This is a genomic window from Blastococcus atacamensis, assembly GCF_002938425.1.
Taxonomy (GTDB): Bacteria; Actinomycetota; Actinomycetes; order Mycobacteriales; family Geodermatophilaceae; genus Blastococcus; species Blastococcus atacamensis.
Window position 1 is genome coordinate 1 of the sequence record NZ_POQU01000007.1, and the last position, 57,671, is coordinate 57,671.

General features: G+C 72.4%; 51 protein-coding genes and 2 tRNA genes (1 of these 53 running past the window's edge). 23 read left to right on the top strand and 30 right to left on the bottom strand.

Translation table 11 applies throughout. From position 1 onward, the window contains the following. Positions 1-202: 202 nt before the first annotated feature. Genes C5508_RS03270 through C5508_RS03280 form a run of 3 tightly spaced genes read left to right on the top strand, consistent with a single transcriptional unit; the run spans position 203 to position 3,667 of the window. Complete coding sequence (locus C5508_RS03270; RefSeq protein WP_269801749.1) at positions 203-700, top strand: alpha-hydroxy-acid oxidizing protein; 498 nt, start codon at positions 203-205, stop codon at positions 698-700. 53 nt (positions 701-753) lie between these two features. Further along, entirely contained in the window at positions 754-2,196 is a 1,443-nt protein-coding gene (locus C5508_RS03275) for a dihydrolipoyl dehydrogenase family protein (RefSeq protein ID WP_104523528.1), read from the top strand. A gap of 46 nt (positions 2,197-2,242) precedes the next feature. Beyond that, on the top strand, positions 2,243-3,667 hold the full coding sequence (locus C5508_RS03280) for an amino acid permease (RefSeq protein WP_104523529.1): 1,425 nt from the start codon (positions 2,243-2,245) through the stop codon (positions 3,665-3,667). A gap of 256 nt (positions 3,668-3,923) precedes the next feature. On the opposite strand, the gene C5508_RS03285 is transcribed toward C5508_RS03280, so the two are convergent. From C5508_RS03285 to C5508_RS03295, 3 genes are all read right to left on the bottom strand, one after another. After that, positions 3,924-3,996 (bottom strand) — tRNA-Arg (locus tag C5508_RS03285). A 22-nt stretch (positions 3,997-4,018) separates the two neighbouring features. Continuing rightward, positions 4,019-4,107 (bottom strand) — tRNA-Ser (locus C5508_RS03290). A 103-nt stretch (positions 4,108-4,210) separates the two neighbouring features. Next, positions 4,211-5,410 (bottom strand): MFS transporter, encoded by a 1,200-nt coding sequence (locus C5508_RS03295; RefSeq protein WP_104523530.1) that lies wholly within the window; start codon positions 5,408-5,410, stop codon positions 4,211-4,213. Positions 5,411-5,512: 102 nt separating this feature from the next. Here C5508_RS03295 and C5508_RS03300 point away from each other — a divergent pair, with 102 nt between their 5' ends. The 3 genes from C5508_RS03300 (at position 5,513) to C5508_RS03310 (ending at position 8,393) form a co-directional block, all read left to right on the top strand. Then, the gene (locus C5508_RS03300; RefSeq protein WP_104523531.1) at positions 5,513-6,043 is read left to right on the top strand and encodes a CGNR zinc finger domain-containing protein; all 531 of its coding nucleotides are present in this window, start codon (positions 5,513-5,515) and stop codon (positions 6,041-6,043) included. A gap of 124 nt (positions 6,044-6,167) precedes the next feature. Beyond that, positions 6,168-6,785: a hypothetical protein gene (locus tag C5508_RS03305; protein WP_104523532.1), complete on the top strand. Its 618-nt coding sequence runs from the start codon at positions 6,168-6,170 to the stop codon at positions 6,783-6,785. A 171-nt stretch (positions 6,786-6,956) separates the two neighbouring features. Then, entirely contained in the window at positions 6,957-8,393 is a 1,437-nt protein-coding gene (locus C5508_RS03310; RefSeq protein WP_104523533.1) for a phosphatase PAP2 family protein, read from the top strand. Here C5508_RS03310 and C5508_RS03315 read toward each other — a convergent pair. Then, entirely contained in the window at positions 8,372-8,782 is a 411-nt protein-coding gene (locus C5508_RS03315; protein WP_157943944.1) for a VanZ family protein, read from the bottom strand. The two genes, C5508_RS03310 and C5508_RS03315, sit on opposite strands and share 22 nt — an antisense overlap. 152 nt (positions 8,783-8,934) lie before the next feature. On the opposite strand from C5508_RS03315, the gene C5508_RS03320 reads away from it, so the two are divergent. From C5508_RS03320 to C5508_RS03340, 5 genes are all read left to right on the top strand, one after another. Then, positions 8,935-9,483: a DoxX family protein gene (locus C5508_RS03320; RefSeq protein ID WP_104523535.1), complete on the top strand. Its 549-nt coding sequence runs from the start codon at positions 8,935-8,937 to the stop codon at positions 9,481-9,483. After that, complete coding sequence (locus C5508_RS03325) at positions 9,480-10,526, top strand: PHP domain-containing protein (RefSeq protein ID WP_104523583.1); 1,047 nt, start codon at positions 9,480-9,482, stop codon at positions 10,524-10,526. Before C5508_RS03320 ends, C5508_RS03325 begins: the two co-directional genes overlap by 4 nt. Positions 10,527-10,865: 339 nt before the next feature. Next, positions 10,866-11,738 (top strand): glycosyltransferase family 2 protein, encoded by an 873-nt coding sequence (locus tag C5508_RS03330; RefSeq protein WP_104523536.1) that lies wholly within the window; start codon positions 10,866-10,868, stop codon positions 11,736-11,738. A gap of 53 nt (positions 11,739-11,791) precedes the next feature. Further along, entirely contained in the window at positions 11,792-12,502 is a 711-nt protein-coding gene (locus C5508_RS03335) for a metal-dependent hydrolase (RefSeq protein ID WP_113684636.1), read from the top strand. 210 nt (positions 12,503-12,712) lie between these two features. Continuing rightward, positions 12,713-13,651: a glycosyltransferase family 2 protein gene (locus tag C5508_RS03340; RefSeq protein ID WP_104523538.1), complete on the top strand. Its 939-nt coding sequence runs from the start codon at positions 12,713-12,715 to the stop codon at positions 13,649-13,651. A gap of 4 nt (positions 13,652-13,655) precedes the next feature. Here C5508_RS03340 and C5508_RS03345 read toward each other — a convergent pair whose 3' ends face one another. From C5508_RS03345 to C5508_RS03365, 5 genes are read right to left on the bottom strand one after another with little or no spacing between them, the layout of a single operon-like run. Beyond that, positions 13,656-14,549: a glycoside hydrolase family 16 protein gene (locus C5508_RS03345; protein WP_157943945.1), complete on the bottom strand. Its 894-nt coding sequence runs from the start codon at positions 14,547-14,549 to the stop codon at positions 13,656-13,658. Then, positions 14,546-16,432 carry a hypothetical protein gene (locus tag C5508_RS03350; RefSeq protein ID WP_104523540.1) on the bottom strand — a complete coding sequence of 629 codons (1,887 nt, stop codon included), beginning with the start codon at positions 16,430-16,432 and terminating at the stop codon, positions 14,546-14,548. Before C5508_RS03350 ends, C5508_RS03345 begins: the two co-directional genes overlap by 4 nt. Next, a complete protein-coding gene (locus tag C5508_RS03355; RefSeq protein ID WP_104523541.1) occupies positions 16,429-17,700 on the bottom strand; it encodes a glycosyltransferase in 1,272 nt (423 codons plus the stop codon). Before C5508_RS03355 ends, C5508_RS03350 begins: the two co-directional genes overlap by 4 nt. Further along, the gene (locus C5508_RS03360) at positions 17,697-19,163 is read right to left on the bottom strand and encodes a lipopolysaccharide biosynthesis protein (protein WP_157943947.1); all 1,467 of its coding nucleotides are present in this window, start codon (positions 19,161-19,163) and stop codon (positions 17,697-17,699) included. The genes C5508_RS03355 and C5508_RS03360 overlap by 4 nt, the downstream gene beginning before the upstream one ends. Then, positions 19,160-20,866: a glycosyltransferase gene (locus C5508_RS03365; RefSeq protein WP_198597831.1), complete on the bottom strand. Its 1,707-nt coding sequence runs from the start codon at positions 20,864-20,866 to the stop codon at positions 19,160-19,162. Before C5508_RS03365 ends, C5508_RS03360 begins: the two co-directional genes overlap by 4 nt. 339 nt (positions 20,867-21,205) lie before the next feature. Between C5508_RS03365 and C5508_RS03370 the strand changes: the two genes are divergently transcribed. Further along, on the top strand, positions 21,206-21,415 hold the full coding sequence (locus tag C5508_RS03370; RefSeq protein ID WP_104523544.1) for a hypothetical protein: 210 nt from the start codon (positions 21,206-21,208) through the stop codon (positions 21,413-21,415). Positions 21,416-21,425: 10 nt separating this feature from the next. Here the strand turns inward: C5508_RS03370 and C5508_RS03375 are convergent, their stop codons facing one another. Continuing rightward, positions 21,426-22,289 carry a hypothetical protein gene (locus C5508_RS03375; RefSeq protein WP_104523545.1) on the bottom strand — a complete coding sequence of 288 codons (864 nt, stop codon included), beginning with the start codon at positions 22,287-22,289 and terminating at the stop codon, positions 21,426-21,428. 205 nt (positions 22,290-22,494) lie between these two features. On the opposite strand from C5508_RS03375, the gene C5508_RS19405 reads away from it, so the two are divergent. Next, entirely contained in the window at positions 22,495-22,704 is a 210-nt protein-coding gene (locus C5508_RS19405) for a hypothetical protein (protein ID WP_157943948.1), read from the top strand. 105 nt (positions 22,705-22,809) lie between these two features. Next, positions 22,810-23,949, top strand: a complete 1,140-nt coding sequence (locus tag C5508_RS03380; RefSeq protein WP_104523546.1) for an LCP family protein — start codon at positions 22,810-22,812, stop codon at positions 23,947-23,949. Between the two features lie 120 nt (positions 23,950-24,069). Here C5508_RS03380 and C5508_RS03385 read toward each other — a convergent pair whose 3' ends face one another. After that, entirely contained in the window at positions 24,070-24,726 is a 657-nt protein-coding gene (locus tag C5508_RS03385) for a GntR family transcriptional regulator (RefSeq protein WP_104523547.1), read from the bottom strand. Between the two features lie 158 nt (positions 24,727-24,884). Here C5508_RS03385 and C5508_RS03390 point away from each other — a divergent pair, with 158 nt between their 5' ends. After that, entirely contained in the window at positions 24,885-26,096 is a 1,212-nt protein-coding gene (locus C5508_RS03390; RefSeq protein ID WP_104523548.1) for an alpha-hydroxy acid oxidase, read from the top strand. Here the strand turns inward: C5508_RS03390 and C5508_RS03395 are convergent. The 7 genes from C5508_RS03395 to C5508_RS19410 form a co-directional block, all read right to left on the bottom strand. Further along, the gene (locus C5508_RS03395; protein WP_232796891.1) at positions 26,089-27,510 is read right to left on the bottom strand and encodes an FAD-binding oxidoreductase; all 1,422 of its coding nucleotides are present in this window, start codon (positions 27,508-27,510) and stop codon (positions 26,089-26,091) included. The two genes, C5508_RS03390 and C5508_RS03395, sit on opposite strands and share 8 nt — an antisense overlap. Then, positions 27,507-28,343, bottom strand: coding sequence for a fumarylacetoacetate hydrolase family protein (locus tag C5508_RS03400; RefSeq protein WP_104523549.1), 837 nt, complete (start codon positions 28,341-28,343; stop codon positions 27,507-27,509). The genes C5508_RS03395 and C5508_RS03400 overlap by 4 nt, the downstream gene beginning before the upstream one ends. Positions 28,344-28,363: 20 nt before the next feature. Beyond that, a complete protein-coding gene (locus C5508_RS03405; protein WP_104523550.1) occupies positions 28,364-29,254 on the bottom strand; it encodes an isocitrate lyase/PEP mutase family protein in 891 nt (296 codons plus the stop codon). Beyond that, positions 29,251-30,576, bottom strand: coding sequence for an MFS transporter (locus tag C5508_RS03410; RefSeq protein ID WP_198597832.1), 1,326 nt, complete (start codon positions 30,574-30,576; stop codon positions 29,251-29,253). Before C5508_RS03410 ends, C5508_RS03405 begins: the two co-directional genes overlap by 4 nt. A gap of 163 nt (positions 30,577-30,739) precedes the next feature. Next, positions 30,740-31,585 carry an SDR family oxidoreductase gene (locus C5508_RS03415; RefSeq protein ID WP_198597833.1) on the bottom strand — a complete coding sequence of 282 codons (846 nt, stop codon included), beginning with the start codon at positions 31,583-31,585 and terminating at the stop codon, positions 30,740-30,742. Continuing rightward, positions 31,582-32,577, bottom strand: coding sequence for a dTDP-glucose 4,6-dehydratase (gene rfbB, locus C5508_RS03420; protein ID WP_104523551.1), 996 nt, complete (start codon positions 32,575-32,577; stop codon positions 31,582-31,584). Before rfbB ends, C5508_RS03415 begins: the two co-directional genes overlap by 4 nt. 214 nt (positions 32,578-32,791) lie before the next feature. Further along, complete coding sequence (locus C5508_RS19410) at positions 32,792-33,463, bottom strand: SGNH/GDSL hydrolase family protein (protein WP_157943950.1); 672 nt, start codon at positions 33,461-33,463, stop codon at positions 32,792-32,794. A gap of 1,456 nt (positions 33,464-34,919) precedes the next feature. Here C5508_RS19410 and C5508_RS03430 point away from each other — a divergent pair. Both C5508_RS03430 and C5508_RS03435 read left to right on the top strand, forming a co-directional pair. Then, a complete protein-coding gene (locus tag C5508_RS03430) occupies positions 34,920-35,531 on the top strand; it encodes a hypothetical protein (protein ID WP_157943952.1) in 612 nt (203 codons plus the stop codon). A gap of 138 nt (positions 35,532-35,669) precedes the next feature. Then, positions 35,670-37,175: a sugar transferase gene (locus C5508_RS03435; protein ID WP_104523554.1), complete on the top strand. Its 1,506-nt coding sequence runs from the start codon at positions 35,670-35,672 to the stop codon at positions 37,173-37,175. Positions 37,176-37,190: 15 nt separating this feature from the next. On the opposite strand, the gene C5508_RS03440 is transcribed toward C5508_RS03435, so the two are convergent. Both C5508_RS03440 and C5508_RS03445 read right to left on the bottom strand, forming a co-directional pair. After that, a complete protein-coding gene (locus C5508_RS03440; protein ID WP_104523555.1) occupies positions 37,191-38,456 on the bottom strand; it encodes a hypothetical protein in 1,266 nt (421 codons plus the stop codon). Between the two features lie 206 nt (positions 38,457-38,662). Next, positions 38,663-39,430 (bottom strand): arsenate reductase/protein-tyrosine-phosphatase family protein, encoded by a 768-nt coding sequence (locus C5508_RS03445; protein ID WP_198597834.1) that lies wholly within the window; start codon positions 39,428-39,430, stop codon positions 38,663-38,665. 188 nt (positions 39,431-39,618) lie between these two features. Between C5508_RS03445 and C5508_RS03450 the strand changes: the two genes are divergently transcribed. Both C5508_RS03450 and C5508_RS03455 read left to right on the top strand, forming a co-directional pair. Beyond that, positions 39,619-40,509 (top strand): ATP-grasp fold amidoligase family protein, encoded by an 891-nt coding sequence (locus tag C5508_RS03450; RefSeq protein ID WP_157943953.1) that lies wholly within the window; start codon positions 39,619-39,621, stop codon positions 40,507-40,509. A gap of 144 nt (positions 40,510-40,653) precedes the next feature. Next, on the top strand, positions 40,654-41,877 hold the full coding sequence (locus C5508_RS03455; protein ID WP_198597835.1) for a glycosyltransferase family 4 protein: 1,224 nt from the start codon (positions 40,654-40,656) through the stop codon (positions 41,875-41,877). On the opposite strand, the gene C5508_RS03460 is transcribed toward C5508_RS03455, so the two are convergent. From C5508_RS03460 to C5508_RS03480, 5 genes are all read right to left on the bottom strand, one after another. Then, positions 41,871-43,424: a sugar transferase gene (locus C5508_RS03460; protein ID WP_232796892.1), complete on the bottom strand. Its 1,554-nt coding sequence runs from the start codon at positions 43,422-43,424 to the stop codon at positions 41,871-41,873. The two genes, C5508_RS03455 and C5508_RS03460, sit on opposite strands and share 7 nt — an antisense overlap. Positions 43,425-43,574: 150 nt before the next feature. Beyond that, on the bottom strand, positions 43,575-45,134 hold the full coding sequence (locus C5508_RS03465) for a polysaccharide biosynthesis tyrosine autokinase (RefSeq protein ID WP_198597836.1): 1,560 nt from the start codon (positions 45,132-45,134) through the stop codon (positions 43,575-43,577). 104 nt (positions 45,135-45,238) lie between these two features. After that, positions 45,239-46,324 carry a glycosyltransferase family 4 protein gene (locus C5508_RS03470; protein ID WP_104523559.1) on the bottom strand — a complete coding sequence of 362 codons (1,086 nt, stop codon included), beginning with the start codon at positions 46,322-46,324 and terminating at the stop codon, positions 45,239-45,241. Then, the gene (locus C5508_RS03475) at positions 46,321-47,289 is read right to left on the bottom strand and encodes a glycosyltransferase (RefSeq protein WP_113684637.1); all 969 of its coding nucleotides are present in this window, start codon (positions 47,287-47,289) and stop codon (positions 46,321-46,323) included. The genes C5508_RS03470 and C5508_RS03475 overlap by 4 nt, the downstream gene beginning before the upstream one ends. A gap of 118 nt (positions 47,290-47,407) precedes the next feature. Then, entirely contained in the window at positions 47,408-48,940 is a 1,533-nt protein-coding gene (locus tag C5508_RS03480; RefSeq protein WP_104523561.1) for an O-antigen ligase family protein, read from the bottom strand. Positions 48,941-49,294: 354 nt separating this feature from the next. Here C5508_RS03480 and C5508_RS03485 point away from each other — a divergent pair, with 354 nt between their 5' ends. Both C5508_RS03485 and C5508_RS03490 read left to right on the top strand, forming a co-directional pair. After that, positions 49,295-50,614 carry a UDP-glucose dehydrogenase family protein gene (locus tag C5508_RS03485; protein WP_104523589.1) on the top strand — a complete coding sequence of 440 codons (1,320 nt, stop codon included), beginning with the start codon at positions 49,295-49,297 and terminating at the stop codon, positions 50,612-50,614. Positions 50,615-50,687: 73 nt separating this feature from the next. Continuing rightward, on the top strand, positions 50,688-51,983 hold the full coding sequence (locus C5508_RS03490; RefSeq protein WP_104523562.1) for an MATE family efflux transporter: 1,296 nt from the start codon (positions 50,688-50,690) through the stop codon (positions 51,981-51,983). A 30-nt stretch (positions 51,984-52,013) separates the two neighbouring features. Here the strand turns inward: C5508_RS03490 and C5508_RS03495 are convergent, their stop codons facing one another. Next, the gene (locus C5508_RS03495) at positions 52,014-52,901 is read right to left on the bottom strand and encodes an ATP-grasp fold amidoligase family protein (protein ID WP_104523563.1); all 888 of its coding nucleotides are present in this window, start codon (positions 52,899-52,901) and stop codon (positions 52,014-52,016) included. A gap of 158 nt (positions 52,902-53,059) precedes the next feature. Further along, the gene (locus tag C5508_RS03500) at positions 53,060-54,001 is read right to left on the bottom strand and encodes a polysaccharide lyase (RefSeq protein WP_104523564.1); all 942 of its coding nucleotides are present in this window, start codon (positions 53,999-54,001) and stop codon (positions 53,060-53,062) included. 401 nt (positions 54,002-54,402) lie between these two features. On the opposite strand from C5508_RS03500, the gene C5508_RS03505 reads away from it, so the two are divergent. Together C5508_RS03505 and C5508_RS03510 are read left to right on the top strand one after the other, a co-directional pair. Further along, positions 54,403-55,488, top strand: coding sequence for an acyltransferase family protein (locus C5508_RS03505; protein ID WP_157943954.1), 1,086 nt, complete (start codon positions 54,403-54,405; stop codon positions 55,486-55,488). A 102-nt stretch (positions 55,489-55,590) separates the two neighbouring features. Further along, a complete protein-coding gene (locus tag C5508_RS03510) occupies positions 55,591-56,271 on the top strand; it encodes an SGNH/GDSL hydrolase family protein (protein WP_198597837.1) in 681 nt (226 codons plus the stop codon). A gap of 28 nt (positions 56,272-56,299) precedes the next feature. Here C5508_RS03510 and C5508_RS03515 read toward each other — a convergent pair whose 3' ends face one another. The 3 genes in view from C5508_RS03515 to C5508_RS03525 are tightly spaced (at most 24 nt apart) and all read right to left on the bottom strand, a layout consistent with a single transcriptional unit that may run on beyond the window. Continuing rightward, the gene (locus C5508_RS03515; RefSeq protein ID WP_157943957.1) at positions 56,300-56,521 is read right to left on the bottom strand and encodes a hypothetical protein; all 222 of its coding nucleotides are present in this window, start codon (positions 56,519-56,521) and stop codon (positions 56,300-56,302) included. A 24-nt stretch (positions 56,522-56,545) separates the two neighbouring features. After that, positions 56,546-57,205: an arsenate reductase/protein-tyrosine-phosphatase family protein gene (locus C5508_RS03520; RefSeq protein ID WP_104523590.1), complete on the bottom strand. Its 660-nt coding sequence runs from the start codon at positions 57,203-57,205 to the stop codon at positions 56,546-56,548. Positions 57,206-57,221: 16 nt separating this feature from the next. Next, positions 57,222-57,671: the 3' end of a sugar transferase gene (locus C5508_RS03525; protein ID WP_104523568.1), read on the bottom strand. The gene runs 1,068 nt beyond the window's last position; 450 of the gene's 1,518 nt are visible here — the last part of the coding sequence; its start codon lies beyond the right edge, outside the window; the stop codon is at positions 57,222-57,224.

Genomic DNA, 57,671 nt, shown 5'->3' on the forward strand with positions numbered 1-57,671 from the left:
TTTGATTTTGAGTTTGCTGTTGAGTATGTTACGCTGTTGTTGTATGAGACATATGATCAGTAGTTTGACTATTTTACGTGTTGGTGAATGTTTTTTTTATCCAGCAGAAGCCGGCATACGAGATCTATTACGATCTCGTGGGCACGGACATTTTTACAATTGGTAGTGGCCCGGCTCGCTCCGCGACAACCTGCGCTCGCCGCTGCCGCGAGCCGCCGTCGAGACGTTCCTGGCGATCTACTCCCGGCCCTCCATCAGCTGGGACGACCTGGCCTGGCTGCGCTCGCGCACGCGGCTGCCGATCCTGCTCAAGGGCGTACTGCACCCCGACGACGCCCGGCGCGCGCTGGACGAGGGCATGGACGGCCTGGTGGTGAGCACCCACGGCGGCCGGCAGGTGGACCGGTCGATCTCGGCGCTGGACGCCCTCCCCGACGTGCTGGGCGCGGTCGCCGGCCGGGTGCCCGTGCTGCTCGACAGCGGCATCCGCAGCGGCGCCGACGTCTTCACCGCGGTGGCCCTGGGGGCGACGGCGGTGCTGCTGGGCCGCCCGTTCGCGTGGGGCCTGGCACTGGCCGGCGAGGACGGCGTGCGGCAGGTCGTCGAGGACGTCGTCGGCGAGTTCGACCTGACCCTCGGCCTGACCGGGCACACCGCCGTCGACCAGCTCAGCCCGGACATCCTCCGCCGCGTCGGCTGATCTGCGGCCGGCCGGGACGGGCGGAACCGTGGCGCCGGGCCCAGGATCGGGGCATGCCTGACGACGCGATCGGCCGCCGCCCCTGGGACCTGCTCGTCGTGGGCGCTGGCACCGCGGGGTTGATCGGCGCGCAGACCGCCGCGGCCCTCGGTGCCCGCGTCCTGCTGGTCGAGCGCGACCGGTTCGGGGGCGACTGCCTCTGGACCGGCTGCGTCCCGTCCAAGGCGCTCCTCGCCGCCGGGCACGCCGCCGCCGACGCGCGGGCGGCCGCCCGGTACGGGGTGCGAGCCGACGGGGTCACCGTCGACGCCCCGGCCGTGCTGGCGCACGTGCGGCGGGCCATCGCCGCGATCGAGCCGGTCGACTCGCCGGACGCCGTCCGCCGGTCGGGGACCCGGGTGACGGCCGGGACGGTCCGCTTCACCGGACGGGGGTCGGCCGAGATCGACGGGCGCCGCGTGCGGTTCCGCCGGGCCCTGGTCGCCACCGGGTCGGCGCCCACGCTCCCCGACCTGCCGGGGCTGGCCGAGGCGCGACCGCTGACGACGGACTCGTTCTGGGACCAGGCGGACCTGCCCGAGCGGCTGGCCGTGCTCGGCGGCGGCACCAGCGGGTGCGAGCTGGCCCAGGCGGTGGCCCGGCTCGGGGTGCGGGTGACCGTGGTCGAGACCGCGGACCGCCTGCTGGGCGGTGAGGACCCCGATGCCTCGGCCGCCGTGGGTGAGGCCCTGGCCCGCGACGGCGTGCAGGTCCGCACGGGCACGGCGGTGATGCGCGTCGAGGACCGGCGCCTCGTGCTCGCCGATGGCGGCGACGTGGGGTTCGACCGGTTGCTCGTGGCCACCGGGCGCAGGCCGCGCACCGCCGGGCTCGGGCTCGACGCCGCCGGGATCGACGTCGACGAGGGGGGCGCCGTGGTCGTCGACGCGGCCCTCCGGACCTCGAACGCCCGGATCTGGGCGGCCGGCGACGTCACCGGCCACCCGCAGCTCACGCACCTGGCCGGCGTGCACGGGAGCCTGGCCGCCGGCAACGCCGTCCTGGGCCTGCGGCGCACTGTCGACCTCTCCGCCGTCCCCCGCGTGACCTACACCCAGCCGGAGGTGGCCTCGGTCGGCGAGCCCACGTCGGACGTCGGCTCCGGCCGCACGGTCCTGACCCGCCGGCTGCGCTCGGCCGACCGGGCGATCGCGGAGCAGAACACCGACGGGTTCAGCCGGCTCGTCGTCGACGGCCGCCACCGGGTCCGCGGTGCGACCGTGGTCGGTCCGCGCGCCGGGGAGGCGCTGGCCGAGCTGACGCTCGCGGTGACGAAGGGCCTGACGACGTCGGACCTGACCTCTGCCATCCACCCCTACCCCACCTACGCCGATCCGCAGTGGAACGCCGCGATCGCCGACGCCCGGGGACGGCTGACCCGGCCGGCGGCGCGCGCGGTGATCGGGGCACTGCTGGGGGCGCGCCGGCTGTCCGCCGTCCTCCGGCGCGACGGCTGACGGGGCCGACCCCGGGCCGGCCGCTGGGGGCGCGGATGATGATCAAGTGACTGCACCATCCCTGCGCGCCCAGCTGTTCCGCCGCAAGCCGGTGGCGGCACTCGTCGCCGAGAGCGAGGAGGGCGGCGGCCTGGCCCGCCGCATGGGCCTGGTCCCGCTCATGTGCCTGGGCATCGGTTCGACCATCGGCACGGGCATCTTCTTCGTGCTGAGCACCGCGGTGCCCGAGGCCGGGCCCGCCGTCGTCGTCTCCTTCGTGCTGGCCGCGATCACCGCCGCGCTCACCGCGCTCTGCTACGCGGAGCTGGCGTCGTCCATCCCGGCCGCGGGCTCGTCGTACACGTACGCGTACGCGACCCTGGGCGAGATCGTGGCGTACGGCGTGGGCTGGTGCCTCGTGCTCGAGTACGGGGTGAGCTCCTCGGCGGTGGCGGTCGGCTGGAGCGAGTACCTCAACCAGCTGCTGTCGGACACGATCGGCGTCCGCATCCCCGACGCGCTGTCGGCCGCACCCGGCGCGGGCGGGTGGATCAACCTGCCGGCCCTGGTCCTCGTGCTGATGTGCGCCCTGCTGCTGGTGCGCGGGGTGCGGGAGTCGGCGCGGGCGAACGTGGGAATGGTGGTCGTGAAGATCGCCGTGCTGCTGCTGTTCACCGTGATCGCGTTCACGGCTTTCGAGTCGGGCAACTTCACGCCCTTCGCGCCGATGGGCATCGCGGGGATCAGCATGGCGGCGTCGTCGATCTTCTTCTCCTTCATCGGTTTGGACGCCGTCTCCACCGCGGGCGAGGAGGTGCGGGACGCGCGGCGCAACCTGCCGCTGGCGATCATCGGCGCGCTCGTCGTGGTCACCGTCGTCTACCTGCTGGTGGCGCTCTCCGCGGTCGGCGCCCAGTCGGCCGAGGGCTTCGAGGGCCAGGAGGCGGGCCTGGCGGTGATCCTGGAGAACGTGACCGGCTCGCGGTGGCCGGCCATCCTGCTGGCCGCCGGGGCCGTGGTGTCGATCTTCTCCGTGACGCTGGTGACGATGTACGGCCAGACCCGGATCCTCTTCTCGATGAGCCGCGACGGCATGGTGCCGGCGTTCTTCAGCCGGGTCGACGCCCGCCGCCGGACGCCCGTGCGCGGCACGGCCGCCGTCGCCGTCTTCGTCGGGGCCCTGGCCGCGTTCGTGCCGCTGGACTTCCTCATCGACCTGACCAGCATGGGCACGCTGGTGGCGTTCACCGTCGTCTCGGTGGGCGTGATCGTGCTGCGCCGGATCGCCCCGGACCTGCCGCGCGGATTCCGGGTGCCGGGCTACCCGGTCGTGCCGGTGCTGTCGATCGCCTTCTGCGCCTACCTGATCACCGGGCTGTCGGGCGTCACGTTCGCGCTCTTCGCCGGATGGCTGACGCTGGCCGCCGTCCTGTACGTCACCTACGCCCGGAAGCACTCGACGCTGAGGAACGACATCCCGGCGTCCTCTTGACGGCGCGGTGTGGCCTGGCTCACAGTAGGACCCGGGCGGGGGCAGCCGGGAATCATTGGCTATCCATCGCTGGGTAGACCGACCAACGCGGCCAGACCGTCAGAACCGGCCCCCCGCCCCCACAACGACGCACGAGGGCCCGCACCCGGCAGGGTGCGGGCCCTCGTCACGTGCCGCCGTGGGGGACCGGCCCAGACGACGAAGCGGCCCCGCACTTCCGTCGAAGTGCGGGGCCGCTCGGTGTCTCAACCAGACGTGCACCCGAAGGGATTCGAACCCCTAACCTTCTGATCCGTAGTCAGATGCTCTATCCGTTGAGCTACGGGTGCGGATGTTCAGTTGTGTCGTGCGCGGAGGCTCCGGGATTTGAACCCGGGATGGGGATTAACCCAAACCGCATTAGCAGTGCGGCGCCATAGACCGGACTAGGCGAAGCCTCCCGGGGTCCGAGTTCCCTCGTAACCGCCGAGAAGAGAGACTACCAGCGCCCTCGCGCGGCTCCCAGCGGGGGTCCGCCCCCTTCGCCCCTCCCCCCGCGAGAGGTCAGGCCGCGACGGGCTCCCGGGGGACGACGGCGCCGCGCCGACCGCGGCCGGGCACCAGGGTGACGACGACGGCCGCCGCGGCGCCCAGGCAGGCCAGCACCAGCGCGCCGGGCACCCCCGCCCCGGTCTCGATCAGGGCACCGCCGAGGGCCGCACCGATCGCCGAGGCGCCGACGGTGATGGTGGACAGCCAGGTGAAGGCCTCGGTGGTGGCGTGCACCGGGGCGAGCGAGCCGACCAGCGAGCTCTGCACGGTGAGCGTCGGCGCGATCACCGTCCCGCCCAGGAAGAGCAGCACGCCCAGCGCCCACGGGCTGGAGATCCAGGCCAGCGGGGCCAGGCCGATCGTGACGCCGAAGAGCAGCCAGCGGTACTGCCGGGGCAGCGACGCACTCATCACGCGGGCGCCGAACCAGAGGCCGCCGGCCACCGAGCCCAGCGACCAGACCGCCAGCAGCAGCCCGGAGATGCCGGGCGAGCCGTTGGAGTCCGCGAACGCCGGGATGGCCACCTCGAGGGCGCCGAAGCCGAGCATCACGGCCGAGCCGCTGAGCAGCACCCGGGGCATGCCCGGGGCGAGGACGGTGGTGAACAGCCCCGTGGACGCGGCCGGCGCGGGCACCCACGAGCGGGCCGCCCCGGCGACGCCGAGCGCACCGGCCACCGCGAGCACGCCCGCGACGGCGACCGCCCACGCCGGCTCGGCCAGCACGGCCAGGGTGGCGACGAGCGTCGGGCCGACGACGAAGACCAGTTCGGTCGCGGTGGCGTCCAGCGCGTAGGCGGTGGTGCGCGAACGCGGGTCGGTCCGCGACCACAGGGCGCGCACGGTGCCCGAGACCAGCGGCGTGCTGGCGCCGGTCAGGGCGGAGGCGGCGACGACGGCGACGTCGGGCGCACCGCCGAGGGTGACCGCGACCAGCAGCGCGAGCAGCACCGGGTAGAGCGCCGACTGCGCGAGCAGGATGCGGCGCGGCCCCCTCCGGTCGGCGAGACGGCCGAGGAGGGGCGCCATCCCGGCCGACGCGATGCCAAGGCTCGCGGCCGCGAGGCCGGCGATCGCGTAGGAACCGGTCTGCTGCTGCACCATGAGCAGCAGCGCGAGCGGCACCATGGACGACGGAAGGCGCCCGGCGAAGCCGGCGAGGAGGAGCACCGGGGCGGAGGGAAGCCGCCAGACGGTGAGGTAGGCACGCACGCGGGAACTCGTTTCGCACTGCAGGGAGGGGAAGGGTAGGGGGTCATCTGCCGTTGACCACCTACAGGGCCCCACAGTAGGGATTGGACGGTAGCGAGTCAATTGAACTATGACACCTACGGGTCGACCGCCGTCGAACTGGCCATCGACCTGGCCAATGCCGACCTCGAGCCCGACGACGGCGTGTCGCGGTTCCTCGCGTCGCACGACGAGTGGTTCACGCCCGGGACGTCGCTGGACCTCACCCCGGCCGACGCGCGCAAGGCCGCGGACGCCGCCCTGATGGTGCGCGCGGTGGCGCTGGCCGAGTCGCAGCCCGACGTCCTCACCCGGCTCAACGAGCTGCTGGCCCTCGCCCGGCCGCGCCCCTACGCCACCGACCACGACGGCGAGCTCCACCTGCACTACGCGCGCCCGGACGCGCCGGCGCTGGAGCAGCTGGCGACCACGGTGGCGATGGGGCTGTCGCAGGTCGTCGTGCAGCACGGCTGGCAGCGGCTGGGGGTCTGCTCGGCCGAGGGCTGCGACGACGTCTACGTGGACACCTCCCGCAACGCCAGCCGCCGGTACTGCTCCAACACCTGCGCGAGCCGCTCGACGGTCGCCGCCTACCGGGCCCGCCAGAAGTCCTGAGCCCGCCGGCCGCTCTTGCGGAGGTCTTGCGGATCGCTGCGCACGATCGTGCGGCTGCGGAGGGACGGTCGGGGTGATGCGGGGTGGACCTCCCACCCCGGCAGCACCGAGAGGAGGACCCGCCGTGTCGATCCGCAGGAGAACCGTCGAGGGCGGCCTCGCCGTCAAGGTCGTCGCGACCCTGGTCGTGATGGGCAGCGCCGCCGCCATCGCCGGCCTGGGCACCTTCGGTGCCTTCACCAGCAGCACCACGCCCGTGGACCAGTCCGTGCAGTCCGGCGTCCTGTCCATCGCGCTCGACGGCGTGAACGCCTCCCCCGCCCTGCCCATCTCCATCGACGGACTGCAGCCGGGCACGTCCTCCAGCGTTCCGCTCGACGTGCGGAACGCGGGCACCGTCGGCTGGGCCACGGTGACGTTCGATTCCTGGGCCACCGTCTCCAGCCGCCTGGACACCGACACGGCGAACGGGCTGCAGTTGGGCCTCCGGTCCTGCTCGGAGCCGTGGACGCCGGCGGGCGACGGCGCCTACACCTGCGGCGGGACGGTGATCGACCTGTACGCGGGGCCGATCGTCACGACGACCGGCCTGGCCGGCGTCGCGAATCTGCACGCGGGGCAGGTCGACCACCTGCTGCTCACCACCGCCCTGCCCAGGGGTGCGGGCAACACGCTCAAGGGCCTGTCGAGCGAGCTGGAGTTCATCCTGACGGCCACGCAGCGCGCCGGAGCCGCCCGCTGATGGAGACGCTGCTTGCCCCCGGCCTGGGGGTGCTGGTCCTCGGGCTGATGGCGGTCCCGCAGTGGCTGCTCCCCCGGGTGAGGCGGACGGCGAAGCGGGGACGCCGTCAGCGCTGACCCCTCCGGGTTGCACGGGATCGGCGGGCGAGCCGCGCTCCACTAGCGTCGGAGCGTGCGCTCTCCCCGGGACCTCGACGCGCGACTCCACTCGTTCGTCGGGTCCCTGCCGACCACCCCGGCCGACCGCTGGCTACGCCGCCTCTCCGCCCTCGCCGACCACGGCAAGCTCTGGTTCCTGATCGCGGTCGTGCTGGGCAGCCGCCGGGGACCGCTGCGCCGGGGTGCGGTGCGGGGCATCGGCTCGATGCTCTTCTCCAGTGCCGTGGTCAACGTCGTCCTCAAGCGGATCTTCGGCCGGATGCGCCCGGACCTGGAGAACCTCCGCACGGAGCGCCGGCTGCGGCGCGAGCCCGGGAGCCTGTCCTTCCCGAGCGGGCACTCCAGCTCGGCGGCGGCCTTCGTCACCGGTCTGGCGCTGGAGAGCCCCGCCGCGGGCGCCGCGCTGGCCCCGCTCGCGCTGGGTGTCGGCTACTCACGGGTGCACGTGGGCGTCCACTACCCGGGCGACGTCCTCGCTGGGCTGGCCGTCGGCGGCGCGGTCGCCGCGGCCGGTCAGCACTGGTGGGCCCGCCGGCCGGTGCGACCGGCCCGCGTCCGTCCCGCCTTCGCCGCGCCCGCGCTGGCCGAGGGCGCGGGTCTCGTGGTGGCGGTCAACCCGCGCTCCGGCCCCGACGACTACGACCCGGCGGCCGACATCCGCCGGCTCCTCCCCCGCGCCGAGGTGCTGGAGCTCAGCGAGGAGCGCGGCGTCGCCGAGCTGCTCGGCGAGGCAGCCACCTCCGGCCGCGCGACGGCGCTGGGCGTGGCCGGCGGCGACGGCAGCGTCGCGGCGGCCGCCGCCGTGGCACTGCAGCACCGGCTTCCGCTGGCCGTGATCCCGGCGGGCACGCTCAACCACTTCGCTCGCGACGTGGGTGTGCACACCCCGCAGGACGCCGTCGACGCCGTGCTGGCCGGGCAGGCGGTGCGGGTCGACGTGGCCGAGGTGAACGGGACGCCGTTCCTCAACACCTCGAGCATCGGCGCCTATCCGGAGATGGTCCGCCGCCGCGACCGCATGGCCGCGAAGCTCGGCAAGTGGCTGGCGCTGAGCGTGGCCGCCGCGCAGGTGCTGCGCACTGGGAGACCGGTGGAGCTCGAGGTCAACGGCCGGCGGCTGCGCACCTGGATCCTGTTCGTCGGCAACTGCACCTACACCCCGCGGGGCCTCGCCCCGGCGTACCGACCGCGGCTGGAGGATGGGCTGCTCGACGTCCAGTACCTGCGGGCCGACCTGCGCTTCGGCCGCACCCGCGCGGTGCTGGCCACGCTGCTCGGGGTGAGCGAGCACGCCCGCAGCTACGGCCACTTCGCCGCCGAGGAGGTGCGCGTCGTCGTCCGATCGGGCCCGGAGCGGGTCGCCTACGACGGCGAGATGGGCGCGGCGGCCACCGAGTTCCTGTACCGCAAGCGGGAGCCGCTCACCGTCTACTGCTGCCGCACCCGCTGACGCCGGCTCCCCCAGGTCAGCCCGGCGTGCAAAAGCACGCCGATCGCGGCGCCCGTTCCGTTCGTGACGACGTCGACCGGTGTGGCGTCCCGCCCCGGCAGCAGGAACTGCGCCGCCTCGACGGCCACCGACGCAGCGACGCACAGCAGCCAGACCAGGATCCGGCTCAGCCGCGGCAGCGCGTAGCAGAGCAGCAGGCCGAACGGGACGAAGAGCAGCACGTTGGCCGCGCGCTCCACGTCGCCGGTGGAGATCCAGTCGAGGCCCTGGACCATGCGGGCCTCGGCGGCCGCGCGCGTGAAGAGCGCACCCGGTGAGGCGCCGAGCGTGACCGACGCCAGCACCACCAGGTAGGCCACCAGCCCGACAACGGCGACCCGACGGCTCATGGCGCCCGACGGTAGTGCCCCGGTCGTCGCAGCCCGCTCAGCCCGCCCCGGACGGCGGCTCCGGAGGCGATCCCCGGCGTGGGTGATTGCCAGATGGATCTTCCGGGCAGTGCACCCCCGATTCCCCCGTGACATCGAGGAAAGAGGTCACCATGCTCGTTCGCCGGATCGCCCGGCCCCTGCTCGCCACCCCCTTCATCTACGGCGGCATCAGCACCCTGCGCAAGCCGCAGGACCGCGTGCCGGGCGCTCGTCCCGTCGTGGAGAAGATCGCGGAGACCGCCGACAAGCAGCTGCCGGTCGAGGTGCCCCGCGACGTCGAGCAGTACGTCAAGGCCAACGCCGCGCTGCAGGTCGGGGCCGGCGCGCTGCTGGCCCTCGGCAAGTTCCCGCGGCTGACCTCCCTGGCCCTGGCCGGGTCCACGGTGCCGACGACGCTCGCCGGCCACCGGTTCTGGGAGGAGGACGACCCCAAGGTCTCCTTCGAGAAGATCGCCCACTTCGTGAAGAACCTGGGCATGCTCGGCGGCCTGCTGCTGGCCGCCGTCGACACCGAGGGCAAGCCGTCGGTCGGCTACCGCACGCGGCGGGCGGCGAAGAGGGCCGCCGACGCCACGGAGAAGAACGTCGAGAAGGCGCAGAAGCGCGCCGCGAAGGCCCAGAAGCAGGCCGAGAAGCGTCTGAAGAAGGCCTCCCGCTGAGCACACCGCTCCCGCCCGCGGCCGCGCTCCGGAGGATCGCCTTCCTCCTGGAGCGCGCCCGTGAGGCCAGCTACCGCGTGAGTGCCTACCGCACCGCCGCGGCGGTGGTCGACGCCCTCGACGAGGCGCAGCTCGACCTGAAGATCCGCACGAACACGCTCAAGGACCTCAAGGGCGTCGGCCCCAAGACCGCGGCCGCGATCGCCCAGGCGCACAAGGGCGAGGTGCCCGAGTACCTGCTCACGCTGGAGCAGGCCTACGCCGACCAGCTGCCCGCCGCCGACGACGTCGCCGCGTTCCGGGCCGCGCTGAAGGGCGACCTGCACGCCCACTCCGACTGGTCCGACGGCGGCAGCCCGATCCGCGAGATGGCCGAGGCCGCGATCGCCCTGGGCCACGAGTACCTCGCGCTCACCGACCACTCCCCCCGGCTGACCGTCGCCAACGGGCTGAGCCCGGAGCGGCTGGAGAAGCAGCTCGACGTTGTCGCCGCGCTGAACGAGGAGCTCGCGCCGTTCCGGATCCTCACCGGCATCGAGTGCGACATCAACGTCGACGGCTCTCTCGACCAGACCGACGAGCTGCTGGGCCGGCTCGACGTCGTCGTCGCCAGCGTGCACTCCGACCTGCGGGCGCCGCGCGCGCAGATGACCGAGCGGATGCTCGCCGCCGTCGCGAATCCGCACACCGACGTCCTGGGCCACTGCACCGGGCGGCTGGTGATCGGGCGCAGGCAGCGCAACGGCGAGCAGAAGCCGCGTCCGGAGAGCGAGTTCGACGCCGAAGCCGTGTTCACGGCGTGCGTGGAGAACGGCACCGCCGTCGAGATCAACTCCCGCCCGGAGCGGCTGGATCCACCGCGGCGGCTGCTGAGCCTGGCCGTGGAGCTCGGCTGCGAGTTCGCCATCGACACCGACGCGCACGCGCCCGGCCAGCTCGACTGGCAGTACAACGGCTGCGAGCGGGCCATCGAGTGCGGCGTCCCGGTCGAGCGGGTCATCAACACCAGGTCGGCCGACAACCTGCTGGCGGGCCTTACCTGATCGCCGCCCGGCCCGCCCGGTGGAAGATGATCTTCCACCGGAAGGCGTGACGTCGGACCCCGCGCGTTGGACGCAGCGTGACGATCAGGCTAGAAATGGCTGGTCGTGCAGCAGGTTCAGCGTTATCGATCACGCTGCGTGACCGGACGATCGTGGCGACGGCCACGTCCGCGACGGACGGCACCTGGGCTCCAGCCGTAATCCGTCGGGGACTCGTCCGTTCAGCAAGTAGATCCACATCGGGGGCAGTGATGACCCGCCGGGCGCCACAACTGGTCGCCATTGCCCGGCGGCGAGCGAGAGGCGAAACCGGGCCCGCCTGCCACGAGGAGACCAGGAATGCCGGACGGCACCGTCGCCGAACTGTTCCGCGAAGGCCGCGCACCGCGCGCCCCGCGGGTCAGCGTCGTGATCCCGACGTACAACGAGGCCCGGAACCTGCCGCACGTGTTCAGCCTGCTCCCGGCCGACCTGCACGAGGTCATCCTCGTCGACGGCCACAGCGTCGACGACACCATCGCCACGGCCCGCTCGCTGCGTGCCGACGTCCGGGTGGTCCACCAGAACCGCCGCGGCAAGGGCAACGCCATGGCCTGCGGTTTCGCCGAGGTGACCGGCGACATCGTCGTCATGCTGGACGCCGACGGCTCCGCGGACCCGCGCGAGATCCCGCGCTTCGTCGAGGCGCTCACCTCCGGCGCGGACTTCGCCAAGGGCTCGCGGTTCATCAACGGCGGCGGCAGCGACGACATCACCCGCATGCGGGCGTGGGGCAACCGCTGGCTGAACCGGACGGTGAACGTTCTCTTCGGCACCCGGTACACCGACCTCTGCTACGGCTACAACGCCTTCTGGGCGCACTGCCTGTCGGCCCTGGCCCTCGACGTGGCCGACCGCGGCAGCTCCGGCCGCCTGTGGGGCGACGGCTTCGAGATCGAGACCATCATCAACACCCGGGTCGCCAAGGCCGGCCTGCGCATCGTCGAGGTGCCCAGCTTCGAGTTCGTTCGCATCCACGGGCAGAGCAACCTCAACACCTGGCGGGACGGGTTGCGCGTGCTGCGCGCCCTGCTGGTCGAGCGGGTCAACGGCACCGGCCGCGCCGCCCGCCGTCGCACCTCCATCGACGTCGCGGCCTCCACGGCCGCTCCGGCGGTCACCCCTGGCGACGAGCAGGCCGCCGCCCGCCTGGCGGGCGTGCGGTCGGCCTGAGCCCCGGCCCGGGCCGGACCCGCCTCGCGCGGCGGGCCGGTCCGCCGGCCCTCGTGGCCTCCGCCACGGTGGTCGCGCTCGACCAGGTCCTCGCCGCCGGTCCCTGGCCGACCGTCGTCGAGGGGCTGCTCGACGAGCCGGCTCATCTGCTGACCGCCGCCGTCCTGCTGGCCGCGCTCGCTCCGGGCGCCAGGGCGCCGGTGGTCGCCGGCGCGCTGACGGGCTCGGTGCTGATCGACCTGGATCACGTGCCGCTCTACCTGTGGAACGCGACGCCGCCCGGCGACGGACGGCCGGTCACCCACTCCCTCGCCACCGCCCTGGCACTCGTGGCGGTCGCGCGGCTCCTCCGGGGCCGCGCCCGTGGCGTGCTCACCGGCGCCGGTGCCGGCGTGCTGCTGCACCTGGTGCGCGACCTCGCCTCCGGGCCTGGGGTGCCGCTGCTGTGGCCGGTCACCGCCACGGGCGCGCACGTGCCCTACGCCGTGTACGCGGGGGTGCTGGCCGGGGCGACGGGCGTGGTCGTGGTCCGGTGGCTGGGGAGCGGAGCGCTCAGCGGGGCCGGCGGGTGGCGAGCCACCAGCGGCGAAACCGGTCGCACGAGCAGAGCGCGCAGTCGGTGCCCTTGCGGTAGTGCTGGTGCGCCTGCCGGGCGTGCCCGCAGCCGCAGGTCGGCCCCTTCCGCCCCCGCGCGGCGGGCGACGGCACCGCCGGCCGGGGAGCGTCCGGCGTCCGGTCAGGAGCCGGGGGGTCGGAGAGGGTGAGCAGGCGCGCGGCGCTTCTCCCGGACATGCTTCCCACCCCCGTCTGGCGTCGCTGCCGTGGCACCCGGACCGGGCGTCTGGGAAACGGTAACCCCGTCCGCGGCCCGGCTAGGAGCAGCGCGCCGCCGGATGTGGAGGACGGTGCAGGTGGGTCCCTTGTAGCGTTCGGAACATGACGGCGCCCTCCTCCCCCGTTCGCGAGCCGGGGCGTTGAGCACCTCCTCGCCGTCGGTCTCCGTCGTCGTCTGCGCCTACACGACCGAACGCTGGGACGAGATCTGCGCGGCCGTCGAGAGCCTCCGCGCGCAGACCGCCCCCGTCACCGAGGTCGTGCTGGTCGCCGATCACGCGCCCGAGCTGCTCGACCGGGCGCGCGCCGCATTCCCCGACGTCCGATGCATCCCCAACGAGGGTCCGCAGGGCCTGTCCGGAGCTCGCAACACCGGCGTGCAGCGGACCACCGGCGACGTCGTGGCGTTCCTGGACGACGACGCGAGAGCCGCCCCCGACTGGATCGAGCGGTTCCTCGACGCCTACCGGGACGACGACGTCATCGGCGTCGGCGGCCGGGTGGTGCCCGACTGGCGCGCGCCCCGGCCGACCTGGTTCCCCGACGAGTTCCTGTGGGTGGTGGGCTGCAGCTACACCGGCCTGCCCACCGAGCGAGCCGAGATCCGCAACCCGATCGGCGCCAACATGTCCTTCCGGCGGTCGGCGTTCGACGCGGCCGGCGGCTTCGACACCGCGATGGGCCGGCTCGGCAAGGACGCCGCCGGGTGCGAGGAGACGGAGTTCGCCATCCGGGCCCGCGCCGCCGTGGCCGGTGGGCGGGTCGTGCTGGAACCGGCGTCGGTCTGCTTCCACGCCGTGACGCCGCAGCGCACCACCCGCGCCTACTTCCGCACCCGCTGCCGCGGCGAGGGCCGGTCCAAGGCGATCGTCAGCGCCCTGGCCGGCAGCGAGGCGGCGCTGTCCACCGAGCGCACCTACGTGCGCCGGACGCTGCCCGGAGGCGTGCTGCGCGGGCTCCGGGCGCTGCTCACCGGTGACCCCTCCGGCGCCGCCCGCGCCTGGGCGATCGTCGAGGGCACCCTCTTGACGGCGGCCAGCTACGCCCTCGCCCGCCGCCGGACCGCTCCCGGGAGCTGAGGGGTCAGGCCGAGGGCTCCCAGACCCGCACCCAGTCCACGAGCATCGAGACGCCGGGCGGCGGCTGGTACCCGCCGCGGACGGACAAGTTGAGGATGATCATCATCGGCACCGAGGTCATGTTCTCGTCGGCGGTCAGCGCGTCCTGCGCCACCCCGTCCACGTACGGCACGGCCTTCACGCCGTCCCACAGCACGCCGTAGGTGTGGAAATCGTCCCGGTAGTCGACGTCGGGATCGCCGTACATGTCCGGGCCGGTCTTCTGCTCGTCGGCCTGGATGTAGTTGAACGAGGGCCGGCTCTCGCTGCCGCTCTCCAGGAACTCGGCGATGTCGATCTCCGGGGGCCACTGGCCCTGCGGGTGCAGCCAGAACGCCGGCCAGCAGCCCGAGCACCCGGGGAAGCGGATCCGCGCCTCGACGTACCGGGTCGGCTCGAGGGTCAGCGCGGGCGTCGACTGCACCATGCCGGAGCTGTAGGCGTAGTCCTGCCCGAAGAGGCTCCGCTGCTCCTCCTCGACGGTGAGCACGAGGTTCCCGTCGGCGAGGGTCGCGTTGTCCGGGTCGAACCAGGCGTCCTCGATCACCGGGTTGAACGGCACGGCGGCCAGGTCGTCGCCCCCGCGGTCGGCCCGGTCGGTGTCCCAGACGTCGGGGTCGAGCCGCTCGCCGTCGAACTCGTCGCCGAAGACCTGGTTCCAGTCGCCCGGCGGCCAGTCCGACGACGACGCGACCGGCTCGGACTGCCACGGCCGCAGCACCAGTAGGGGGACGGCGACCAGCAGCACGAGCGCCACCGCCGCGGGGACGACCCAGCGCCGCCGGCTCCGCGTCCCCGCCTCCGGGGTGACGGGTGCGGGTGCGGGTGCGGGTGCGGGTGCGCGGTGCTTGCCGCTCATGCCCGGCACCGGTAGAGGACGCTGTCCCCCTCGCGGAAGACCTCCTCGAAGTCCGGGTCGGCGGCGATCTCACGCTCGAAGGCCCGGTAGGTGAACAGCTGCATGGTGCCGAGCAGCCGCACGTCGGCCTCGGCCGAGGGCCCCAGGGCGACGTACACCGGGCCGGTGCCGGCGCGGGTGTCGCAGGCGTCCCGGGTGAAGGTGACCAGCGCCGTCGGGCCGTCGGCCACGCCCTGGAAGCCCGGCAGCTCGGAGATGCCGTCGACGGCGACGGTCGGCGCCGGCAGCATCTCCGGGTACTCGGCGGTCGAGCGCCACGGATAGGAGGACGTGAAGGGCAGCAGCACCGATCCCTCGGGCGCGTTCTCCTCGAACCACCGGTCGGCGGCGACGTCGGAGGCGGCCACCCGGTGGGTCAGCTCGCTGGCGAAATTGGCCGGCAGGGTGAGGAAGGCGACGAGGGCCACGGCCATCCCGGCGAGCAGCCGGCGCTCCGGCGTCCAGGTGACCTGCTCGTCGAACAGCTGCATGGCGATCACGAACGCCAGGAAGGGCAACGCGAAGAGGTAGGCGCGGAAGATCCCCTCGTTGCCGTACGGCTGCCCCAGGACCATGCCCATCGGGACCGCGGCGATGATCAGCGGCACCAGCACGCGCGGCGCCCGGGCCCGCCAGAAGAAGGCCGCGACGCCGCCCCAGAGGGTCAGCAGCGCGACGACGACCATCAGCAACGGCGCGGCGAACAGCGCGACCTCGTAGCCGGGCAGCGGTTCGGTGACCGACACCTGCGGCGGGCTGATGTTGCGCAGCCCGAAGTCGAACAGGTCGTAGGTGCTGTTGAGGAACGGCCAGGCCTGGAGCAGCCACGCCTCCTCGAGGGCGAGGAAGACCGCCGGGAGCCACGGGCGGGCCGGTCGCAGGATGACGCAGACCAGCGTGATCTGGGCCAGCAGGATCAGCGGGGACAGCGGGTGGGAGACGACGACCACGACGAACCCGGCGATGAGGAGCGCGGCACCCCACCGCGAGCGCCAGAACGCGCTGGCCTGCGGGAGGTCGGCGTCGTCGGGGAAGGCGAACCGGCGGGCGACCCACGGCCACCGGAACCCCTCCTGGCCCGGCGTCACGGTGCGCAGCAGGCCGCCGAGGACCAGCAGCGACAGCGGGAACGCGAAGGCCTGGGGCGCGAAGTAGTTCTGCCCGATCCAGTCGCCCAGGGTGAAGATCAGGACGGCGCCGTAGCGGGTCCGCCGCGACGTGGTGAGCCCGCCGAGCATCCAGTAGACCGCGGCGGCGGTGAGCAGCGCGAGAACCGGCTGGCTCCACTGCGCCAGGCCCTCGACGTCGATGCCGGTGGCCCTGCTGATCCCCGCCGCGAGGTAGAAGAAGCCCGGAAAGTTGTGGTAGATGTCGATCGACCGGTCGACGGTCCAGTTCTCCAGCAGGTACTCCGTGACGCCGATGTGCTTGAACGTCCATGGGTAGCGCGGGACCTCGTACACCAGCGACGGCGTCGCGAACAGGATCGCCACCAGGGCGACGTGGCAGGCGGCGAGCCCGTGGTCGAGGGCCCGGCGGGACAGCAGCGTTCCCAGGTAGAGCAGCAGCACCGCGGTGAACGCCAGGTACCAGCTCAGCGGAAGGGCGCTGAGGAGGCCCCAGCCGCCCATCTCCTCCAGTCGCACGCCCCGCAGGGACCACAGCCACAGCACTCCGACGGCGAGGGCGGCGAGGGGCAGGAGCCAGGGGCGCGCTGACCGCCAGCCGTCCTCGGAGTCCAGCCAGGTCCAGCGCGAACGTGCGGCGCGGCGGCCCCGGCTCGCGCTGCTGCCGCCGCGCGGGCTCGGCCCCACCGGCGGCGGGGTCTGCACCTCGGTGGTCATCGGCCACCTCCCGGGGCGACTCGTGCTGCCCGGCGGGCCCGTAGGTAGAGCACGGGTCCGGCGAGCAGGCCCAGCAACTCCTGCAGCATCGCACCGCGGGGGGCGGCGGTGGCCTCGGTCAGTCGTTCCTCCGTCGTCGAGCGGATGGCGGTCATGCGGCGCAGCCCGAGCGGGACCCGCACAAGGACCTCGCGCCGGGTCCCGGCCTGGAGCAGGCACTTGGTCATGAAGGCCGACAGCCCGGTGCCGTACCCGAACATCTGCCGGAGCAGGCCTGCGTCGTCGGCCCGGTGGTGGTGCCAGACGAGGGCGGCCGGTGAGTAGGCGATGGCGCGCCCGGCCCGGAGCACCCGCACGAAGATGTCGAGGTCCTCTCCCCCGCGGGTGAGGGTGCCCGCGCCGAGCGCCTCGTCGAAGCCGCCGAGGGCGAGCAGGTGCTCCCGGTCGAAGGCCATGTCGGCCCCGGTGCCGAACACGCCCGGCGAGTAGGGGAAGAGGGGGTCGTCGGCGGCGGCCCCGCCCAGGGCGAACAGCTGCGGCTCGCAGCGGGTGGACCAGGAGGCGGCCCGCGCGTCGAAGTACTCCTCCGCGGCACCGGAGATCTCCGCCGTGGCGACCAGGCCGGTCACGCACCCGACGTCCGGTGACTGACGGAAGCCACGCACGAGGCCGTCGACCCAGCGCGGGTCCACCGAGACGTCGTCGTCGGTGTAGGCGAGCCACCTGCCGCGCGCCTCGACCAGCCCGCGGTTCCGGGCGCGGGAGAGGCCCGGGCGCGGCTCCACGACGTACCGGAAGCGAGGGTCGGCCGCGGCGACGGCGTCGACCACCCGGCGGGTGCTGTCGTCGCTCGGGGCGTTGTCGACGACGAGGATCTCCAGCCGCGGATAGGTCAGCTCCCGCAGCCGACCGAGGCAGCCGGCGAGCTGACCGGCGCGGCCCCGGGTGCAGACGACGACGGTGACCAACTCCGCACCGTCGACCCGGTTGGGACAGCCGGCGCCCGCCGCCGGGTAGGGCCGCGACGCCACCAGGCCCTCTTCGGCGAGGTGGGCGGCGATCCGTTCGCCGAACGCCGCCTCGGCCAGCGGGAGCAGCGCCTCCGGGGCGGCCTCGGCCGACGGCAGGGTGAGGTAGCCGAGCGGGTCGCCGTGCAGCCGCACCAGGACGCGGGCCGTGCGGGAGCCGGCCGACGGCGTGACGCCGCGCGGCGGCGAGGAGTCGGCCAACTCCCACTCGCAGCACCACGTGCCGCCGGAACCGGTCATGCCTGCTCCGCCTTCGGCGACCGGATGCGGCTGTAGGCCAGCCAGAACCACGCGAGGCAGGCGACGGCGAGCGCCGTCCGTGACACGGTGCCCCCGATCCCGGTCGGCAGCTCGACCACCGCCAGGGCGAGCGCCATTCCGGCGAGGGCCTGCACGAGGCCGGCGCGGCGCGTGCCGAACGGCCGGCCGCGCGTGGGCAGCAGCAGGAGGAGGTGCTGCACCGAGTAGGCGACCAGGGTGGCCAGTGCGGCGCCGAGGATGCCCAGCGGCGGGATCCACCACAGGTTCAGGACCACGTTCACGACCGAGGCGACAACGGCGGCCGCGGCGATCGTCCGCGACCGGGACGCCATGAGCAGGGTGCGGGTCGCCGAGAGACCGGCCGTGTAGGGAACCGCGCTGACGATGACGACCGCCGTCACCAGCAGCAGCCCGTCGGGGCGGTACTCGGCGGGCGCCCACACGGCCAGGACCAGCGGGGCGGCCACGGAGAGCCCGACCATCACCGGCGCCAGCAGTCGGTAGAGCGCATCCCGGCTGGCGGTGATGACGGCGTCCCCGTCGGCTCCGGATCCGGCGGCGAAGAACCGCGGCAGCCAGACGGAGTTCAGCACGCTGAGCACGAGCATCGGCAGGGCGGCGATGTTGTAGGCCACCGAGTACTGGGCGACGGCGGTCTGGCCGAGCTCCTCCTGGAGGAGGAAGCGGTCGGCGGCGCCCAGCACGAACGAGCCCAGCATCGCCGGCACCAGCGGCAGGCCGAAGATCAGCGCTCCGCGGGCCAGGTCCCGGTCGCGCAGCCGCACCGTCCGCATCCGGGTGAGGCCCACCCCGACGACGACGGCCGCGGCCGTGGCGGCCAGGCGGCCGAGCACGAACGCCTCGGCGGTCGGCGCCAGCGCGATCAGCAGGACCAGGCTGAGCACCTCGGCGACCACCGACTGCAGCAGGCTGACGACGCTGAACCCGAGCAGCCGGTCCTGGCTGCGGAGCAGCGCGAGGACGGTGGCGGTGACCGCCGACGTCCCGGCCCACAGGACGGCGAGGCGCACGGCGCCCTCGTAGTCGCCGAACCCGAGCGCGGGGCTCCACAGCGGCCCGGTGAGCTCGGCGAGCGCGGTGACCGCGACGGCGCCGAGGAGCGCGAGGGTGACCAGCCGCCGGGCGGCGTCGATGCCGCGGTCCTCGAAGTACTTCTGGACGGCGACCTGCAGGCCGAGGCCCCCGAGCACGTAGAGCACCTGCATGAGCGCGTTGGCCGCGGCGAAGGCGCCGTACTCGGGGGCGCCGAGCAACCGGGTGGCCAGCGGGGTGGCCAGCGCGGCGACGAGCACCTGCAGGAACCAGAACAGCAGGTAGAGCGAGTCGCGGCCGAACATGCCCTGCAGGGCCGAGGTGACGTCGGGGCGCTGCTCGGCGGGCACCGTCCGGGGCGGGGAGCCGACCGGCCCGGGCGGGGTCACGGCCGCCGCCCGGCCAGGGCGAGCAGCCGGCGGGCAACGCCGCGGAGCTCCCGCTCGATCTCCTGGACGGGACGCCGTGCCGGGGCCAGGGCCGCGGCCACCAGCTGCTCCGGGGTCGTGTCGCGCCGGACCTCGACGCGCGGAACGGCAAAGCGGCCGCGGGACGAGGTGGAGGACCGGCGACCCTCGAGGGCGAAGGCGGCGGCGTAGCCGGCGCGGCGGGTGGCGGCGCGGACCCGGGCATCGTGCTCGCCGTGCGGATAGGCCAGCACCGGCTCGAGCGGCAGCCCCAGGGCGGGCAGGTCGGCCAGCGGGGCGGCGAGCTCGTCGGCGAGCGTGGCGTCGTCGGCGTGCACCAGGTGGGCGTGGGTGCGGGAGTGGGCGCCGAGCGTCCAGCCCCGGCCGGTCAGCTCGTGCAGCTGCTGGGCGGTGAGCAGCTGCAGCTCGGGAGCGCCGCGGCGGGTGTCCCAGTCGTTGCGGCCGCCGATCTGGTCGCTGACCAGCAGCACGACCGCCGGGATGCCCCGCCGCTCCAGCAGCGGCGCGGCGGCGTGCAGCAGGCTGGCGTAGCCGTCGTCGAAGGTGAGCATCGCCGACCGCGGGGGCAGCGCGGCGCCGTCGAGGTAGGCGAGGAACTGCGCCAGGTCGATCCACGTGAAACCGGCGCCAGTGAGGGCGTCGAGGTGGCGTTCGAGCAGCTCGGGGCCGACGCACCAGGGGCCGACGACGGCGTCGTCGACGTCCTCGACGGCGTGATAGGCCAGCACGACCGGCCCCGCCGGAGCGGATCCGCCGGCCTCGGCGAAGCCCCGCCAGTACTGGGCGTCGCGCAGCCGGGTGAACAGCCAGCGGGTGAGCAGGTCGGCGGAGCCCGATCGGGCCCGGGCGACCACCGGCCCCGCGAGAGCGCGCCCTGCGCGGCCGGGGACGGCCGGCGCCCAGCGGCGCAGCAGGCGGCCCACCGGTGTGCCGGCACCGTGCTGCGCGGCGAGCATGGCGGCCAGCGACGGGTGCTTGCGCACCAGCACGGCGTCGGCCCGGCCGCCCTGCCGCCACTGGCGCAGGTACTGGTCGGGCGTGACCACGTAGCGCTGGTGGCTGACGGCGCCGGGGGCGTAGCGGATGTCGGCACCGGTCTCGATGAGCCGGTGCAGGAAGTCGGTGTCCTCGGCCCCGAAGGAGCCACCCTCGTTGAAGTGCTCGTCGAAGCCCCCGGCGGCGGCGAAGAGGTCCGCACGCACCGACAGCTGTCCGGTCAGCAGGTCGCCCAGTGCCAGCCGGCCCCGGGTGCGGGTCAGCCGCTCGTGACGCAGCCGCACCCACCGCTCGACGCCGGGGGTGAGCAGGGTGGGGGGCGAGTCGGGGTGCACAGGGATGTGGCCGACGGCGCCGTCGGCGCCGTCGCCGAGCACCGCGTCGTGCTCGACCAGGAGACGGGGGTCGGCGACCATGTCGTCGTCGAGGAAGAGCAGGTACTCGCCGCGGGCGTGCGCGGCGCCGTTGTTGCGCGCGGCGGCCGCACCCCCGTTGGGCTGCTCGACGACGGTCACCGGGAACGGAAGGGTCAGGGCGCGGGCCGCCTCGGCGCTGCCGTCGGTGGAGCCGTCGACGACCACGACGAGCTCGACCGGCCATGGGGTGTCGAGGCCACCCAGCGAGGTGAGCGTCTGCAGGAGGACGTCGCGCCGCTGGTACGTGGGCACGACGATGCTGAAACGACACCTTCTCTCGCTCACCGAGCCCGCTCCTCCGTCTGCCGTACCGGGCGCCGTTGGCCTCCCGACCTGCGAACGTACCTGCGCCGGAGGGCCCGGTCCTCCCGTGTTCACCAGCCCGAGGGAGGGGACGGCGACGTCCCACCAGTCACATCCGTCACAGGCGGAACGGAAGGCTTCTTCGTGATCACGAAGAGCGATACACACCCGGGGGGGTCGATGTCGTCGTGCGCAATCCACGGCGAGGTCATCCGTACGGCGGGGAACGGGAGTAGACCCGTGGGACTACACGCACGCCTGATCGCCGGGCGGCGAACGGAGATCGGAGTGATCGAGGTGGCCCTGCCGCTGCTCAACGCGGAGATCGACGAGCCGCGGCCCGAGCGCATCCCGCTCCGGTCTGTGGGGCAGCACGCCGAGGGCACGAAGCGCCCGTCGGTGCTGCACGTGCACTGGTTCCGCTGGACCGGTGAGGACGCGTTCAGCGGCTCCTCGCTCTACACCTGCCGCTGCGGCCAGGTGCGCGCCTCCCTCTGACCTCGCGGGTTCAGCGCGCGGGCTTCCCCAGCCCGGGACGCTGCGGGGCCAGCTCGAGGGACCGGGCGTCGTCCGTGCGGCGCAGCGCCCAGTCGGCCGGCAGCACGAGCCGCGGCGCGACACCGATGAGCACGGCCATCAGGAACGCGACGCCGGCCAGCGCCTCACCGGACTCCTCGACGAAGGTGGCAGCTGTCGCCAGTCCTCCCGGGACGGCGGTGGTCAGGGCGGAGAGCCCGACGGCGGCGACCGCGTAGCCGGCGAGGCTGCCCAGCACGCGGCGCCGGTCACGACGCTCGTGCCGGCTGAGGACCCAGAGCGTGACGACGACGGCAGCGGCGAGCAGGGCGCTCACGGCGACGGCCCCGGCGGAGCCGATCGAGTCGGCCATGCTGGTCATGGCGTCGACGTGGACGCTGCCGCCGGCCTTGACCGTGGCGATACCGGCCGCGACGACGGCGACCGCCAGCCACCAGGTGCGGCGACCGGAGATGCGTGCGGCACCGGCGACCGCGGCGAGCGCGGCGGCGGCGAAGAGGAGTGCGACGAACATGCGCGGCAGCGACTGCTCGTCGTCCATCGACAGGAGCTGCGCGGTACGGCCGGTCGCCCCGGTCAGGCGGAGGACGAAGCCGGTGCCCATGAGCGCGACGGCGGCGGCCGCGAGAGCGACCCCGACCGGCGGCAGGGGAACGGCACGGCGGCGGACGCGGGCGGGCGCGACCACCGGAGCGGGCGCCAGGTCCTCGACGATGTTCGGCGCGACGGCCGAACGCTGATCGGCGAGCCGGATGCCGCGGCCGAGAAGGACGGCGGCGAGCGACGCCACGACGAGCCAGACGGTCAGTCCGACCGCGATCCAGAGCCACCACACGAACTCTTCATCGGCAGTTCCCGCGGAAACCTGACCCTTCCATGCCACTGACGGTCCGCATCCGTGTCACATGCGTCACTTCGGGATGACTGAACCACTCGCGTTCTGGGTAGAAGCCGGACTCACTGAAGTGGTCGTCCGTTTTGGCAAGGCACGCCTGATCGGTCGGCTCTTCCCGGGCCTGGTCCTCCCGTAGGAAGAAGTCATGAGCGCACTCTGGTTGGTCGCAGCAGCCTGGATGGCGGTGGCGTTGCTCCTGGCGATGGTCATCGGTCGCGCCGTGCGGATCGCCGACGACGCCGATGTGCTCGGTGAGCGGAACTTCGTCGTCGACGGCGACCCCCTGCAGGCGCCGGTTCCCGAGGCGTTCGCTGCCGCCGGCTCCTACGTCCCGCCGGCCCGCGGCATCGCCTGACCGACTCTCGACCTCGTCGCACCTGCCTCCTCGGAGGTACGAAGCCTTCGCGTGCCGCGATTCTGCGCCTACCCTTCTGCCCGAGCAGGAGCAGACGGGGGCCCCATGAACACCGACGATCCGGGCGCGCAACGCCCTGCAGATTCCGGCACGAACGCCGCTGCTCACGACCGCACACGCGACGACGGTCCCCTGGATCTGGTCGACCTCTCCGACGACGAGGAAACCGCTCCTCCGCAGCGCCATCGGCTCCGCCGGACGCTCATCGTCGTCGGCTCGCTGGTGCTGGTCCTCTCACTGGTCGTGGGCGGTGTCGCCCTGTTCCTCGTGAACCGGTACGCAGGGAACGTGGAGCGGGTGGGCGACGTCTTCGCCGATCTGGAGGAGGACTCCCGTCCCGCGCCCGCCACTCCGGTGGATGCGGCCGGGGAGCCCCCGCTGACCTTCCTGCTGGTCGGCTCCGACACCCGCACCGCCCCGGCGGAGGGAGAGCTGCCCGGGGGCCGCTCCGACGCGATCATGCTCGTGCGGTTCACGGGCGACCGGCAGCACGCGCAGCTGATCTCCATCCCCCGCGACAGCTGGGTCGAGATCCCCGGCCGCGGCATGGACAAGATCAACGCCTCGTACGCGTTCGGCGGGCCGAGCCTGCTCATCCAGACCGTCGAGCAGCTCACGCAGCTGCGCATCGACCACTACGTGGCCATCGACTTCGAGGGCCTGATCCAGGTGACCGACGACCTGGGTGGGGTCGACGTCGTCGTCGCGCAGACCACGACCAACGGGCCGTACACCTTCGAGGCCGGGCTGAACCACCTCGACGGCGACCAGGCCCGCTGGTACCTCGGTCAGCGCTATGGCCTACCGGGTGGCGACTTCGACCGCGTCAAGCGGCAGCAGCAGTACCTGCAGGCGATGTTCGGGAAGCTGTTCAGCTCCGACACCTTCAGCAGCCCGGCCCGGCTGGACGGCGCGCTGCGCGCGGTCACCAGCGCCGTCGCCGTGGACGACGGCCTCGGCAACGCCGACATGGTGTCGCTGGCGTACTCGCTGCGCGGGGTGACGCCGGAGAACATCGACTTCTTCACCGCTCCGGTGCGCGGCACCGGCAGGGAGGGTCCGGCGAGCGTCGTCTACCTGGACGACACCGCGGCCGACCGCATGTGGGAGTACCTCCGCAACGACTCCCTGGGGCAGAACGCCGCCGAGTTCGCCGACGACGCGCTGCCGGAGGTGCCCCGCTAGGTGTAGCTAGGCAGCAGGTGCAGCGATGCACTCCGCCAGTGCGACGCGCCAGTCCCCGCTGGCGGCAGCCCGCGCGGTGGATCCTCGCGAGATCCAGCGCGCCCGTGAGTGACCGCGGCGTCAGCCGGCCCACTCCCGCTCGGCACGCAGCCGAGCGTTGATGACGTGGGCGGAGGCGGCGGCATGGGCGGCGCGCGGGTCGCCGGCCGTGACGGCCTCGAGGACGGCCTGGTGCTCCGCCACGGCCTTGTGCTGGCTGCCACCCCACGCCGCGGAGTAGGTGGCCACGACGACGCGGGCCTGCACGCGTTCGAGGTGCTCGATCAGCACGGGGTTGCCCGACCACGTCTGGATGGCCTGGTGGAATTCGAGGTCGGCCTTGCGCGCCGTCCTGATGTTCCCGCTGGAGACGGCGGTCTCGTAGGCACTGTGGAGGCCGCGCAGGGCGGCGCGCTGCTCGTCGGTCAGCCGAGGCGTCGCCAGCTCGGCCGCCAGCCCCTCCAGCGGGGCCCGGACCTCCAGCGCGGCCAGGAGTTCGCTCCTGCTCATCGCGCGTACGACGACGCTGGCGCCGGCCTGCCCGAGCAGGCCCTCCGTGGTCAGCCGCTCGACGGCCGCGCGAACCGGACTGCGGCTCATGTTGAGCGCCTCGGAGAGCGCGACGACACTGAGCGTCTCGCCGGGGGCGAAGTCCCCGTCGAGGATGGCGGTGCGCAGGCGGGCGTGCGCGAGATCGGTGAGCGAGGACGGACGGGCCACCGGCTCCAGCTGGACCATCGAGTCCGTCCTTCCAGGCGCGACAAGGGCGCCAATAGTTTCACGCGCGGCACGACCTGTGCCTCAGGGGCACGTTGACGCGCCTTGCATCCTGCATGCACAATCCAGGCGTTGTCACGCATCCGCGCCACGCCGCACGGCGGAGCCGAAGGAGCAGAATGACCAAGCGCAGGCTCCCCCGATGGTCCGAACTGCGGCCGCTCCTCCAGGGGCGCCCGGTCACGTTGAACCCGACCACTCGCCGCTTGCAGGCGGCGGCCTCGCTGGAGGATCTGCGCGAGCAGGCGCGCCGGCGCACTCCGCGGGCGGTCTTCGACTACACCGACGGCGGCGCGAACCGCGAGGTGAGCCTGCGCCGGTCGCGAGAGGCATTCGACCGGGTGGAATTCGTGCCCAGCGTGCTCCGGGACGTCTCCACCATCGACACGTCCACGACCATCCTGGGCCGGGCGAGCGCCCTGCCCCTGGTCCTGGCGCCGACCGGTTTCACCCGGATGATGAACCACGAGGGCGAGCCGGCCGTGGCCCGCGCCGGCGCGCGCGCAGGGGTGCCCTACACGCTCTCGACGATGGGGACCACGTCGGTGGAGTCGCTGGCCCTCCAGGCGCCCGACACGCGCCGCTGGTTCCAGCTGTACCTGTGGAAGGACCGCGAGGCCAGCAAGGGGTTGATCCGCGCCGCGGCGGAGAACGGCTACGAGGCGCTGGTGCTCACCGTCGACACCCCCGCCGGCGGCTTGCGGCTGCGCGATGTCCGGAACGGGATGACCATCCCGCCGGCGCTCACCGCGCGCACCGTGCTCGACGGCGCGCGCCACCCATCGTGGTGGATCAACCTGCTGACCACCGAGCCGCTGGAGTTCGCGTCCCTGAGCACCTTCGCCGGAACGGTGTCGGACCTCGCGACGCAGGTCTTCGATCCGAGCGCCACGCTGGATGACCTCCGGTGGCTCAGGGCCCAGTGGTCGGGCCCGCTGATCGTGAAGGGCCTGCTGACCGCGGAGGACGCGCTGGCCGCGGTGGACGCCGGGGCCGACGCGGTGGTCGTCTCCAACCACGGTGGCCGCCAGCTCGACCAGTCCCCCACTCCGCTGGAGCAGCTGCCGGCCATCGCCGCCGCCGTGGGAGACCGCGCCGAGGTCTACATGGACGGAGGGGTGCTCTCCGGCTCCGACGTCGCCGCCGCGGTGGCGCTGGGCGCGCGGGCCGTGCTGGTGGGCCGCGCCTACCTGTACGGGCTCATGGCCGGCGGGGAGGCCGGGGTCGACCGGGCTCTCGAGATCATCCGCCGCGAGATGATCACCGCCATGCAGCTCATCGGGGTCGCGTCCGTGGCGGAGCTGACCGGGGACCGGGTCCGGCTCAGGTGACCCCGTCCTGCCCGGCCGGATCAAGGCCGGGCAGGACCTTCCCCGGGTTCATGAGGCCCGCGGGGTCGAAGACACTCTTGATCTGCCGCTGCAGCGCGATGCCCAGCGGCCCCAGTTCCTGGGCCAGAGCCTGCCGCTTGAGCAGCCCCACGCCGTGCTCCCCGGTGATCGTGCCGCCGAGGGACAGGCCCAGCCGCATGACGGCCTCGAATGCCGAGCGCGCCCGCTCGGCGGCGGCGGCGTCGCCCCGCGGCGCGATGATGACCGGGTGCATGTTCCCGTCGCCTGCATGGCCGGTGCAGGCGATGACGAGTCGGTGCTCGGCGGCGATCTGCTCCACGCCGGCGACGAGCTCCACCAGGCGGGCGCGGGGAACCGCGACGTCCTCGAACAGGGCCACCCCCAGGTTCTCGAGCGCGGCGGTGACCAGCCGGCGCGCTTCCATCAGCATCTCCGACTCGGCGGCGTCGCCGGCCTCGGCGACCTCGATCGCCCCTGCGGCGCGGCAGCTGGCCCCCATGCGCGCGACGTCGGCGGAGGCGAGTTCCCCCCGGTCGGAGCGGGCGAGGACGAGGGCGCCGGCGCCGGCGGGGAGGCCGAGATCCCGGTACTGCTGCAGGGCTCGGATGGTCGTCCCGTCCAGGAACTCGAGCATCGCGGGCTGCACGCCGGAACTCATGATGGCCGCCACCGCGGTCATCGCCGAGGCGGCGTCGGGAAAGACGGCGGCGATGGTGAGTGACGGCTCGGGCGCGGGGCGCAGGGCCACGGTCACCTCCGTGATCACGCCGAGGGTGCCCTCCGAACCGACCACGAGCCGGGTGAGGTCGTAGCCGGCGACGCCCTTCGCCGTCCGCCGGCCCGTGCGCAGGACCTCGCCGCCGGGCAACACGAGTTCCAGCGCGCGCACGAAGTCGCCGGTGACCCCGTACTTGACGCAGCACAGCCCGCCGGCGTTGGTGGCCACGTTGCCGCCGACGGTCGAGAGCTCCCAGGACGAGGGGTCCGGCGGGTAGAACAGCCCTTGGGCGAGCACGGCGCGGGAGAGGTCGGCGTTGACCACGCCCGGCTGCACGACGGCGACGTGGTCGACGGCGTCGATGGAGAGGATGCGGTCCATCCGGGTCATCGACACGACGATGCAGCCGTCCAGCGCGTTGGCCGCGCCCGACAAGCCGGTCCGTGCCCCTTGGGGCACCACGGGGACGCCGCGCGCGCTCGCCGTCCGCAGCACGTGCTGCACCTGTTCGGTGGTCCGCGGCGTGACGACGGTCAGCGGAACCCCCGCCGGGCACAGCCGGGCCTGGTCGAACCGGTAGGCGTCGATGCTGGCCGGGTTCTCGAGAACGGCGTCATGCGGGAGGCCCTGCCGCAGGGCGGCGGCGAGGTCGCCGCCCGAGAGCCCGATGGTCACCGGGCCTGGGCGCGGCTCGGCGCGACGACCGGGTTCACCAGCCGGCCGATGCCCTCGACCTCGACCTCGACGACGTCGCCGTCGGCCAGCGAGCGCCGGGGGTCCATGAATTCGCCGCACCCCCACGGGGTGCCGGTGAGCAGGAGATCCCCGGGCTCGAGGGTGAAGTTGCGGGAACAGAAGGAGAGCAGCTCGGCCACGCCGAAGACCATCTCCTTGGTGGAGGAGTTCTGGACGGTCTCCCCGTTCACGCGCGTGCTCAGCGCGAGCCCCTGCACGTCGCCCACCTCGTCGGGGGTGACCACGACCGGCCCCACGGGGCAGAAGGTGTCCAGGCTCTTGCCGCGGACCCACTGCCCGTCACCGAACTGGAGGTCGCGGGCGGAGACGTCGTTGGCGACGGTGTAGCCGAAGACGCCGTCCATCGCCTCGGTGGGTGAGACGTCGCGCATCGTGCGGCCGACGACGACGGCGAGCTCGACCTCCCAGTCGACCCGCTGCGTGAGGTCGGGGTCGAAGCGGATGGGCTCGTCGGGCCCCACCACCGAGCTGGGGAACTTGCTGAAGATCAGCGGCGCCGTGGGCGCGTCCATCCCGGTCTCGCGGACGTGGTCCAGGTAGTTCAGGCCGATGGCGACGATCTTCCCCGGCGCGATCGGGGCCAGGAGCCGCGCGCCCGGCAGGGGCTCGGCTGCGGCCGGCAGCGACCGCGGGTCGACGCCGGCGCGGACCAACTGGGCCAGATCGCCGTCGAAATCCAGGGGGCGGGCACCCTCGTCGCCCACCTGGACGATCCGGCGGCGACCCTCGTGCTCGATCTGTCCGAGGCGCATGTCTGTGTCTCCTGGTCGAACTAGTGATGGACTCGGTACCGCTGGGCCCGAGCGAGGTAGGCGTCATAGGGAAGGCGGCGTTCGAACGTGTCGGTGTCCTCGAGGAGGTCGCCGAGCTGCCGGACGTCCTCGGTGGACCGCAGTCCGGCGAGGGCCTGACTGATCGCACGGGTGGCCGCGGTGACGGTGAAGGAGTAGTAGACGATCACGTCGGCGCCGGCATCGCGCAACTGGGCCATGCTGCTGGGCGGGAGGTCACCCAGGACGAGCACCCGGGCCGGGATCTGATCGCGGACGCGGGCCAGCGTGGCGGGGTCGATGCCTGTGGGGAAGACCAGGTCGGCCCCTGCGTCGGCGAAGGCCGCCATGCGGCGCAGCGCCTCGTCGAGGTTCCCGGTGGCCCAGATGGCGTCGGTGCGGGCGATGACCAGGAAGTTCGGATCGGTGCGCGCCTCGACGGCGGCGCGGATGCGCTGCACCACGAGCTCGAGGGGCTGGACGGCCCGGCCTTCGAGGGTGTGCTTCCCCCCCGCGTGGTCCTCCACGTGGATGCCGCACACGCCCGCGCGCTCGAATGCATCGACCGTCCGCCACATGCCGGCGGGCTCGAAGAATCCGGCCTCGGCGTCGGCCAGGACGGGGACCGCCACCGCCCGGGCCACCCGGCCGGCATGGTCGGCCAGTTCGCCGAGGGTGAGGGAGCCGACGTCGGGCAGGCCGAACGCCGCCGCCGACGTCCCGTAGCTGCCCACGTAGACCGCCGGGTAGCCGGCCTGCTCCACCAGGCGGGCGCTGAGCGCGTCGTGCGCGCCCGGCACCACCACCGGCCCGGGTTGGTCGAGCAGTGCGACGAACCTCCGCCGCAGTGCCGCTGCGCCGACGTCGCCGGCCGCTGCTGCCTCGCCGCTCATACGCGCTCGACCGACTTCCGCTCGGAGGCCGGGACGCCGGCCAGCAGAGCCACCACGCCGAGCAGCACGATGGCGCCGACGGTGTAGATGACGTAGTCGAGGCTGCCGGTGAGGTCGGTGATCCAGCCGGCCAGGTAGGGGATGACGAAGCCGGAGAAGGTGCCCATCGAGTTGATCAGCGCCAGCGCACCGGCGATGGCCGTCCCGCTGAAGAAGAGGCCGGGCAGCGGCCAGATGATCGGGAAGGAGGCGAAGATGCCGGCGGTGGCGATGGTGAACAGGACGATCGACAGCACGGGGTTGTCTACCCAGACCGTTGCCAGCAGCGCCAGCATGCCGATCGACACACTGGCCGCGATGTGCCAGCGGCGCTCGTTCTTGCGGTCGGAGTGGCGGCCCAGCCACACGGTGGCGATGGCGGCGGCCACGTACGGAATCCCGGTGATGACGCCGATCTGGGTGTCGCTGAAGTCGCCGAGGTTCCCGATGATCGTGGGCAGCCAGAAGCTGATGAGGTAGACGCCCGCCAGGAGGGCGAAGTAGACGAAGCCCAGCAGGTAGAGCCGGGGGTTGCGCAGCGCGCTGGTGAACTTGTGCTCCTGGTGGGTGACGGAGCTGTCGACGTCGTCCTGGAGCAACTGGCGCTCCTCGGGCGAGAGCCACGTCGCGTCCTTGGGGCGGTCGCTGAGGACCACGGGGACCAGCAGGCCGAGGATCACGGCAGGAATCGCCTCGATGACGAACATCCACTGCCAGCCGCCCATCCCGAGCGCTCCGTCGAAGTGGTCGAGGATCGCACCGGAGACTGGCCCGCCGATGGCGCCGGCGAACGCGGCGGCGGCCAGGAAGGAGGCGGACGCGGCACCGCGCCGGGACCCCGAATACCAGTAGGTGAGGTAGAGCAGGATCGCGGGGACGAACCCGGCTTCGAACATGCCCAGCAGGAATCGGACGATGTAGAACTGCAGCGGCGTGGTGACGAAGGCCGTGGCGGCCGATGTGACGCCCCACAGAACCATGATCCGCAGGATCGTCCGGCGGGCACCGATCTTGGTCATGAGCAGGTTGCTCGGGATCTCGAAGATCACGTAGCCGATGAAGAAGATTCCCGCGCCGAGCCCGTACACGGTGTTGCTGAACTCGAGGTCGTCGAGCATCTGCAGTTTGGCGAACCCGACGTTGATGCGGTCCAGGTAGGACACCATGTAGCAGAGGAAGATGAACGGGATCAGGCGGCGCGTGACCTTCTTGTAGACCTGGTCGAGCGATGTCGACGAGGAATTCCGGCCCGCAAGGTTCGACTCCACGGTCATGACGCTCATCTCTCTCGATCCCGGCCTCGGGCGTTGCGCGGCACGGCCAGTGGCGCTCGACGTACCGGACTGTGCACGGCTCGCTTTGTGTGTCCTGCATCCTGAATGCAGGCCCACGGCTGTGTCAACCGTCACTCTCGGACGCCGAGCTGTGCGCGTCCGCCCGGTAGGTTCAGCTGAGGGTGTCGAGGTGGCTCTGGAGGCCGACGCGCCAGTCGCACGGGTGGAAGCCCGCGCGGTGGATCTTGACCAGGTCGAGCACGCTGTTCAACGGCCGGGGCGCGATCCCGGTCTTCCCCGCGAAGTACTCAGTGGTGGTCACGCGGGTCACGTCGTCGGCGGACCGGCCCCGGGCGCTGAACACGGCAGCGGCGACGTCGGCCCAGCTCGCCGGTTCGCCGTCACCGGTCAGGTTGTAGGTGCCGTACGGCGCCCGGTTCTCCACGAGGTGCCGGATGCCGGAGGCGAGGTCGCCTGCGAAGGTCAGCCGGCCGATCTGGTCGTCGACGACCGACGGGGAGATGCCTCGGTCGGCCAAATCGGCCATGGTGCGGACGAAGTTGCGGCCCTCCCCCACCACCCAGGTGGTGCGGATCAGCCAGTGCCGCTCGATCGCGGTGACGCGGGCGTCGCCGTCGGCCTTGCTGCGCCCGTAGACGCTCAGCGGCGAGGGCGGGAGGTCTTCCGGGATGGGCCCCTCGTGGCTGCCGTCGAAGACGTACTCGCTGGAGAGGTGCACGAGCGCGAAACCGTGCTCCTGCGCGGCATCGGCGAGGTGGCCGACCGCGTCCACGTTGGCGGCGCGCACGGCGCCGAGGTTGGCCGGGTGCTCGGCGGCGTCGACGGCGGTCCAGGCGGCGGCGTTGAGGACGACGTCGACGCCGGCCCAGTCGAACGCGCGCACCGCTCCGGGGTCGGTGACGTCGAGCCCGGCGCGGTCGAGAGCGACCGCCTCGGGGAATTCACGCCGCAGCGCGCGGCCGAGCTGGCCGCCCGCGCCGACGACGACCGCCTTCACTGCCCCTGAGCCGCGTACTGCGCCTCGACGCCGGCCTTGAGCGGACGCCACCAGTTCTCGTTCTCCCGGTACCAGTCGATGGTGGCGGCCAGGCCGTCCCGGAACTCGGTGTACCTCGGCGTCCAGCCCAGCTCGGCGCGCAGCTTGGTGGCGTCTATCGCGTAGCGCAGGTCGTGGCCGACGCGGTCGGTCACGGAGTCGAAGGCGTCCGCGGACTGGCCGGTGAGCTCGAGGATCAGGCCGAGCACCTCGCGGTTGTTCTTCTCGCCGTCGGCGCCGATCAGATAGGTCTCGCCCGAGCGGCCGCGGTCGAGGATCGCGTGCACGGCCGAGTTGTGGTCCTCGACGTGGATCCAGTCGCGCACGTTCTCGCCCGCGCCGTAGAGCTTGGGGCGCAGACCGGAGAGCACGTTGGTGATCTGGCGCGGGATGAACTTCTCGACGTGCTGGTAGGGCCCGTAGTTGTTGGAGCAGTTCGAGATGGTGGCGTGGATGCCGAAGGAACGCACCCACGCCCGGACCAGCAGGTCGGAGCCGGCCTTGGTCGAGGAGTACGGGCTGCTCGGGTTGTACGGCGTCTCCGGCGTGAACTTCGCCGGGTCGTCGAGCTCCAGGTCGCCGTAGACCTCGTCGGTGGAGATGTGGTGGTAGCGAACCCCGTGCTTGCGCACCGCCTCGAGCAGCGTGAAGGTGCCGACGATGTTGGTCTGCAGGAACGGCGACGGGTCGCGCAGCGAGTTGTCGTTGTGCGACTCGGCGGCGAAGTGGACGACGACGTCGGAACGGCCGACCAGCCGGTCGACGACGTCGGCGTCGGCCACGGAGCCGTGCACGAACTCGATGTCGTCGCGGACAGGCACGAGCGAGGCCTCGTTGCCGGCGTAGGTGAGCGCGTCGAGGACCGTCACCTCGAACTCAGGATGGTCGCGCAGTGTCTGGTGCACGAAGTTGGCGCCGATGAAACCGGCACCCCCGGTGACGAGCATGCGCATCGTCTGCGAACTCCTAAGCCGTCATCCCCGCCGGAGCGGAATCCCGCCCGGCTGCCGCCTGTGGCGGGTCATGTCCTGGGACGACGGTAGCCGCGAGCAACGGCGATTTCCCGGCAGCAACCCCTACGGAGTGAGGGCGCGGCGCCGCGACGAGGGGCGGCGGTCTCGGATGCGCGTGCATGACGAGGGCCGACCGGGCACACCGCCGCGGACGTCAGCCTGCCGCCGTGACCGCCGTCCGGACCTCGTCGGCCAGCTTCCCGGCAGAGGCCACTGTCGGATGCACTCCGTCCGTCGTTGCCTCCGGCGCGGCGAGGATCGCCGCAAAATCGGCCACTTGCGCACCGGCGTCCGCGGCCAGCGCCCGGACGCCTTCGTTCAGCTCATCGGCCTCCGTCCCGTGCCACGGCTGGACCGTCGTGACCACGACGACGTCGGCGCGCCTGGACGCGACCCGGACGGCCTCTCGCAGGTTGCGGAGGATCGTGGCCGTGTCGACCCCGAGGCGCAGGTCGTTCGTGCCCGCCCCGACCACGATGACGTCCGCTTCGACGTCGTCCGCGCGCAGCCTGTCGAGCACCTGCTGCGACGTCTGGCCCTGCACCGCCGCGTTGCGGCCGTCCGCGAACTCGTCCTCGCAGATCAGGTGCGAGTACCAGGACTCCTCGCCGTGCAGGCCGAGATGCGCCCGGCTGTCGGCCTCGGTGATGGAGTCGCCATAAGCGACCAGCACGGACCCCTCGTCGCGCCCGAACCACGACGCGCACTCCGCGTTCGCCACCCCACCGGCGAAGTCGCGGGTCAGGGTGCCAGGGATCAGCACGGAGCCTCCGACGAGAAGCGCGAGAGCGCCGATGATCGCTACCCAGCGGCGCCGCCGTGCCATGCCGGGCAACGTACGGGAGAACCGCCACCGCCCGGTACCACCCGCCGGCCGCGAGAGGCGCTCCTGCTGTGTACCGGGGCATCCGGTTCTGGGTCGACCGCGGCGCCCCGGCCCGCCAGCTCGTGTCTCGCGCGGGCTCTCGACCCGACTTGGCTGACCCACCCCGCCGTCCCTGCCCGACGGAAGCAGAACCGTCGGGATACGGTCGCCTCCGCCGTCCCCTCGGGAGCGGACAGGCTGGACGGGGGCGCATGAGCACGGACGAACCAGGTACGCCACGGGCCCACGGCACCCTGTCCGGTCAGCGGATCGTGGGCCCTGCGGGGAATGCGTCGGACGGGGGCGCGGCACCAACGCGCTCGCTCGTTCGTTCTCCGGTACGAGCTGGTCGGATCGACGAGACGGTCCACCTTCCCCCTCCCGAAGGTCAGGTCCCATGACCTGGTTGCTGGTCGTCGGAGCTGTGTGGACGACGCTCGCCGTCGTCGTGGGATGGGTGGTCGGCCGCTCCGTCCGGCTCGCCGACCGCCGACAGCCACCGCAGGACTCCCTCGACGTCCCGGACAACGTGCCGCCCGACTGGACAAACCCGCAGACGCAGTCACACTTGGCCGCAGTACGCGCCCCACGTCGTCCTCGGTTCAGAAGGGAGCGCCGGTGACCAGGCGGTTCCCGCTCGCTCCGGCACGACTCCTGTCCTCCCCGGCCGGCGCTCCGGCCAGGGCGCACGCACACTGGTTCCGCTGGGATGGCGAGAACCCGTTCGGCAACGGCTCGGTGTACCGCTGCCGCTGCGGCGCCGTGCGTCCCGGCCTCTGATCCCGCTCCGCCTCTCGCACCGGCGCTCCACGTCCCCTTGACCGTCGATGTGCGATTGCATCGATCGCGGTCACGGAGAGTCAACCCGGGCCGCGCGTCGCTCGTGTTCTCCGTTCGATCACGTTCCGGGGTTGTTCCGGATGGCACTCCCGCCGATCGTTGCGCAGGAGAACTCTTGGTTCGGAAGAGTCTGCAGGAGCGTCAGTTGTCCTTTCGCGGAAGCACGGCAGCGAAGGTGCGGCCCCATGGTCGCGCCTCCTCCGACGCTGACGCGAGGTCATCGGACTCCCCTTCTGCGCGGCAACGGCAGCACCTCCTCACCGGCCTGCTGCTGCTCGGCTTCTGCGCCGCACTCGTGACCCTGGCCGACGTCGCCCTGGCCGACCCCGGCGAGCGCGGCCGGCCCGCCACGCCGGCATCGCAGGAGCAGCCCGCCGGTGCACCAGAGCACGTCGCGCCTCGCACCGGGGTCGCACCCCCGCCGGCGAGCGCAGTCCCGGCCGTGACGCCGGCGGGAGGAGACGCGGCCACCGGCGCCGGCGCGGCCCCCTCCAACGAACTGCCGGCCGCTGCAACCGAGCCCGCGCGAGGGCCGAGCCCGGTGGTGCCCGCTCCGGCGACCGGTGTCACCGGCGCCGTGACCGAGGCCGACGTCGTCGAGACAGAGCCGGCCATCGTGCACGCGCCGGATCCATCCGCTGCGGCGCTGGCAGGCGGCGACGGCGCTCCAGAGGCCGTGCTCGACGGCGAAACGGCCGCCGACGCGGCGGTTCCCGTCACCGCGCCCGTCACGACCGCGCCCGCCACGACCGAGCCTGCGGCCGCCACAGCTCTCGTCCGTGAGCAGGATCCGGATGTCACCGGCACCGGGGCGCAGCCCTCGCCGGCTGCCACGGCTCAGCCCACCGGCACGGGGAGCGAGCCGATCGCCGCCACCGCGCACGCCCAGCCGCGCCTGCTGCCGATCGACGTGCCGGTGCGTCCTGCCGCGCCGCCCGGGCCCGCAGGATTGCCGTACGCGCCCCCCGCCCCGGCAGTTCCTGCGCCGGCGTCACCGCCGTCCGCGGCGTCGGCCTGCGGTAGCGTCCTCCTCGGGCACGGTCAGAGCGAGCCCCATCCGGATCCCTCGCTCGCCGGCCTGCACGCAGGCCTCCCGGCGTCCATCGTCGGCTCATCGGCCCGTGCCGGCCTCGGCTTCGTCCCTGCCGTCGTCGGCGGCGCCGCCGACTCGGGGGCCACACCCGACTGACGCCGGTCGTGCTGCGCCCAGTCATGGCACATGCACCACCCGCCGCTCCGGACCACCGGGGCCGCCTCGGGGATCTCGTCGATCCCTCTTCGCTCCCGGTCCGCTCCCGGGCCCCGTGCTTCACCGAGGACCTGCTCCATGACCAGTGACGCCATCCGCTCCCAGCACACCGTCCCCGGTGCGTATCCCGGATCCGACCGGCCGAATGCGGCCGACCGGCTGCGCGGTGCGGGCACCGTGGCCCGCCGTGCGTGGCGCGGCCCGTTCGTCAGACGCCTCGTCCTGTGGGACGCCCTCTGCGCGTCCGCGGCCGCGGGGGTGGGGCTGCTCGCCCGCTTCGGCCCGACCGAGGGCGGGATCTCCACCGCGTCGTTGGTCATCGCGGTGACGCTGCCGGCCGTCTGGGTCTTCTCGATGCTGGTTGCTGCCAGCTACGAGAGCCGGTTCCTGTGGGAGGGACCTGAGGAGTTCCGCCGGGTTTTCTTCGCCGCCGCGCTGCTGCTCGCCCTCGTGGGCACGGTGTCGTGGGGGCTCGAGCTCGAGGTGGCCCGCGGCTTCGTCGTCGTCGCCCTCCCACTGGCAACCCTCCTGACGCTCGCGAGCCGTCAGGCCCACCGGTGGTGGCTGCGCCGCCAGCGGGTGCACGGCAGGTTCCAGCAGACGACGTTGCTCGTCGGGCACCGGAACGGGGTCGTGGCGATGCGAGAGCAGCTGCACCGCGACGTGAGCCACGGGTACCGCGTGATCGGCTGCTGCCTGCCGTCCGCCTCGGGCGCGCGGGAGACGTTCGACGGGCTGCCGGTGCTGGGCGGACCCGAGGACGTGATCGAGGTGGTCCGCCGCTACGAGGTGGACACGGTGGCGGTACTGCCCTCACCCGAACTGGACGGCTCGGCGCTGCGCCGGCTGGGCTGGGAGCTGGAGAAGACCCGGGCCGACCTGCTCCTCGCCCCGTCGGTGTCCGAGGTCGCCGGTCCCCGCATCCGCGTGCGACCTGTGTGCGGGCTGTCGCTCCTGCACATGGAGCGCCCGGAACTACGAGGGATGCGGCGGCTGGTCAAGGAGTCGTTCGACCGCACCTCTGCCGCTCTGCTCCTCGTCGTGCTGGCGCCTCTCCTCGTGGCGGCGGCCCTCGCCGTCAAGCTCGACAGCTCCGGCCCGGTCTTCTTCCGCCAGGAACGGGTGGGCCGCGACGGACGCCGGTTCGCGATGCTCAAGTTCCGGAGCATGCGGCCCGACGCCGAGCGCCTCGTCGCCCGGCTGGCCCCGATGAGCGACGGCAACGGGGTGCTGTTCAAGATGCGGCACGATCCCCGGGTCACCCGGGTGGGCAGGATCCTGCGGCGCTACTCCGTGGACGAACTGCCGCAACTGCTCAACATCCTCAAGGGGGACATGTCCCTCGTCGGGCCCCGACCGCCGCTGCCGTCGGAGGTCGAGCGGTTCGGTGTGGAGATGAACCGCCGGCTGGTGGTCAAGCCGGGGCTGACGGGGCTGTGGCAGGTCAGCGGCCGGTCGAACCTGTCCTGGGACGACTCGGTGCGCCTGGACGTCCACTACGTGGACAACTGGTCGCTGCTGATGGACCTGACCATCCTGTGGCGGACAGTAGGCGCCGTCCTGAAGGGCGACGGCGCCTACTGAGCCGACCCGCTCAGCTCACCGGTAACCCGGCGAGGTGTAGCCCCGCCCGACGGAACCCGCCGGGACGAAATCCCCCGTCGCCGGCCGCCCTTCGCGGACGCCTCCGGCCACCTTCGGCGCTGACGGCCACGAGGCGACCCCGTCCTTGATGACCGCCGGGCAGCTTCGGTCGTCGCTCTGCGGCCACACGCTGGTGCCGAACGACCGGCCCGCACGGCCGGCGATGTAGACGTTGTCGAGCGCCAACGGATAGCTACCGACACCGCATTCGATCCTGATGAACTGTCCCCCGCGGTCGATCGGGGTGACCTCGGAACTGCCGACGTTCGCGTTCCTGATCGTGCCGCGTCCGATGGCTCCGAGGTCACGTCGCACCTGGATGCCCTGGTAGTTCGTCGAGCCGGTCAGGCGGTCGATGCGGAACTCCCGCACACCGCCCCAGGGCTGGAAGACATCGGCGTGGTTGACCGAGTAGGTGCCGCGCAGGGCCTCCATGCGCACGTTCTGGATCTGCACGACGGCGTCCGGCGCGTTCACCGCGATGCCGTCGGCCTGGGAGCCGTCGACCGCGCCGTTGATGAGGACGCCCTCGATGTGCACGGTCCCGGTGCACTTGTGGATGTAGATGGCGCGCTGGTCGTTCCCGTCGATCCGCGCGGTCGGGAGGACGTCGATCTGCCCGCCCATGATGACGGCGTTGCGACAGTTGGCGATGATGAACGGCGCGACCGGGCGGGACGGGTCCAGCTCGATGCGGACGTCCCCACCCCGGGCGCCCACCGTGGTGACGGAGGTCGTCGACGTGATGCGGGTGACCGGGTAGTTCTTCCAGCCGGCCGGCGGCGCCCAGCTGAGCGCTCCAGCGGCGGCAGCGGTCGCCGGCGTCGTGGCGGCGGTGGTGCCACTTCCGGGGGTGACGGGAGGGCTGCTGCTCTGCCGGGCAGCAGGGGCGGCCGGCTTGGTCGGGGCAGCCGGGGCGGCCTCGTCCTCCGCCTCGGCGGCCAGGCCCTGCGCCCGGGCGCCCGCCTGGGCACGGGCTCCGGCCGCGTTGGCCGCCTGCTCCTCCTCCGGCTCGATCGCGGAACCGGTCGCCGGGCCTGCGGCGCCGGGCGCCTCCTCGCCGGACGAACCGGCGACGCCGGTCTGGCTGCCCTTGCCGGCACCTGCGGCGGAGCTGTCGGCGACGCCGGCCTGCTGGCTCGCGACCACCCCGGCCTTCTCGCCAGGCACGACCTGGTGCATCGAGAACACGAGCACGAGGAACGCGATCAGCCGTTGCACCCACGAGCGGCCACGACGGCCACTACTCCACCACTGTCTGCTACCGGTTCGTGACACAAACCGACGGTAGCATCACGGTTACGTAACGCAAGGACCATTCGACTCAACGTTTCCCTGCGGCGGACGGGTGGGTGCGGCTCGCCCGGTCGGTTCCAGCAGCTCAGGGCGGGAATGGACAGTGAGCCGCCAGGACGCCACGCCCGGTGTCATTTCTCGGCGCCGGCCCCGCGCCGGCCGAGAAGGCCGAACGGTCGCATGCGACGGCGCGGCTCCGGCCGGCGATCACCGGCCGGGCCGTCATCGGGGAGCGGGTCGGTGCGGGCCTCGTGCAGGAAGGAGGCGGTGACCGAGGCGGCGGTCGAGGAGTCGAGCCCAGGGTGCTCCGCGATCAGCCCGCCCAGCACCCGGAGCAGCGCCTCGGCCACGACCTGCCCCACTTCCTGATGAGCTTCGATCGGTCGGCCCATCGGGTCGGCGATGTCGTCGTCGTCCCCGCCGCTGCGCCGGCCGCGTGCCGCCGCCAGGGCGGCGACCAGTGCGCGTGCCCGACTCCCGAAGTTCTCCCCCATCGGGCGCTCGCCGTCGACGACATCGAGCAGGGCCGCCGCCTCCCGCAGGGTGAACGTGCGTGACAGCGCACGCGGAACGAGTTCGAGCACCGTCCGACGGTGCTCGCGCGTGAGAGTGAGCACGAGGTCGGCCTCGGCGACCATGCCCGCCTCGAGCTGCCGGGCCGTGAATCCGGCGGGTTTCCCACCCAGGCCCTCCAGGACCAGCGCGGTGTCGGGATGCATCCCCGAGCCGCTGCGGGCTCGCGTGCCGGCGCTGGACAGGCGCATGTCGCCCGCCGCCGTCCCGAGGACCTCGTGCAGATAGGCACGCCCGAGCCGCTCCCCGAGGGCGGATCGGCAGATGTTGCCCGTGCACACCAGCAGAACGGTGAAGGGGGTTGTCGAGATCTCTCGTTCGGGCACGGCTCGAGTGTGGCGGGCCGTGGGGGTTCCTCGACACCTCCGTGGGGGTGGACTCCTCCCAATGGATGGCGCGGACTAGGCGCGAGGCAACATTCATGGAACATTGACGTTTCGAGTGTGCGCCCGGGGCCACCCATTTTCCGACACGCCCGCTACCGCGAGAAGGACCGACGATGCCCCGGAGCGGGATGAACACGACTCTCCGCGAGTCCCTCCGACCCGTGCACCGCACGATCGCCAGCCTGCTTCCCCTGCCCGCCAGACGGCGCTATCTCTATCTGGCCGGCCACGGCCGACTGCCTCGCCTCCGTGAGCCACGCCTGTTCACGGAGAAGATCAATTGGCGGATCGTCCACGACCGCCGACCGGAACTGGCGTGGACCTGCGACAAGCTCGCGATGAAGGACTACGCGATGGGTCTGCACCAGGAGACCGGCGTCGAGGTGCCCGAGACGCTGTGGTCGGGCGACGACCTGGGCGCCGTGCTCGGCCGGACCTTCCACCGCCCGTGGGTGCTCAAGCCGAACCACCGGAGCGGCCTCGTCCGGTTCGGGCGCGCCTCCGAGCCGGTCGACGCGCAGCTGGTGGAGTCGACCAGGACATGGCTGCGCGACGACCAGAGCGTCCTGCTCGGCGAGTGGGCCTACAGCCAGGCGCGGAAGTTGTACGTGATCGAGGAGGACATCTCCGCAGGGGAGCCGCTGGACGACTACAAGTTCCTCGTGTTCGGCGGCAAGGTCGTCGTGATCCAGGTGGATCGCGGCAGGTTCACGAGCGGCCACGCGCGCACCTTCTACACCCGCGACTGGCAGCCCGCTCCCGTCGCGGACATCGTGTCGATCGGCGAGCAGGTACCCGCGCCGGAAAACTTGGACGCCATGGTGCACGCGGCCGAAGCGCTCGGCGGCGCCTACGACTTCATGCGGATCGACCTCTACAGCACGCGGGGCAAGGTCTGGCTCGGTGAGCTCACGCCGTATCCCGCCGGCGGCACGATCCCGTTCGAACCGCGCCAGTTCGACCGCTACCTCGGTGAGCAGTGGACCCTGCCGAGTCTCAGCACCGTCTCGGGCCGGTGATTCCCACCCCCACCGCACACGACGGGCCTAGGTCCGTCAGCGGACCTCCAGCCGTTCCCGCAAGCGCTGGGCATGCCGCGGAACAGCCGCGTCGCACCGCAAGGTCGGCGTGATCCAGGTGGACTCGGAGGACTTCGAGGACAGGTGTGGGCGGCCGAGGTGCTCGGTCGCCCCTTCGGTGTCATGCGCGTCGATCTCTACGACGTGCACGGCTCGATCTGGTTCGGCGAGGTCCCCCCGTACCCGGCCGGCGGCGACCGCACCGTGATACGAGTACTCAACGTGGGACCGACGGTCGACCAGCCGGGCGGGATGGCGTCCGTCGTGGCCGAGCTCGTCACCCAGAACGAACAGAGTGCCTCGCCCGTGGACCTTCGCGTCGTCGACTCCGGCGGAATCGGCTCGCCGCCGCGGCGCGGCGCTCGGTTCGCCCGTGTCCTGCTCGGCGCGGCCACCGCCCGCGTGGATGTCGCCCATCTCCACGTCGCCTCCCGCGGCAGCACCTGGCGGAAGGCGGCCGTCGCCCGGGCGTGCTCGCTGCGCCGGCTGCCCTACGGGATCCACCTGCACGGCGCCGGGTACGCCGCCTTCCTCTCCTCATCCGCACCGGCCCGGAAGCGCCTGGTCGAGCGCTTCTTCCACGGCGCCGCCTACGTCGTGGTCCTGGGCGAACCGTGGGCACGTCTCGTCGCCGACGAGCTCTCCGTCCCCCGGTCGAAGATCCATGTGGTCCACAACGGCGTCGCGGGTGGGGCCGCACCCGTCGTGCCCTGGCCCGCGGACCGCCGGAAGCGGGTGGTCTTTCTCGGCCAGATCGGCGCACGGAAGGGCGTGCCGGAGCTGTTGCAGGCCTTCGAGCAGCTCGACGCCGTCCCGGACGCCGAACTGGTGCTCGCCGGCCCTCCGTCCCCGTCGGAGCCGGACGTCGTCCGCCAGGTGGAGGAGGCCGCCCGCGCCCGACCGGGCCGGATCAGCTACGTGGGCGCGCTGTCCCGGGCCAGGTCCCAGGAGTTGCTGGGCGAGGCCTACGTCCTGGCGCTGCCCAGCCATGCGGAGGGGCTCCCGATGGTGGTGATCGAGGCCATGTCACAGGGCGTTCCGTGTGTGACGACGCCCGTGGGCGCCATGGAGGAAGCGGTCACCGACGGCGTGAACGGTCTTCTCGTCGAGCCGGGGAACACCGACGCCCTGGCCGAGCAGCTACGCCGGCTGCTGGACGACGAGCCGCTGCACGACGCGATGGCCCGCTCGGCCTACGACACCTGGATGCGAGGCTTCGACGCACGCTCCATGTACGAGGACATCCGGGCGCTGTGGGTGCAGACGGCCGGTCGAGCGGTCGGCGGGAGCGGCAACCGCGCTCAGTAGGCACCGCGACCGCGGACGACGGCCCCGACGGTCTTCCAGAGAATCATGAGGTCGAAGCTGAGCGACCAGTTCTCCACGTAGCGGACGTCGATGCGCACCGAATCGTCCCAGGAGAGATCCGAGCGCCCGCTGATCTGCCACAGACCGGTGATGCCCGGCTTCACCAGGAAGCGCCGGCGCATGTCGGCGCCGTAGCGCTCGGTCTCGCTCGGCAGCGGCGGCCGCGGACCGACCAGGCTCATGTCGCCGCGCAGCACGTTGAGCAACTGGGGCAGCTCGTCGAGGGAGTACCGGCGCAGTGCCCGGCCCACCCGGGTCACCCGCGGGTCGGCCTTGCTCTTGTAGAGCACCCCGTTGCCGTCGTTGGCGGCCGTGAGCACATCGGTCATCTGGTCGGCACGATGCACCATGCTCCGGAACTTGAGCATCGAGAAGGTCTGCCCGTCGCGGCCGACGCGCGTCTGCCGGAAGAGCACCGGCCCGCGGCTGGTGGTCTTGACCGCCAGCGCGATGCCGAGGAACAACGGGAAGGTGAAGGCCAGCGCCAACGCTGCCAGACCGCCATCGACGGCGGCCTTGCCCAGCCGTCGCACGCCGCGCAGCTCGGGCCGCTCGACATGCAGCAGCGGCAGCCCGCACACCGGCCGGATGCCCACGCGCGGACCGACGAACTCGGTGACGGCGGGCGCGAGCAGCAGCTCGGCCTCGGTCGTCTCCAGTTCCCAGCCGAGCCGGCGCAGCGCCGCACCGTCCAGCTCGGGGCACGGCATGACCGCCACCGTGTCGACCTCGTACCGATGGACGACGTCGACCACCTCGTCGATCGCGCCGAGCACGGGGAGACCCTGGAAGTCGGCGGAGCCGTCGACGTCACGCCCGCCCGGGAGACAGCAGCCGATCACCCGGTAACCGTGGTAGGCCGCCCGCTCCAGCTGGGCGTGCAGCGAGGCCACGGCGCCCCGATGCCCTACCACGACCGTCGTCTGCTGGAACGCGCCGTCGGTGCGGGCCCGGTGCAGCCGCTGCCTGCGCCAGTAGCGCTGCAGCAGGGTCAGCAGCGTCGCCAGCGGAATCGTGACGACGACGAAGCCCCTCGAGATATCCAGGTCCAGGCCCCACGCCACCGCGGCCACGAGGGCGAACAGGAGCACGGCCGAGTCGAAGACGCGCCGGAACTCGTCGGGCCCCACCCAGAGGAAACGCTCCTCGTAGGTGCGCCCGACGTGCATGGCGGCCAGCCAGAGGACGGGCAGGAGCACCGCGGCCCAGAGGGAGTCCGCAGTCGCACCCTCCGCGTAGGTGCCGAACCGGACGAAGTAGCCGATGACCGACGCGAGGACGACGCAGACGGCATCGCCGAGGATGATGTCGCGGACGTAGGCCGACCGCCAGGCGCGACGGGCACTCGTCCCCTCACCGCGGAGGCGCCGGATGAGGGAGAGCCGGGAGCCGGTCCTGACGAGGCCGTCGGTGAAAACGCCCTCGCGCGAATGGATGGAGATCCTGCACCCCCGTGCATCAGGTCGTTGTTCCGGCGTCAGCAGCACTGGGCCCAGCGCGTCCAGAGCGCAGGGTGATGGGCGGCATTGCCCGAGCCACGTCAACCCACAGTAACCACGCGGGTCAAAGACCTAACACGAAATCCGTCACAGTACGCAATGGCGACGGACGGTCACGCAGAGTCAGGAACCGGAATGTCACCGTCTGGTCGCGCCGGAGGGCTTCGTCTTCGACGCCACCGCGTCCCCGCTCGGCGGACCACTGGGCCGCCGAGCCGCCCGGCGCTTCTTGGTGGCCGTACCCTGCTCCGCCGGCGGCGTCGGCGCGGCCCGCGGGGCACGCGCAGGTGCCGCGGCCTCGGATGCGGGGACGGGGACGGGGACGGGGACGTCGGAGTCGTAGCCGTACACCCTCGACGCGTCGGCCGAGGGCGGCACGACGGTGAGCACGACGCCCAGCGTCTTCGCCCCGACCCGGGTCAGCACCGCCGCCGACTGCTCCAGTTCCTCGCGCCGGGTCTTCCCGTGCTGGACGGTCAGCACGACCCCGTCCATGACCACGGCGACCGCACTGCCGTCGGAGACGGGCAGCAGAGGTGGCGTGTCGAAGATGACGAAGTCGTTGCGGGCCCGCAGGTCGTCGACCAGGCCGGCGAGCCGGGACGATGACAGCAGTTCGCTCGGGTTGGGCGGGATCGACCCCGCCGCGAGCACGGACAGGTTGCCGTTGCCGTAGGTCTGCAGGACGTCTCCCAGGTCTGCGGCACCGGACAGGATGCTGGTGAGGCCGGCCCCGTCCACCAGACCCAGGTACTTGGTCACCCGAGGACGCCGCAGATCCGCTTCCACGATGGCCACCCGGTGACCGCCCTCGGCCAGGCTGATGGCCAGGTTGACCGCCACCGTGCTCTTGCCCTCCCCTGCCACCGAACTGGACACCATGATCACGCGCGGCGGCTGGTCGACGTTCAGGAACTGCAGGTTGGTGCGCATCTGACGGAAGCTCTCCGCGGCCGCGGACCGGCTGTGCCGCGCCAGGACGTGCTCCTTGGCGAGGTGGGGGTCACGGGTGACGACACCGATCACCGGCGCACCCGCCACGGCGGAGGCGACCTTCGGGTCCCGCACCGAGCGGTCCAGCCGCACCCGGAAGTACGCGCTGGCGAAGCCGACGACCAGTCCGATCACCAGGCCGACGGCGATGTTCCGGTAGAGGTTCGGCGACGCGGGCGAGGTGGGCACCTCGGGACTGTCGAGGACGGTGACCTTGACGGGGACCGTCGTCACCGGAGGCTCTGCCGGGTCCGTGGGCGTCGTCGTGGTCGTCTCCACCTCTTCCACGAGGAGGGTGAACTCGCTGGCGATGGCGGCGGCCAGGTCCCGGGCGCGCTCCGGCGAGGAATCCGTGACCACGATGTCCAGGACCGTGGTGTCCGGGATCACCGAGGCCTCGATCCTCTCCTGCAGCTCCCGCGGGGAGAGCTCCAGCTCGAGATCCGAGATCACCCGGTCGGCCAGCCGCTCGCTGGTGAGCAGCTGGACGTAGGACGTGACCCGGTTCTGGGAGAACTGGCTGCCCTGGAAGGCGGCGGCGGTGGACGTCGCATCCGTCGACGTCACGAACAGCTGCGTGGCGGAGGTGTACGTCGGCGTCATCAGCAGAGCGGTCACGGCACCGACCGCTCCGCCGAGGAGGAGCCCGATCACGGGCAGGAACCACCCGGCCCGGAGCGCCGCCATCGTGTCTCTGAATTCCACTGATTCCTCGTTTCCGGTATCCGACCCCCGCACGGGTGCCAGGTGCAGCCTTTCTACGACGGCGCCGTTCATGGTGCCGGGCGCCACCCCCGACCGAGCAGTTGCTAGGCCGAGTTCCCCTGCGTGCCGCGCTCAGGGTTCGACGTCGCGGTGCCCGGCGGATGTGACCCCGCCACGCACGCCGTCCAGTACGTGACGAAGGTGTGCTTGACGGCGTCCGTCGAGTACCGCTCCTGCACCCGCTTCCGGGCCATCCGGCCCAGTTGCCGCGCCATGTCCGGCGAGTCGGCGATCCGGCGGATCGCCGCTCCCAGGGCCAGCGGATCGGCCGGTGGTACGACGAGACCCGTGTCACCGATCACCTCGGCCACCTGGCCGACGTCCGTGCCGATGACCGGCGTCCCCAGGCTCATCGACTCCAGGATGCTCATCGGCATGGCCTCGGCCCGGCTGGGCAGGACGAGGGCGACCGCGGTCCGCAGCCGGGCGAGCACCTCGGCCGGTTCGACCGAACCCTCGACGACGACGCCGTCGGGAAGGGGCGCCGGCAGGTCGAAGCGGGGTTCGAGACCCCCGAAGACGGTGAGCTGGTGGCCGGTCACCTGCGCCGCGGCCCAGGCCTCGAGCAGGACGTCCGCGCCCTTGCGCAGCCCGACCTCACCGGCGAAGACGAACCCGGAGCGCGCGTCGGAGGACGGTTCGTCGTCGACCGGCACCGCGTTGGCGACCTTGATCGTCGGCACGCCCAGCGGTTCCAGCACGTCGGACGCCGGGTCGGTCAGCACGAACACCGCCGACGGCCACCGCAGCACCCGGCCGGCCAGCCGGCGGTGCTCGCGCACGAAGGCGACGAACTGCGAGCCGTGCACCAGGACGGTGCAGTGGACGCCGCGCCGGCGGGCGATCCCGAGCAGCAGTCCTTCCCGGAGGAACGACCCCTGCTGGGTCAGGTGGAAGTGCCAGACGTCGGTGGAACTCGTCGGCGCGAACACGACGCGCAGCGCCGTCCGGACGAAGGACGTCAGCGTGCGGCGGCGGTTCCCGTGCCAGTAGGTCGGCCACTCCCGGACCTCGAGGTCCGGGTCGGCCCACGAGTTCATGGTGCGCACCACGGAGGCCACACCGCCGGCGCCCTGGGACGCGTTGCCGATCTGGGTCACGCGCAGGGCGCTGCGCGCCCCGGCGGTCACGATGTCCCGCCCCCTGCTCGGCGGATCACGACGTCGGGCGGGTCGAGGTCGTCGGTCCGGAGGTCCTGCGGATCCCGGAGCAGTACCAGCCCGCGCTCGGCGAGCTCGCGGACCACCTGGAGCTGGTGGTCGTCGACGTGTTCCCCGCGCTCGACGCGCCGGGGGACGACCAGGGGCCGGACGCCGAGTTCGAGTGCTCGCAGGAGCGTGCCCACGCCGGCATGGGTGACGAACACGTCGCTGTCGGCCACGAGCCGGTCGAAGACCTCGGCGCCCAGCTCCCGGTTCACCTCGCCCGGGAGGTCGTCGCGGTCCGTGGCGCCCAGCTGCCACGTGACCGTGTCGCCGGGACGGAGCTGGTCGCGCACGGCGTCCACCAGCGAGTCGAACCGGAACGGCTGGATGGTGCCCAGGCTGACGAAGATGCTGCGCGGGGCGCCTTCCTCCCGGACGACGGGATCGGGCACCGGGACGACCGCGAAGTCGTCCAGCAGCGAGGGACCCAGCCGCCAGCCGGGCCGATCGGCCCAGGAGGCGTGCTGGCTGTAGCGCTCGACCCCGGGGAGGCGTTCGAGGATGCGGCCGGTGGCCGATGGGCCGTCGAAGCGCGAGACGCTCTCGATGTAGACGACCGGTATCCGCCGGACCTTGCCGATCACGTAGGCGGCGAGGCCGATCGCGGCGCCGGTGCTGAGGACGACGTCGAACTGCTCGCGGCGCGTCTGCCGGTAGAGCCGGACGACCGCGCGGAGCGTCTGCCGGACGCCGCGAGGCGGTACGTAGTCGAGGAGGACGACGCTGCGACCGTGCAGGAGCGATCGGCTCTGCTCCGAGGGGAACGTGGCGAAGACCGAGTCCGGGCGCAGTTCCAGCACCTCGGACCAGCGCACGATCTGCGCCAGGTGGCCTCCCGTCGAGGCGACGAGGAGCGCCCGCTTGCCGCGGAATGCGGTGGACAGATCCACCGTCTCACCTGCCGTTCGGTACTCGTCGCCCTGAGCTGACACATCCAGGAGCGTAGAGCGCCCACGGCTCGGGGTCCTTTTCGTGGGCATCTTTCGCCACAAGGCCTGACGGGACCGCTCACCGGAGCGGAACCGGCGCCCGGCTTCCCGCCCCCTCGGCGTCCCGGGGCTCGGCCGGCCCCTTCCCGATCCCGGCTGCCACCGGTTCCTGCTCGGGCGTGATGTCCGTCGCGTCCGCCTCGGATGCCTGCTGCTTCCTCCCGAACGAGCCCAGCAGGCCCACCAGCAGGAACAGCGGCACGTAGGACGGCGGGGAGACGAACACCGGGTTGCCGGTGGACTCCAGCAGGTACTGCGCGATCCAGGCGATACCGGTCAGCCCCAGCCAGCGGACGATCGGCCGCTCGTCGAAGGAGAGGCTGCGGAGCCGCCGGAAGATCGCGACCAGCGCCAGCACGAACGCGAGGGTGCCGAAGATGCCGGCCTCACCGAGGATCGCCGGCCACATGGTGTCGGTCAGGAACAGGTCGTTCCCCGCGGCCTCGGAGAGACCCCAGATGTGCTGGTAGCCGCGCTCCAGGTAGATCGGGCTGTAGTACTCCGACGCCGTCTCCGAGCCGAACCTGCCGAACCCGGCACCGAGCGGGAAGTAGTCGAGAGCCACGTAGAAGGAGTCGGTGGTCATCACCGTCCGGGCTGCCGTGCCCTCGGACTGGTCGACGTAGGTCGACACGAGGGCCGTCATCGCGTTGCTCAACGTCGAGGCGAACACCACGACGATGCCGAGCACGGTGAACACCGCGGTCGCGAACACGCCGGGCCGGCGTGCCCGCGAGCTGAGCCACAGGAAGCTGCCCATCATGCCCAGCCAGGTCTTGCGCCGGAAGGAGAACACGGCCACCAGCGCCATGCCGATCGACAGCAGCACGGTGGTGCGCGAGGAGCCGACGGCGGTGTTCCAGGCGACCACCGCGAGGAAGCCCATGGCCGCCATCAGGCCCAGCGTCCCGGGCTCCACGAAGGGCCCGATCAGCGACGGGATCGAGGCCCGGTAGCTGACCGTGTCGATGTTGCCGATCAGCAGCTGCCACGTCTGCGGGATCGCGAGGTTGACCAGCGAGCAGGCGATGATGAAGAGGAGGACGACGACACCACCGCGCGCCAGGCGGTGGACGTCCGATGTCGTCCACTGGATCTGCGCGATGGCCAGGGCGAGCAGGATGCCCTTCGCTGCCAGCGATGTGCCCGCCCCCAGCACCACCGGCGGCACGTCGGCGGCGAGCGCGCTGACCACGCCCAGGACGAGGAAGACGACGAACCAGCCGAAGCCCGGGAACGTCCTGATCGGCTGGCCCCGGAGCAGCCGGGGGCCGAGGCAGACCAGCAGCGACGCGGCGATCACCGCCTCGTCGGCCAGGTCCACCGCTGCGACGTCGGTCAGCACGGCCGCCGACTTGCCGAACAGGCAGACCAGCAGCGCGACCGCCACGAAGCGCTTGGGCCGCAGGAAACCCCAGGCGACGATCGGCAGGCCGAGCACGGCGACGAGCACCAGCACCGGCTCGAACGCGGCCGCGACGGTAAGGACGACGACCGCGACGACAGCGGGCACCAGGGTGCGCGCCATGCTCCTGGTCAGCGCATCGCCCATTCCCGCCTCCTCCCGTACGACTCGTGCCGTCCTTGAACGCCGCCGAAGGGACGGAGCGTCACAGAGCGCCGAGGCCCGAGGATGCCACGGTCGGGCAAACCAGCCCAGGAAAACGGCACGTCCGGGCCCCTGACGGGGTGTGACGCACACCGCGCCGACCGCGCTGATGATCACGCTCCGCAACGGGAGCAGTGCCGGATCCGAACCGATCACCACCATGTCGGGCTACCGGGCCGGTTCTGGCTGGCCATTCCGGCATTCCGTGGCCGAACATGGCGGGTGCCCTGTGGCGGGCAACGGAGACCCCGGCTCGCGGACATGCCACACACATCAGTCTGACAAGTGGAGTACTGCATGAAGATCTCGGTCATCGGCTGCGGCTACCTGGGAGCCGTGCACGCAGCGTCGATGGCGGAGCTCGGCCACGACGTCGTCGGGATCGACGTCGACCGCGCCAAGATCGAGCTGCTGTCGCAGGCGAAGGCGCCGTTCTTCGAGCCCGGTTTCGAGGAGCTGCTGTCCCGCACGCTCGGGACGGGGCGGCTGCGGTTCTCCACCGAGTTCGCCGATGCCGCCGGCGCGTCGGTGCACTTCGTCTGCGTCGGCACCCCGCAGAAGCGCGGTGAGTACGCCGCCGACATGCGGTACGTGCAGGGCGCGGTCGAGTCCCTGCTCGGGGTCGTCGCCTCGGGCGAACTGGTCGTCGGGAAGTCGACGGTTCCGGTGGGGACGGCGGCCGCGCTGGCGGAACTCGTGGCGAGCAAGGTGCCCGGGGCACTGCTCGCCTGGAACCCGGAGTTCCTCCGCGAGGGCTTCGCGGTCCAGGACACGTTGCACCCCGACCGGCTGGTCTACGGGCTGCCGGCCGGGCCGGACGGCGACACCGCCCGCGCGCTGCTCGACGAGGTGTACGCGACCATCGTGGAGCGCGGCACGCCCAAGGTCGAGAGCGACTACGCCACCGCCGAGATGGTGAAGACGGCGGCGAACTCCTTCCTGGCCACCAAGATCTCCTTCATCAACGCCATGGCGGAGCTGTGCGAGGCCACCGGCGCGGACGTGAAGCTGCTCGCCGACGCGATCGGCTACGACGACCGCATCGGCCGGAAGTTCCTCAACGCCGGGCTCGGCTTCGGCGGGGGCTGCCTGCCCAAGGACATCCGCGCCTTCATGGCCCGCGCCGGCGAGCTCGGTGCCGACCAGGCCCTGACCTTCCTGCGCGAGGTCGACAACATCAACATGCGGCGTCGGATCCGCATGGTCGAGCTCGCCCGGGAAGTCTGCGACGGGTCGCTGCTGGGCAAGCGGGTGGCGGTCCTGGGCGCGGCCTTCAAGCCCGACAGCGACGACATCCGCGACTCCCCCGCGCTCAACGTCGCCGCCCAGCTGCAGCTGCAGGGCGCGGTGGTGCGGGTGACCGACCCCGCGGCGGTGGAGAACAGCCGGCGGCTCTGGCCGCAGCTGGACTACGCCGACTCCGCCGAGGAGGCCGCCGAGCGCGCGGACGCCGTCCTGGTGCTCACCGAGTGGAAGCAGTACCGCGAGCTGGACCCGGTCGCCTTCGGCAAGGTGGTGCGACAGAAGCGGGTGCTCGACGGCCGCAACGCGCTCGACCGCGACGCATGGACCTCCGCCGGATGGGCGTACCGGGCCCTCGGCCGGCGCGCCGGCTGACGGCTCCGTGCACAGACCAGCCGAAAGCGCCCTCGAGGCCGGTTCCCCCAGGCGGGGGCGCCTCGGCCGGGCGTTGCGCGGGGGAAAGCTCGCCGGCCGGGCGCTGACCTTCGCCGATCAGGGGATCTCCAGCGCCAGCAACATGCTGCTGTCGGTGTCCATCGCCTCGGGCGTGAGCGCAGCGGTGTTCGGCGAGTTCGCGCTGATCTACAGCATCTACTGGCTACTCCTGGGCGGAACCCGCGCAGCCGTTCTCGACCCGCTGCTCATCACGCAGCACAACACGCTCAAGGACGCACCGGTCCACTCGATCGCCGCGCTGTCCGCGACGGCGGTGGGCGCCCTCGGCATCCCGATCGGGCTCGCGCTGCTCCTCACCCCCCTGGACGCCGCCTGGGCCGTCTTCTTCCTGGGGCTCCCGGTGCTGCTCCTGCAGGACGCGCTGCGCTACGTCGGCTTCCTGGCCGACCAGCCGGGCCGGGTGGTGCTCCTCGACGGCGTCTGGCTGGCAGTCATGGTCGTGGCCACGGTCCTGGCCGTCACGGACGTCATCTCGGGAACGGCTGCCGTCCTCGGCCTGTGGGTGCTGGGGGCCCTGCTGGCGAACCTGCTCGGGCTCCTGCTGCTCCGGGTCCGGTTCGCGCGACTGCACCTGCGCCGGCGGCTCCGGGAGATCTGGCCGGTGTCCGGCCCGCTGCTCGGCGACTTCGCCCTCTCCAACGGCGCCTCCCAGCTGACGGTGTTCCTCCTGCCGTTGGTGGCGAGCACGGCGCTGCTCGGTTCCTTCAAGGCCGCCCAGGTGGCCAACGGCCCGCTCAACATCACCGTCGCGGCCGCGACCGTCATCTGCCTGCCGATGGTGGCCGGCGCGGTCGATTCCCCGTCCGGCCGGGCCGTCGCCCTGCGCATCGGCCGATTCGCCTCGGCCGCGCTCGCCGGGGTCGCCGTCGTCTACGGGGGTGCGCTCGCGTTGCTGCCGGAGGACGCCGGGCGGGCCCTGTTCGGCCCGTCGTGGGGGTCGGGCCTGCTCGTGGCCGCCGTGAGCGTGCAGATGGTCCTGTTCGGCATCACCCACGGGGCGTTGCTCGCACTGCGCGGCTCCAGCAACACCCGTGCGGCGCTGTGGGTGCGCGTCATCGTGACTCCGATAGCGCTCGTCGTCCCGATCCTGTTCACGGCACTGTGGGGGCGCACGGGCCTGATGGTCGGGATCCTCGTCGCTGCCGCGGCGATGTCCCTGGTCAGCTGGATCGCCGCCGTCCGGGTGATCCGCGCCGGATCAGGCTCCGTCGCCGAGAAGGACCCCGATCCGGCTCCTGTTCCATCCGGGCACGACCCCGTCGCCGGAGCGCTGCCCGCCGCTCCGTGACGAGAGGCCGGACGGGACCCCGGGCCGGGATCAGAGTGCCGGCAGCGTCCACCAGTCGCCGAGCTGACGGTCGAAGCTGCGCGGGCTGAACGGCGCGAGGCCGCTGGAGGGGTACGGGCTGGTCTCCCCGAACCAGACGACGCCGTCGACGTTGTAGAGATCCACTCGGAGGAAGTCGAAACCCGCTCCCAGGGCGGCGGCAGCGGCGAGCATCCGGTCCAGGGTCTCGGGCCGGTCGACCACGGGGGCCAGCGACGACCGGTTGGTGACGGTGAGCGGCTCCCAGTCGCAGGTGTACATGCGCTCCACGTGCTGGGTGAACCGCCCCTGGTGCACTTCGACCAGCCGGGGCTCCCCGTCGAACACGAAGATCTTGTAGTCGTCCGGGGACGATCCAGGCGCTCCGATGAACTCCTCCACCAGGAATTGACGCTCCGCCCGGCTGTAGGCCCATTCACCGAGGACCTCGGAGTTGAACTCGTCGAGCCATCCGGCGGTCCTCCGGAGGAGGTCCGGGACGTCGGCCGCACCGGCGCCGAAGATCACCCGCATCGTGCCCTGCGTCGGCTTGAGCACCCAGGCGCTGGGAAGTTCGACGTCCGCCAGCTCCCGCAGGTCGACGCCGTGCCAGTAGGTCTCCGGGATGCGCACCAGGTCCCCGGCGCGCTCCGCCGCGTACTCCTTCATGGCCAGTTTGTCGCACGTCCGCACGAGGAGGTCGCGCCGGTCGTGGAGGATCCGCCAGTTGATCTTCTCCGTGTAGGTGCGCGGATCGCGCACCCGCGGGAAGCGGCGGTGCTTGACGGCGTAGAGCAGACGACGCCGCGCAGGAAGCGGGAGGGCGCTCATCGCCCGGTAGTACGCCGTGCGCCCCGCGTCGAAGAGCCGCGCCCGCGGGTCCGAGGCCTTGTTCGACATCCCCTGCCTTCCGGGCACCACGTCGTGCCACACCAGCGATTCAGCCTTGGCCCGCCGTGCGACGCTGTCGGCAGACGAGTCACGGCACGAGCCGGTGCAGGATACCTCCGGCGGCAGGGGGCGGCACCGGACGGATGACCGGCGCCCCGCCGGCTCCCTCAGTCCGCTGCGTCCTCCAGGGCCACGCTCTTCTCGGAGGGGCCGCGGCGGGCGTCGGTGAAGTAGACGGTGTGCTCGCGGTCGGTGTTGTTCGCCGCATAGATGCCCTGCTTGAAGTACACGCTCTGGCCCTGGTACAGGTTGGCCGCGACGGCGTGCACCTTCTGCTCGCCGTCGATCCACACCCGGGTGTCCCCCTCCTCCGGGTCCGAGGACCACTCGATCCGGACGACGTGGTCCAACCACTCACCCACCACCAGCGGGCCGAGGTCGTACACGGCGGTGTACTGCGAGACCTCCTCCCCGAGCAGCCCGCCGCGCACCGACATCCGGATCTCCGGGTCGTCCCCGTCGGTGACCCACAGGTCGACGTTCGGGGAGCCGCTGTTGGCCTCCTGGTGCCACTGCGTGTAGATGAGGAACTCGTCCTCGCCGTCCCACTCGAAGTCCTCGGGGAAATAGCTGGACCAGGAGTACCACTGCACGTCGCCCTCGGTCGGAGCGCCGGCTTCGGCGACCGTGGAACGCACTTCGCCGCGGATCGTGGTGGTGACCCCGAAGGTGTGGTCGCCCGGCCCTGCGGTGAACGCCGCCGCGTGCTCGTAGCCGGGGCGCACCGGGTCGTCGACGACCTCGACCTGCTCGGGCCTGGCGACCTGGACCTCGCTCCACGCGGCGAGGGTGCCGTCGGCGTAGCTCCACTCGTGCTCGTCGTCCACCCCGGCGGTCGAGGGGTCCGCTCCCGGCGACGACGTGGCGCCGCCGTCGCCGCCGCCCGGCGACGGCGCGGCCGGCAGCTCGGACGCCGGCGCCTCCGAGCTGCTGATGGGCGTGGAGACCGTGTCCGCCGGTGGCCGGGGATCTTCGGATCCGCACCCGGTGACGAGCAGAACGGTGGCGGCCGCGAGAACGAGTGGGAACTGCCGGCGTCGTCGTGTCACAGCGAGCCCTTCGCGACAGGTTCTCGGGGAAAGAGGGAGCTAGAGCACCGACGGCGTCCGGACTCTGCGACGTCGACCCCGTCGTGGGCCTTCGATCGAGCGGACGACCGAGATTACCTGCGGGAAGCTGCCCCGCGCATCGCCGCGTTCCGCCCGCGCCCGCTTCCGCTGCGTTACGTACGTGACAGATCCCGCGCGGGCACGCGTTCCCGACTATCGTCGCCGGGGATGACCTGCACCGGGCCCAAATTCGAGCCTCGGGCGCTGCGAGCGCCTCGAGGCCGCTAACGATGTCGGCGACCCCGGCGAGCCGGTCCGCCCGGTCCGATCCGGCCGGCGCGCGCCATGGCCGACGCCCCGAGCAGCAGGGGGGATCGTTCGGCGCCCGTTCCTCGACCCCGGTGACGAGGCTCGACTCCCTGACCGGGCTCCGCTTTCTGGCGGCCCTGCTGGTGTTCGCCTCCCACACGCTGGCGTTCTTCGACCGGACGCCGATCGGGACGTCGCTCCACCCGTCGCTGGAGCCGGGGGCGGCCGGCGTCTCGTTCTTCTTCATCCTCAGCGGGTTCGTGCTCACCTGGACGCACCGCCCCGGCGACCGGGCCGGGCCGTTCTATCGCCGGCGGTTCGCGCGCATCGCGCCGTCCTACTGGGTCGCCGTGGCGCTGTTCATCCCGATGACGGCGGTCGCCCGCCCGGAGGAGACGGGATCGCTGCTGCTGCACATGGCCCCCCAGTTCCTCGGGCTGCACGCCTGGATCCCCGATCGGGACTACTACTGGGCCGGGAACGGCGTCACCTGGTCCATCTCCTGCGAGATGTTCTTCTACGCGATGTTCCCGCTGCTCATCGTGTGGGCGGTGCGCATGTCGCAGCGGGCGCGGTGGTGGGCCGCCGGGGTGCTCGCCGCGCTGGTGGTGATCCCGCCGCTCGTGCTGCGACCGCTCACCCACGGGGTCAGCGTCGCCGACTGGGCGATCTTCATCTTCCCGGTCCAGCGCCTGTGGGAGTTCGTCCTCGGGATCCTGATCGCGTTGTGGATCAGGAACGGCGGCCGGCTTCGCCTCCTGGGTCTCCGGGGCAGCCTCGGCCTGGTCGTGCTCGCCTACACCGTCGCGGTGTTCTCCCCTCCCTATCTCATCTGGGTCGTGCTGCTGTTCGTCCCGTTCGCCCTGACGATCGCGGCTGCGGCGCAGGCCGACCTCGACGGTTCCCGCTCGGTGTTCCGGCATCCCGTGCTCGTCAAGCTCGGTGAATGGTCGTTCGCCTTCTACCTCACGCACCAGCTGGTGATCCGAGCGGTGGACTACGTGCTGGCGCCCACCACTGCGGGGCAGGCGATCGCCGCCTCGGTCCTGAGCCTGATCGGTGCGCTCGCCAGCGCGTTCGTGCTCTACACGTTCGTCGAGCGCCCCCTGGAGAAGCGGCTGCGCGGAGGCAGCCTGCCCATCAGCCTGGGCGGCACGGGGCACGCCGGAAGGCGGTAGGAGATGTCCGTCCTCTCGAGGCGACGGGGCCGGCGGCGCCACCGGTCACGAGCTCCGCGGAGCCACTGGTGGAGCGAGGCGCCATGGTGGGCCTGGGCGTTGATGGTCGTCGCGGCGGTGGCGTTCGCCGTGGCCACGATCCTGGCCGTCCAGCGCCACCGGAACCCGGTGACCATGGACGCCGCATCCGGGCGGCCCTCCGCGACGGCAGGCCCGGTCGAGGACGCGAGGATCGTGGTGATCGGCGACGGCTACACCTCCCGCGCCGCGCAGGGCGGCGAGGACCCGACCGCATGGCCCTCCTTGCTGGAGCAGCGCCTCGAGGACGGAACCGTCGAGGTGTCGGCCGCGGACGGCGCCGGATTCGTGCGCGCGAACGTCTTCGGGCGGACGATCGGCAGCCTGGCCACCGCGGCGCCGCTGGCCGAGGCCGACGTGGTCGTCGTCTTCGGCGGCCGCGCGGACGGGCCGGACGTCACCGAGGAGGTGCGGACGGCTGCATTGGCCGTCCTCGAGCAGGCCCGCGCGGCGGCGCCGGAGGCCTACCTGGTCCTGATCGGCCCTGCCGAACCGGCGGATCCGGTGCCGGCCGAGGTGCCGGCGAACCGCGATGCGATCGCGGCAGCCGCTGCGGAGGCCGGCGTCCGCTTCGTCGATCCGCTGACGGAGGGCTGGCTCGGCGGCGGGGACGGCCTCATCACCACGGACGGCAGTCCCACCGAGGAGGGGCACCGCGCCCTGGCCGACCTCATCGAGCCGATCGTGCGCGACGCCCTGGCCTGACGCTGCGGTGCCGCCCTTCGGCACACGCTCAGCGTTCGCGTCGGCGCCCGGCGGCAGCGGTGAGCACGGCCAGGGCGGCCAGCGCCGCCAGCCAGCCCAGCAGCAGGAACACGTCGCCGACGTGCAGGCCGCGGTTCTGGGCCACCGTGGCCACGACCGGGCCGTCGTTGACGTACTCGCCGGTGATCAGCAGGAAGGCGAAGCCGGTCAGGACCAACCCGACGACAGCAGCGCATCCCCAGCGGACCATCGTGCGAAGGTAGCTGCCCGCCGCTCATTTTGCGGCGGCGGAGCCCGCTTCGGTGGACGCTTCCTTGCCGACCCGGGCGTCGCAGTCGGCGATGCGCCGGAGGACCGGCAACAGCGCCGCGGCGACGGCCGCGCCGACCTCCTCGTGCGCTTCGACGGGCCGCCCCATGGGATCGCGGATGTCGTCGGCCTCGCTGCTGGATCGGCGGGACCGTGCCGCGGCCATCGCCTGCACGAGGCTGCGAACGCGGGCGGCGAAGTCGGCACCGGCGGGCGGCTCCGCGGCATCGTCGAGGTGGGCGGCGATCAGGTCCGCGGCCTCGATGAGGGTGAAGGTGCGGGCCAGCATGCGGGGTGCCTGCTCCAGCACGTCCTGCCGGTGGGCGCGGGTCATGGTGAGGACGAGGTCCGCCTCTGCGGCCATCTGCCCGGCGAACTGCCGGGCGCGGAAGTCGCCGGCCTCGGCGCCCAGGCCCTGGAGCACGAGGGCGCTGTCGGGGTGCATCTCTGCGTCGACGACGGCCCTCGTCCCGGCGCTTTCCAGCCGCACGGCGGCTGCCCGCTCCTTCATGACCTCGGTCAGGTACGCCCGGCCGAGCCGTTCGGCCAGCGCCGAGCGGCAGATGTTGCCGGTGCAGACGAGCAGGACCGTGACGTCGGGTGAGGTGGGCCGGCGGCTGGTCACCGGCACATCTTCGCGGTCAGTACGCGCCCGATCCTCGCAGGACCGCTCCGAACGTCTTCCAGAGGATCATCAGGTCGAAGGTCAGCGTCCAGTTCTCCACGTAACGGACGTCGATCCGCACCGACTCGTCCCAGGAGAGGTCCGAGCGGCCGCTGACCTGCCACAGGCCGGTGATGCCGGGCTTGACGAGGAGGCGGCGGCGCATGTCGAACCCGTACTGCTCGACCTCGCGGGTGACGTGCGGCCGCGGGCCGACGAGGCTCATGCTGCCGTTGAGCACGTTGAACAGCTGGGGCAGCTCGTCGAGGGAGTAGCGCCGCATGATGGCGCCGATGCGCGTGACCCGCGGGTCGCGCTTCATCTTGAACTGGACGTCGTTGCCCTCGTTGCTCTGCTCGAAGAGGGTGTCGACGATCTTGTCCGCGTCGGGGACCATGCTGCGGAACTTGTAGACCGGGAAGGCCTT

What these genes read in the sequence shown, in the direction of transcription:
- C5508_RS03275 (WP_104523528.1), top strand. Translation starts at nt 754, where the DNA reads ATGCCTGACGACGCGATCGGCCGCCGCCCCTGGGACCTGCTCGTCGTG.
- C5508_RS03315 (WP_157943944.1), bottom strand. Translation starts at nt 8,782, where the DNA reads ATGAGCCGTCGGGTCGCCGTTGTCGGGCTGGTGGCCTACCTGGTGGTG.
- C5508_RS03320 (WP_104523535.1), top strand. Translation starts at nt 8,935, where the DNA reads ATGCTCGTTCGCCGGATCGCCCGGCCCCTGCTCGCCACCCCCTTCATC.
- C5508_RS03330 (WP_104523536.1), top strand. Translation starts at nt 10,866, where the DNA reads ATGCCGGACGGCACCGTCGCCGAACTGTTCCGCGAAGGCCGCGCACCG.
- C5508_RS03345 (WP_157943945.1), bottom strand. Translation starts at nt 14,549, where the DNA reads ATGAGCGGCAAGCACCGCGCACCCGCACCCGCACCCGCACCCGCACCC.
- C5508_RS03350 (WP_104523540.1), bottom strand. Translation starts at nt 16,432, where the DNA reads ATGACCACCGAGGTGCAGACCCCGCCGCCGGTGGGGCCGAGCCCGCGC.
- C5508_RS03355 (WP_104523541.1), bottom strand. Translation starts at nt 17,700, where the DNA reads ATGACCGGTTCCGGCGGCACGTGGTGCTGCGAGTGGGAGTTGGCCGAC.
- C5508_RS19405 (WP_157943948.1), top strand. Translation starts at nt 22,495, where the DNA reads ATGAGCGCACTCTGGTTGGTCGCAGCAGCCTGGATGGCGGTGGCGTTG.
- C5508_RS03380 (WP_104523546.1), top strand. Translation starts at nt 22,810, where the DNA reads ATGAACACCGACGATCCGGGCGCGCAACGCCCTGCAGATTCCGGCACG.
- C5508_RS03385 (WP_104523547.1), bottom strand. Translation starts at nt 24,726, where the DNA reads ATGGTCCAGCTGGAGCCGGTGGCCCGTCCGTCCTCGCTCACCGATCTC.
- C5508_RS03390 (WP_104523548.1), top strand. Translation starts at nt 24,885, where the DNA reads ATGACCAAGCGCAGGCTCCCCCGATGGTCCGAACTGCGGCCGCTCCTC.
- C5508_RS03400 (WP_104523549.1), bottom strand. Translation starts at nt 28,343, where the DNA reads ATGCGCCTCGGACAGATCGAGCACGAGGGTCGCCGCCGGATCGTCCAG.
- C5508_RS03405 (WP_104523550.1), bottom strand. Translation starts at nt 29,254, where the DNA reads ATGAGCGGCGAGGCAGCAGCGGCCGGCGACGTCGGCGCAGCGGCACTG.
- C5508_RS03410 (WP_198597832.1), bottom strand. Translation starts at nt 30,576, where the DNA reads ATGAGCGTCATGACCGTGGAGTCGAACCTTGCGGGCCGGAATTCCTCG.
- rfbB (WP_104523551.1), bottom strand. Translation starts at nt 32,577, where the DNA reads ATGCGCATGCTCGTCACCGGGGGTGCCGGTTTCATCGGCGCCAACTTC.
- C5508_RS19410 (WP_157943950.1), bottom strand. Translation starts at nt 33,463, where the DNA reads ATGGCACGGCGGCGCCGCTGGGTAGCGATCATCGGCGCTCTCGCGCTT.
- C5508_RS03435 (WP_104523554.1), top strand. Translation starts at nt 35,670, where the DNA reads ATGACCAGTGACGCCATCCGCTCCCAGCACACCGTCCCCGGTGCGTAT.
- C5508_RS03450 (WP_157943953.1), top strand. Translation starts at nt 39,619, where the DNA reads ATGAACACGACTCTCCGCGAGTCCCTCCGACCCGTGCACCGCACGATC.
- C5508_RS03480 (WP_104523561.1), bottom strand. Translation starts at nt 48,940, where the DNA reads ATGGGCGATGCGCTGACCAGGAGCATGGCGCGCACCCTGGTGCCCGCT.
- C5508_RS03485 (WP_104523589.1), top strand. Translation starts at nt 49,295, where the DNA reads ATGAAGATCTCGGTCATCGGCTGCGGCTACCTGGGAGCCGTGCACGCA.
- C5508_RS03495 (WP_104523563.1), bottom strand. Translation starts at nt 52,901, where the DNA reads ATGTCGAACAAGGCCTCGGACCCGCGGGCGCGGCTCTTCGACGCGGGG.
- C5508_RS03510 (WP_198597837.1), top strand. Translation starts at nt 55,591, where the DNA reads ATGGTCGTCGCGGCGGTGGCGTTCGCCGTGGCCACGATCCTGGCCGTC.
- C5508_RS03515 (WP_157943957.1), bottom strand. Translation starts at nt 56,521, where the DNA reads ATGGTCCGCTGGGGATGCGCTGCTGTCGTCGGGTTGGTCCTGACCGGC.